Here is a 41,872-nt window from a genome sequence, read left to right as displayed (position 1 = left end):
TATGGAATAGGGGTATATATAATATCATTACCTCTAATATTAAATAGCCAAGCAATATCATTGAGAGAGCTGATTAAATATATTTCTGAATCTTTCTTTTTCATTTCATTTCGTATTGTATCAATTTTCTCGGCAGCTGTTGAACCTGTATATTTTATATCATGATAAAAAACTTTATCAGTAGGTAGAGATGGTCTGTTCTTCCATATATTTGATATAAGGTCTATACTGCCTACAAGTTCTATTTTATCATTATTTATTACATTTTTGAGCATTTTCATGTCATTCACTGAGAATAAACGTTGGTCGAATCCTATTTTTTTACCAGCTTCAATGTTATTTTTCAACCATTCCTGATATGTAGGTACACCTGGTTCAAGCATTTTATATAGAACAACTTCACTATCACTGAGTTGTTTCTCAGCCTGAATAAAATATCTGCCATCAGTCCATAGACAACTTTCTGACATAGTAATAATAACTGTACCTACTGAACCGGTAAATCCAGATATGTAAGCTCTGCTCTTGTAATATTCAGCTACGTATTCGCTTTGATGGGGGTCAGCACTGGGGATAATATAGGCAGACAAGCCTTCTTTCTTCATCTCTTGACGTAATAATTCTATACGCTCATTTACTGTAATTTCAGCCATTTTCATACATCCTTTCATAACTTTTTCTAACGTAGAGATAATCGTTACTGGTATTGTATCAAATTATGCTTTTTAATAAAAGTCTATAACATAAATAATATTATTAAATTAAAATAAAAAACAAAGAACTTATTTAACAATAGTTCTCAGAATCTTTTAGTATATATGTTAGGCTCTTTCACTTTAGCAATGACAAATGCATATAATAGTAAAAAAAGCAGAAGGATAGTATATGTTTAACGAAGAAATTGAAGCTACCAGATTCGGCAGAGGCAGACGTCCTTACCGATACAGATACCCTTACTATTATCCATATTCATATTACAGGAGATATCCCTACTATTATAGAAGAAACCCTTATTATGTAAGATATCCATATTATAGAAGACCTTATTACTATGGAAGACCTTACTATTATGGAAGACCTTATTACAGACCATATAGAGGAAGAGGAAGAGGCAGGCTATATGGCATGGAAGAAGATAATTATTCAGATATAATATATGTATAGAAGGATAATAAAATATAAAAGCGCAGAAAAATCTGTGCTTTTATATTTGTATTAATATAAACTTGTCTTACCTTTTGGGGATTAGTTAATGGTGATTATATTATAATAATTAAAAATGATTAACCTAGAATGGTCTGTAAATCATGGTCTGGTGTTGAAATCGACTGTAGATTAAATTTATCAACCAATACTTGAAGAATATTTGGAGTTATGAAAGCAGGTAATGAAGGTCCCAAATAAATATCTTTCAAACCAAGGTATAGCATTGTAAGTAATACCGCAACTGCTTTTTGTTCATACCATGTGATAATATAGGACAATGGAAGATCGTTCACATCACATTCAAATGCTTCTGATAAAGCTAAAGCAATCTTAATGGCTGAATAGGCATCATTACATTGACCTACATCCAGTATTCTTGGGAAAGGACCTATAGAACCAAGGTCTAATTTATTGAATCTATATTTACCACACGCAAGAGTTAATATAATAGTATCTTTTGGTGTTTTTTCAGCAAATTCTGTATAATAATTTCTTCCAGGTCTGGCTCCATCACAGCCACCAATTAAGAAGAAATGTCTTATTTTACCTTCTTTGACAGCATTAACAATTGCATCTGCATTACTTAGGACAGCGTTTCTGGCAAATCCCATAGGTATTCTTTTTTCTGGTTCATCGGCAGTGAAGCCTTCTAATTCTAAAGCTTTTTCAATAACAGGTGTAAAATCCTTATGACTACCGACAGTAGGGATGTGGGTTACATCAGGCCAGCCAACAATACTTGAGGTGAATAACCTGTCTTTATAACTTTCTCTTGGTTTCATTAAGCAATTACTGGTCATTAATATAGCTCCAGGCAAGTTATCAAACTCTTTTTGTTGATCCTGCCAAGCACCACCAAAATTTCCTATTAAATGCTTGTATTTCTTTAATCCAGGATAAGCATTGCAAGGAAGCATTTCTCCATGGGTATATATATTGATACCTTTTCCTTCAGTTTGCTCAAGTAAATCTCCTAAGTCATTGAGGTCATGACCTGATACAACAATAAAAGGTCCTTTTTTCTTGGTTATCAGCATTTCTGTGGGTTCTGGATCACCAAAACCACCAGTATTTGCTGCATCAAGTAGCTCCATACATTTAAAATTGGTTTTACCAAGTTCCATGTTCAGGTTGAAATAATCTTGAACAGTTAAATCTCTATCAAGAGTAGAACCAAGAGCTTTAAACAAGAAATTAGCTATTTCAGCATCATATTTTCCAAGGACATATGCATGATGAAAATAAGCTCCCATACCTTTTATGCCATATATTAAGAGTTCTCTTAAAGAACGAATATCCATATCTAACTCTTCATCATCCATAACACCTAAGTTCTTCATATTGGGAATGCTTAGAATCTCTTCTTTTGTTTCGGGAGCAATATAATCTGCTCCTTCAGGTGCATTAGAAGTTGAGGCTCTATTCATTAAGTCTTTTTTATAGTAATTGGTTTTTTTGATATATTCCACGAATCTTTCAGGTGCAAAGTTAACATTAGTAAGTGTTGCGAATACACACTCTGTACAAAACTCTCCTAATTCTCTAGGTATATCTTGTCCATCTTCAATTAATTTTGTAGCGTAGTATCCTAATCCTTTTAATAGAAATATGAGAACGTCCTGCATTTTAGCTACATCTGGGTCTTTAGTGCAAATTCCCATTTTAGTACATCCTTTACCGCCGGCTGTTTGTTCACATTGATAACAAAACATAGCGTTGTCCATATATACATCCTCCTTAATACTGTTTTTATGGTTTATTCATGTTTATTTTGGGCTAATAATAAGAAGAATATTCTACAATTGGAAGATTATTAAATTAAATTATGGATTAAACAATAATTAATAGATTTCTAATTAAATATATAATTGTAATAATTACATTTGACGGATATTAAATATAATATAATTATGCTATTATGTAGAAGGGTGTAAGGGGATGATGACTCTATTCATAACATAGAACCGCAAGACGACTCATTGCAGGGAAACGAATAGAGGTGTGAAATACTTTCTTCTTAAATCCCTAAAAATTTTACTATAGATTTCAAGTTGTGACATAATGGTGTCACAATAATATGATAAAATAATTATTTAAGTAATAGCTATATGGAAGAAGAATACTGTTGCAGAATCCTTGTATGTAGAGGAAATTGATGCCCATTTTAATAAGCAGTTTCTGAAATAAGAAGATTGCTAAATGTAAGCTATGATGGGGTTCGGTGTTGATTTCGAAAGATTAAAGAGAAAAATGGGGAGGTGATATTAGTGGAAACAGGGAATTACAAGTTGAAAAATAATATAATATATTTACTTTTTGCCTTATTGATGAGCGGTATGACTTTATTTGCTTCCATACATTCTTTAACCAGTACTTCTGAAAATTCATTTCGATTTGAATTACAAATTACCTTATTAATTTTGATGCATGTTGTTTTTTTTCTAATCTCTATTGTGCTAGATGGTATCATTATGCAAATAGATATGAAATATACTTTTTTTTCGTTGAGTTTTTCTCTTGTATATGTTATTTTGCTATACTTACCTTTTTTAAGTACATGGGGAAAAATATTTCAATATCATGATTATGGTATCATTACAATATTGTTAATTAAAATACTTATTCCATTAACAATTATTCAATTAATCTGGGTGATTCTATATACAGTTAAAATTCTTATAACGAAGAGTGTTGATGGTTGAATGAAAAAGAGAAATGCAATTTGTATGAGGCTTCTTTAATGGAATAGCTCTATTGATTCAATTTAAGAAAGGACTACTATATGATGAAGAAAGTTGAGATTGATGAACTTGAGTATATTGGGTACTACACCTACGAAGACGAGCCATTTACTGGCATTGCTTATGAGTTACATTATAATGGACAAGTGATGAGTGAAGTAGCAATGGTAGGTGGCGTAGAAGATGGACTTCAAACAGAGTATTATGATACTGGTCAAATAAAATCTAAATTAATGATGCATAATAATTGGATTCATGGTTACTGCGTAGAATGGTACGAAAAGGGTCAAATTAAAATGAAGTCGTTAATTGAGTATGGAATTATTGTTTGGCAAAAACAGTATGGTGAAAATGGCAATCTAGAATATCATTTTTTAATAGAATCTACTAGTGATGACTATAAGAGATTACAAGATTTTAGAGAAAAGAAAGGTTGGTCTATTGCTGCTGATGAATAATAGTCATTATGAATTTGAAAAACTTGAGAAAATGATAGAAGCTAATAAAATGTAGGAGATAGATAATCTATTATGTGAGGAAGAGATAGTAGATGGAAAATAAAGAATTTGGATATTATTGATGATGAAGATAATGCTCTTAAGACAACATACTGTATTGAGCCAATAAGCAAGTGTTAAGGGCATTCTTAAATAATTTTAAAACACTATATTAAATAAAAAATAGGAGGATTCAAAAATGAAAATATTTATAATTATAACAGTAGTAGTTGTTGTGGTAGGGATTATTTTTATGCCCAAAAAGAAAAATGTGACAAAAAAGTTGGATAAAGCAAAGAAACTTTTTGGAGATGGTGAAATTGTAAAAGTAAATCAGATGCTAGATGAGATCATTATATTTCCAATCAGTGAAAAATACAGTGCAGAATACGCAAACCAACTAATAGAATCACTGAATTTCTTAAAACAAGTGTGTAAAGCTCAAAATATTACAAAAGATAACTTAATTGATCCAGTGCTTCAAAAGTTAAAAGGCATACAGGTAGAAGGTGGAAAAATTGATTCTGAAGAGATTGAACCATTAGAACAATGGGTTGAAAAAATGAGTAAAGATGCATACTCACAAGCAAAACAATTACTAAAAGATGCAGCACAAGAGGATATCGAAGTTGTTGAAAGTGGAAGAGAAGACGATTTCACATCAGAAGTTACTGAGCAATCAGAAATTAATATTTTAAATCAAATAGGGACTTTTATGTTAAAACGTAAGTTGAATGAAGGAATTCAATACATAGATGAACATATGTCAAAAGAGATGACACCATTTAAAGCATCTTTATTAGATTCAAAAGCAGGTATGTATTTTATGGATGGTAAAGTCCATAAAGCAGTGGAATGTTACAAAGAAATATTGATACATTATCCAGAAAGTTACCGTATTAAAACATCATTAGCAGAAGGATATGTGGAATTAAAAGAGTATGAAAAAGCCCTTAGTCAAGCAAAAGAAGTACTAAATTCTAGTCAAGATAAAGATAATGTTAAGACTTGCAAAAAAATAGTGAATAAGTATGGAAATTAACTAATGGTTGTTAGGTAGAATTTCTATATCAGGAAGATAAAAGCATAAGGAATCTTGTCAAATGGTTAGACTTTAAAAAAATTCAAATTGATAGTGATTGAAAGGACAAAGAATATGAGAAAAAATCTAACTTTACTAACATTAACAATGATGATAGGTGTATTAATGGGTCGTTCATCTGCTATCACAATAGAGGGAGTTAATGTAGAATCCTTAAAACTTGATACAAAGTGGATGGGTACTTATGAAGAAGTCGATGCCTTTCCGTATACAACACTTGAAGTTATTCGATATGAAGATGGAACAGGAAAATACATACGTACGATTTATCAAAATGGGTTCAATGAAGTTTTGGAAGGTCAATTTATTAAAGTGGAAGACACCAAAGTTCAGGATGAAGTAAATAATGTTGGGATTGAGTTTTCGGATTATTCGTTAACATTTAAGATGGAAGACAAGAACCTTGCTTATAAAAAAATTAGCCCAATAGTCCAAGAAGATTTCAAACTTTCAAATGGTTTAAGAAAAGACATGTCATATGTGGAACTAAAAAAAGTGTTTGAGCTGACTGAAACACCTGAAGGGCCAGATGGTCCAATGAATGCAACTTCTATTGAAGTGGAAGGTATTTTTGTCAGTTTACATTCAAACACAGAGTCTGTAGAAGACGCCGATGTTTTTGGTTACCGAGTAAAAAACGGTGATACTAAAACTTTTCGAGGCATTGGTATAGGCAGTTCTGTAGATGATATATTTACCCTTTATGGACCAAGAGAGCTTTATGACTACACCACTTCTATCGAATATACAGTGGGACAATATAGTTTGATTTTTATTATTGCAGACAAAAAAGTGTGTGAAATTCATTGTATGAATACGATATAGATAAAGGTAAGGATGAAAATTATGAAACATAGATTATCAAAAACTTTTAATGAAATTTTTTATACAGATTTGGAAAGACCATTCCATAAAGCAAGAAATACATTTGATAAAATAATGCAACTAAACGATGAGTTGCTACGTGGAGAGAAAAATCAGAACTTACATAAATGTATAAGGGAAATAAATGATTTAATCGAAAGGTGTAATTTTTATCCTTCAAAAAAAAGTGATGATTTAATTAATGAATTATATGGTATCGTAACAAGTGCTTCTTTTTATGAAGATTATGTGGTTGATACTAAAATTGTCAGAAAAGCGCATTATTTAACACTTATTTATTTTAAAAGGGTAAAGGAACTAATAATAGGGCATAAAAATCTGTCCAATAAAATTGATTTGTTTATGAAAACCCTTATCGTTTACGTTAAGTTAAACATCATCCTGCAAATGTCCAGAATATCCAAGTCATCTCATATAAAATACTATGATTTTGTTTTTGAACATAAACCATTTGAGTTATCAGTAGGTATTATTGAACAGATACATATCATGTATGTTTACTATGAATATCTTACAAAGATGAATGTATACGTAACTCATTCCTTTGAAAATGAAATAAATAAGTGTTTTGAAGATATAAAAGCTATTGTTGTAAAAAACAATGTACCAATTGATTTTGAAAAATACAAGATAATAAAAAATAGATATGAATATGTTTTTGATGAAGGGAATCCATCTAATGGTATTATAGATGACTATATCAATGTTTTATTATACGACGAAAGAGCAAGAAAACGTTATATAATTAATCAAAATTTTAATTTTGATGGTACATCAGAGGAACGAAAAACCCATTTTAGACAAATATTTAAAAAAGCAGAAAAAATGTGCCTTGACTTTACACCAGGCAAATCAGATGGCTTGTTTGGACCAGTGTTAGATGCCAATATAAGTTATGATAAAGATAAGAGTGAGTTTCATTTTGTGTTTAGAATAAATATAAATTCAAATGCATTCGGCCAAATGTATTATATCAATAATTTAAGCAGCATTACAATTCATTATAAATATACTAAAGTTAATAAGGAAACAGCTAATAAACTACTTAAAAAATTAAAGTCTGATTCTGAACATTTAGTAGAAAAAGGTCAAAAGAAATGGGAGTTATTTTGGTTCTATACTTGGTTTCCCTTTTATACGATGAACACTATTTCGAAAGATATTGATCATTCTATTGGATACGAAGATAGGGAAATCAGCGACTATTATTATGTGGATGATTATTATGTTGAAAAGGTATGTCATGTTTTTGATATGTGTGAAGATGTGCTTTATTATAAAAAATCATTTTGTTACAATATTTTATTAGAAGTAAACAATACAGTAATAAAACCACAAGAAAAAGGAAGCTATTATGATGAAGATTATGACGGCATTTGGGGAGAGAACCACTGTAATTGGCTAGAAGTTGTTGATACCAATTATATATGGAACTATAATGAGTAAACCATATAAGCTTATGTTGAATTCCTATAGATATTCTTAAATAAATTTACGTATTGATTTTGAGATGAGCACCAGTAAACAGTGAGGAAAGGAGAAGGCATTATGGAGTATCAAAAAAAGCTTCTTGATATACTAGACGGGAGTACTAGATATGACATATGGCAAAAATGGAGAGACCTGTGCAAAGTGATTAACGAAATCAGTGAAAAAGCAAATAGCACATTCATTGAGGAGATCATTGATTTTCTTATCCCTGTACTGGATGAGAAGCTGTCTATGGATTGCAGGATGTTGCCCTGGAAATGGGTAGGTACACCCATGGAAGTCCTAGGAAGGGTGCGTAGCCTTATATCATTCAACGATTACATTAATGGGAACAAAAATCCCTTTATAGATCCTGCCTTTGAGAATCTATCAGAGGATGATCAGACAGTACACATTGAAGCCTATTATGGTAAGGACTACCAAGTCGGTATCATCACTGCCTTTGACATCACCTACAGCGGCAATGCCTGTGCCCTTGTTGTGGAACTTGAGTCTGGTACAAATCTAGTGCTCAAGCATGACTTCGCCAGTGATTTCACAACGACAATTCTTGAGAAGGATAGCTCATTTAATCGTATTGAAATCAGCCATGGAGGAAGGTATGTTGCTGTTATTTCAGAATCAGAAGTTCTACTCTTTGACGAGGACTGTAATATTTTTACCCATAATTTTGAAGAACGGATTGAGCATGATATCTTTACTCAATATGAACCAGAATATATTTTTGGCTTTTGTTCCCATGAAGCATTTTTTATCTTCTTTCATCAGAAAGAAGGCATACTTACTGTGGTTGACCTCCCTGGTGGTGAAGTACATCTAAGGGAATACGATTCAATTATATGGTCAATGGACATAATGTCAATCAGTCTGTTAGATGAAGAGATAACAAAGGATGAGAAGGATAGATCGGTGATTGTCATAGCTGATACTGGAGGTCTGCTGAACCCTGAAACCCTTGAACACTTGACAGAATTCAGTGAAAAATGCCGTCAGAAGGGGCTCTGGTTTGGAGGACCTGGCAGTTACAATGTAGTCATGACACGCTGTCATCCAGATTTACCCCTTATTGGTTTCTTTGAACCCTTTGAACAGTATCTTTACGACAACAATAACCAGACCGCCTTGTACGGAGGAATCACCTTTTACCAGAAAGTGAATGGCCAGTGGCAGCCATGGGACCACCTGTTTTATGAAGAAATCCTAGATTCAAAAAACAATGCCCTTGTTGTTCGAAAAGGAGGGATTACAGCAAGTTATTCTCTCAAGTCTGGCGAAATGGTTATAGTTGAATTTCCAGAAAAACGTGTCACCACTTTGAAGACCAAGATAGACAGTGTCGTGTGGAAGTTTGGCTCCGAAGCAGGAACTATCATATTTCCTGATTGTGACGGACTAAAGACACTCAATTACCACACACCGGGAGAATCTCTTACCGAGAATCGTCATGGAGAAGTTCTTAACGAGGCACGGAGAATTATTAATGATGGGCTTAGGGGTGTGGCCTTTGACTATCTTTCAGCCCATCTTGACAGCATCACTGTTCTGCAAATTCTCGCAGAAGTGATTGAAGCAATTGGTCCTGCAGTAGAAAAGGCTGCTGCCGATGACAGATTGCCCCGGTCCCACTGGGAGAATGATAATCCACGTATGAAGCTCTGCACCTTCAGGTGGGTCGACCATTTCACACGAAGCTTTCCCTGGCAGTACAGCGAGCCTTACATCATTGAGCTGGAAAACAGATGGATTATCATTCATGGGCTAAACCAAATGGTCATTACCTCTGTTAACAGGACAAATTATGAAGAAAAGGAATTATACCGCTGTGATGAGGATATAAAGGCTTTCAGCCACGCAGTATCTTCAGATCATTTGAGCATAGCCATCTTCTGTAGGGAGAAATATCACCATGAACAAGCGGAACGATTCCTCCTTTTTCATAATGAAAAACTCATTTATATTGATGATGATATAAACTGTGACAAGGATTATCTGTACCCCAATGGGCTTACAACCATTACCAATAATCACAGCTACTACTGGCTTGCCAACAAAGGTATCTTGAGGAAAGTCAATTGTATCACTGGAGAGATTGAAGAACAGCGCGAACATAACAATATTTTTTCAATGGCATTACAGCCAGACACCAATAATCTGCTGCTTCATGATTCAGGAGGATACCATCTCTATGATAACGGGCTGAAAAAAAGTATAGAGCTGGTCTTACCTTGTGACGCCGGGAAAGTTGTTGCTTCAACCATCTGCTTTACGGGCAACGGCACCAGTCTGGTCACTGCTCTTCTGGTGGACTGTGATGATGATGAGACAGTAGAAAAACCGAAAAATATACATAATGAACCGATCACTCACCGCTATATAATAAACCACTGGAAGGTCCCGAAGGCTTTTGATTTTGCATCATCAGGAGTCGTTCTTGAGTCTCAGGACTACCTCGTAAGCAATCTTATGGAGAACACCAAATACAAGCAGGTGCAGCATATCATGAGACAGGGTGACAACTATGTGGACATGTTTTTCCGAGATACTACAGCCCTAACCTTTAATGTGCTGCGTTTTCCTGGAAAACAGAGCTGGTCTTTCTGGGCTTTTCATGTGGAATACCTGAACTTTGCCCATAATACAGAAACCTTAATACTAAGGTCCAGCAATAGAATTTTTTACTGGAATTATTGTAAGAATCAACAAAACGAATAGATATTAAAAGGCTAATTCTAAACATTTAAGATTATTAATTATTGTTTGGGGTTACGGAAAAACTTAAATATAAGAGTTGGAGGGAAGAAACTATGGGCGATACTAATAGTGGCTTAGGTGGTGTTATTTTAACATCTGACTACAATGAATTAATAAGATGGGTACAAAACTCTGTTAAGTCTTATCCACCAGACAGTCATGGAGAAGGTTATAAGCAAAGCTTTTTTTGTAGAAAAATCAGTAATCAATTAAGTGTATGTTTTTATGTTATAGAAGGTTATTCTACTCCTTCGGAAAATAGGGCATTTGAACATCAGTTTTTTGTAATGGATGGTTTTTTAAATATACTTGAGTCAAGAAGGCCTAAGGAGAGTAAACCACCTAAGAATTATCTAGCTTTTGCAGACGTTGGATCTGATATAGAGGATGATGAGTTTATAGGATTTAAGGCATTAGAAGAGGGGTTATCATTTTATAATACGAGTTTAGATAAGCTACTTGAATATAGAAATTCAATTGCTGAGCATGATACTTTGATTTGGAGCTCATATCCCTAATATTAATAGGCTTGGAAGGACGGCTATGTGCTGAACTGAAATAACACAAATGATTAAATAAATTTAGTAGGCAGGTGAGAAAAATGGGGAAAGAAGTATATTTATGGTTGTATTTAGAAAAAGAATTAGTAGAAATAACAGAAGAAATTAAAACGGTTCTAAACTTAAAACCTTTCTATAGTGACTATGAAAATGTATGGGAATGGTGTGAAGCAGAAGAAAGAGACGGTTTATACTATAATTTTTCCAGAACGTATAATTGGGAAACCGAAACTGGAAATTATGATTATCCAGTTACAATGAGATTTGAAAGAGAAAATGGAATTTTTCATCAGCATGAAATTGATGAAATGGCATCTACTATTTCAAAATTTTTTAACATTAAGGTACATTATGGTGATGTAATATATGTTAAAGGAGATGAGTTCGAGTTTATCGTAAAAAAGACATATGAGAATTTTTGATGTTAAATACTATGCTTGAAAAAGGAACTCCCTTTTGAGAAAGTAACCTTTTCAAGAGTGGAAAGTTGAACTAGTGTAATAAAGACATATGTTACAACAAAAAGGAGGACAAAGGTCTTTTTATAGAAGTTATATCATAGAAAAGAAGGGGGAGACCAGAAAAATCCCCTGTATTAATTGTTGCTTCATATGAAGATTGTCATATGTATTTTTGCAGATATTATCATAAAAAATATGGAGTGATCACACATGAATAAGTGTAAAATTGCGTGCTTTGATGTCTATTAATATGAAGAATATGCTAAGGCATGTTGTATAGTCTTTGAGAATGAACCTTTACAAAAAATTATTAATGAGTATTATGAAGTTATAAAACAGGTCAATCAATATGTACCCGGAGAATTTTATAGAAGAGAATTATTATCCTGTTTACTAAAAGTGTATGAAACAGTTACATCTACAAATAAAGGAGGATATTATGAGCATTTTATATCATTTTTCTGTTTTAGATGCAGAAAAAAACAACATTTTAGCAGAAGATATTATACATTATTGTTTTGATTCAAGAGAAGATAATTTTCGCAGTGACTTAAGAATGTTTGGTGAAAATTTAGAAAAAGAACCATCTAAAATAAAAGGACAACGATTTGTTAAATTAATGAAAGAATATGTTAAAAACAATAACGTTACAACTTATGAGCAACTTTATGAAAAAACAAGTAAGTACATAGTAGAAGACATTAGAGAGATTAGAGAAGCTTATAAACCTGAAGCTGATATCAGCGTATGTATATATCGTGGTTTAATGTGGAATAATCTGTTTGCAGAAATACTGAATAAAAATGAAGACATACTAGAGGTAATGAAACTAAGAATAGAAATTGCTTCAATACATCCTGATGCGGGTTTTCCAAAGTATAGAATGAATGCTACATGTACGAAAAATGACGAGAGAAGATTTTTGACCAGAGTTTTGTCAGATGTTTATAATAATTTAGAGAAAAATCCAATAGTAAACTGGTTTGAAAAAAGAGGAGGCAGTGTTAATGAATTTAAAATAGAGGAGGGAAAAGTTGACGAGCAACGTTTGATATGGGGATTTGAACGTCATAAGGGAATAAAGATAAAAACGAGCAAGAGCTTTTGGAATAAAACTAAAGACTGTTGGTGGTCCTATTTAGAAAATCAAATAACCGAATTGAGTGATAATAAACCTTATGAAATTGTTACTTATGATGTTATTCTTCATCCAAAGTGGTTTGAAGAAACGAATACAGTACTTGAAGGCGTATATGAAAGTACAGCCCATTGGATGTAAAAATTAAATTATAAGAGAAGAAATAAAAAATGGAAGAATTATTTGATTTTATAAACAACCGATGCTGCAAGTGATTATCAAATCTTGACATAAAAAGAATCCCTCATGGCATCTATGCGAGGAGATTGATATAGAGAAACTGAAGAAAGAATACAGCGATTGTCGGATAGATTTTTCATATAATGATCATGGAGGAAAATGATGAGTATTCGAGTATTATCAACGCCCACAAAAGAAGAAGTTATGCAATATTATAGCCTTACTATTGAAGAAAAAGGTGTTCGGATTTTTTCTGGTGGGAAAGAAATATTAATACGTGATTCAGAAGAAATAGTAAAAAATAAATATCGAAAGATATGGAATAAATTAGAGATTGGCACAAAACCAGCCATATATAATGGAAAAGATATTTCTTTTTCATTGGCAAATTTATTAGAATTGAAACAACGATTTGTCATAAGAAGCTTTATATATGGAATGACAATAGAAAATGATCCTTTAAACATTGAAATGGTTTATAATTTTGCTCAAGATTGTTATGAGACAGAGGAAGAGTGGGAAATTGTTTCAGCAGCGGTATTGGACATAACACCAAAACAAGTAAGGGAGTGGAAATGTAATAGAGACGAATTTAATCGACGGTGGTAAAGATTAAAAGTATTCCTGATCCTAAACTTAAAGAATTGCCCGCAAACATACTGAAATTAGAGGCGTTACAAGAATTAGTATTAGCTGATAATCAGCTGAGTTTACTGCCAGAAGAAATATCAGAATGTATAAACTTACATATTTAAATTTTAGATACAACGAGTTTACTGAAATTCCAAATGTGATTTATAAGATTTTAAGCCTTATAGGACTAAATTTGAGTGGCAATCGAAAAGTTGAATCTGTGAGTGAGACAATTGCACAACTAAAAAATTTAAGGGAACTTGATATCTCCAATTGTGCAATCAAAAAATTACCAGATTCATTTTGGGAAATAAAGAGCTTAATGTATCTTAATTTTGCCAATTCCAGTATTGAAGAGATTCCAGATGCGATATTTTACCTACCAAAATTAAAAAGTCTTGATCTTACTGGTACTACATTATCAGACGAAAGAAAATATGACCTTGCTGTCAAGAATTATTAAACCTCACAAATATAGAAGAAATCAATATTGGTGGTAACAAAAAAATGACGAGTTTTCCAGCGGTTATATTGGAAATGAAACAATTAAAAAAAGTAGAGCTAGCCTTTAATGAAGAAATAAAAGCATTGCCAAAGGCGATAAATAAGCTTGAAAATTTAGAGTATCTTTCTTGTTACATGAGCGGTGTAACTGATATTCCAGATGAGCTTTGGGAACTAAAGCGCCTTCGATATGTAGACTTAGGAGAATCAGAAGTTGAATATTTATCGGATGAAGTAAAAAAAAGTACAAGTTTAGAACGACTTGTACTAAGTATGACGCCAATACCAGAAGCAAGAAAAAAAGAACTAGAAGACCTGTTAAACTGTAAAGTCTATTATTAGGGATAATTATTAATCTACGAAGAAAAGAATACATACGGACTTAGGTTGTGTCTTGTTTTTTCACTTTTGGAGAGATGTATAAGGAGGAATAATTATGGAGTTAAAAGGGATTAATCAACTTGATGAAGATGACCGTTCACCTGTTAGGCATTATGCATTTCTAATTGCTAATGGAACATTAATTCTTCGTTATAGTGATATAGATTATAGAAAATACCTTATAAATAATCCTGAGTATTTAGTTAAGCTTTTTGCAATTTATTTCACACAAAATAATTGGGGTTATGAAGATAAACGTTTTTTCAAGTATTATGATGAACAATGGTTAGCAACTATATGCGATGAAGACTTTAAAACAGAACTAAGCTTTAATCAAGAGTATTTTTCATATAAAAATCATTTACCTTGGCAAAGGGCAGTGGTAGATTTTACTAACCAGCTTATAACATGCAGTGATGAAGCAATACCCTTAAAACCTCAAGAGATATTAAATACTATGCTTCAAACAGGAACTCCTTTTGAGCAAGTATATGCAGTATTAGTTAATACAATGGATATTAATCCTATAACTGGAGAGGTAGGAAATAAGGAGCATGCAACAAATCGTGCTTTTGATATGTTGAAAAGATACATTATATCAGATTATAAACCTATAGAACCCTTTAAAGAATGGGAAATTGAATTAGTGTGGGGAGGACAAGTTATGTAGTTTGATAAAACAGTACTAGATAAGTATTATTACCATAATATTATAAATGAAAGTTAGAAATATATGCAGTAAAAGGAGGCGAAAAAAGTGATACATTTGATTGACAATATTAAGATACCAGATACAATGGGAAAAATCTTACAGTATATAGATACAAATACAGAGAGTTTCTTAGATAGCTATGAAAGAGCGTATGAAGTGGCATATATGCTATATAATCTGTCACCAGCTGTTTTACATGCATATTTTGGAGATGATGGCTATGAGGTAGACTATACACCAGAACTTTTCTATGATGATATACCATTTGAATTAATCCCTTTTTCCTATAACGGTTATGATGGTTTGAATTACTCATGGGTGAATTTGGCTCCAGAGCTTAATAATGATGATTATATGTGTGTTTCATTTGCACCTGGAGAAAATGGTGCACAATGGTTAGGCAATAATACAGCTCAGGCACTAACTAATATATTGAAAGCACAATTAAAAGATAGGAAAATCACGAATCCTAATAGGCTTTCTAAAAAAGAAAAAAAGCAGTGGGACAACTTAGTAGAAGTAATTGGTATAGATGTGGATAATAATTTAAAAATAGAATCTGGAGGAAGGATAAACTCAACTATAAAACCCATTATACCTGAAAACTATAAATATGTTCAGACTATGGATGGCATTGGAGTGCTTGCACAAAAACGTTTTTTTAAAAATGAAGATTTAAGTTTAGCAGAGTTATTGGTGTCAGAAAGCTACTTAGATATCGCTAAGAAGTATTTGCTTTCAAATCACGCGGCTTCAGCATTAATTGTATTAAAAAATGCAAGACAAAAAAATGGTAATTCTATTGAATTAATGCAACTATATAAAACAGCATATGAACAATTAGGACGTGAAAACCATGCTAAAAGGCTAGAAATTTGGCTTAACAAAACAGTCAGGATATAAAAAGATGTACATTGTAGCTATGGTTGAACTAAGGGGATTATAAGAAAAATAAGTGCTACATTAGACAGTACTGTTTGTTGTTTTTTGTATACAGATAAGATAATTTGTGATGAATTGAGGTATTGACTTCAAAGGAGAAAAAAATGAGTGATTTAATAAACCTATACAATATAGAACTAGCAAAATATAATAATGAGAGTAAAAAGCAGATTACAAAATTTATCAAAAAACTAGAAACATTCGTCCATGCACCGACTAATACAAAAGAAATAGAGAGGATGCGTCCATTTTCAGTTGATAAAAACCTAGTAAAGTTTGTTTTGGGAGTTCTTGAAAAGTATTATATACAAAAAAACAAGCTATATTTCAATAGACTTTCTGGGGAATTCTCTAATTATGATGTGAGAGAATTTTGGTACAGCTTCTGTATTTTGTTATTATCAAGTGAAAAGGAAGGAAGTAATTTTGTTGAAACGGTAGTTAATGACTTTATTAACATGAATCATCCTGATTTTCATATAGTAAGACGATTATTTCTATACATAGATGATAATACATTAAATGATTTAGAGAAAGTTGTTTTTAATCATTATAATAATATTCAAATGAATAGTCACGTTAACAAATGGGCTGAAAATGTAGGATTAGTTCTTCCTTCAGATATTCTTTGGCAGTTTTATTTTTATATTACTACAGAAAATGATGATTTTTCATTATTGTTTGATGCAGGAAATCCCGATGGAGTAGGTCTTGGATGGAGGATACAGCTATACAATAAAAAAGACAGGGAAGATGTATTTAGTGTTAGAAGATCAGAAATAATTGATATATCAATAAATAATGAGTTGGAAAGCTAGAAACAAAGGTATGTCCAATGAATTTAAAACAATTACTGCTTGAACTACAATCATTGCTTAATGTTAAGTTTGAGTGGAAAATGGATAGGGCATATTTCTCTCGTGGAATAAAGAACAAAAATAAAATTGATAAATGGCTTAGTGATGCCAATGTGTAGATTGAAAGAGGGATTGTAATGAATAAAAACTTAGGTCAAGTATATAATTAGGCAATGATGTACTATCATCAAGGAAATAGAGAAGATCGATTCGGAAACTATGAAGCATCAATTGAAAAATATACAAAAGCAATAGAGTTAGTACCTGATTATGAAAATGCCTATTTTAACAGAGGACATTCTTATAATCAACTAGGAAATTATGAAAAATCAATAGAGGACTTTTCAAAAGTTATAGAGCTAAATTCCAATACTGTAGATGCTTATGTTGGACGAGGGCTTGTATATTACAATCTAGAAAACTATGAAGCAGCCATAAAGGATTATACAAGAGCAATAGAGATAGAACCTGATTATGAATTTGTTTATAATAATCGAGGGCTTATATGTCACGAATTAAAAAATTATGAAGCCGCTATAAAAGATTATACAAAAGCAATAGAACTTGTTCCTAGTAATGAAAATGCTTATTATAATAGAGCCTTTACATACCTTGAATTAGAAAATTATAAAGAATCAATAAATGATTTTACAAAAGTTATAGAGTTAAATCCTAATTGCAATGAGGCCTATAATAATCGGGACTTAATTATGCTATATTGAATGATTACGATAAGGCAATAGCTGACATTAATAAAGCATTGGAAATAAATGACGAGTACTACATATATTCTTCAGGTTTAGAAATCTATAATCAATTTGGCAAAGAAGAAGAGCTTTTTCATTTGCTAAAGTTAGCAGTAACAAAAGTGGAGGATTTAAAACATAGCATTAAGGAAGCCCCAATTTTATGAAAAATACAAGGAAAACTCTAGATTTATTCAGATAGTAAATAAAATTCAATGATGTTATTTTAATAATTTCTGTAACTTGACAAATACATAAAATGAAGGGAGAAGATTTAAGCATGATGAATAATATTAAATTTAAGAAAACTGAAGTGTATGATGGAAAGACGTATATTGGAAACCCACTGTACAAAGAAAGCATAACAAAACCATGGATAACATTTAGTGCATTTACATCAGAACCAAGACCTCATATAATAGGACCTGAACCAAAGGATATATTTGATATTATAAAAGGAGACGGAGGCTGTGCATATAAAGGATGACTAAAATATACTATAAAATAACATCTCAAAATCATGACCAATGTATATTAACTAATTCACAAGAAGTAGTTTTATACTCTAAGATAGATGAAGATTACAATTGTATTGGAAGCTTTTGGCTTCTTTCTAAAACCTGTTTCTCTTTTTTAGGTAATATAAGTGATACAGATGATTTAGAGGAGAAAAAGTGGAGGGAAAAGGTAAATGAATTTTTAAAAAGTAATAAAATATTGTATCACTATTACTATAGTTCAAAGGGTGATTTCGATTTTTGGGAAGTACCTTTTGAGGCAGAAAGAAATAAGTACGGAGTTAAACCAAGCAGTATTGAAATATGGTATCCAAGCAAATACATTGATCAAATGGTAATTAAAAATACAATTTATGTATTTAGCAAGAAGTTTTTAGAGCTTGAAGAAGTTGAAATAATTAATTTTTTAGGTGTTGCAATCATGGATTAGCAGGTGTAGATTTTTTCTATTATGAAATTAATTAATAAAAGAAATCTGATAAGTAGGTAAGGAGTGGTTTTACTTTTGGATAATAAAATTAAAATACCAGATGATTTAAAAACTTTTCTTGTTTCCAAAGAAAAACTCGTTTATGATGCTAATAATTGTGAAGCTGGTAAAATAATACTTAATACTTTTGATGAATTAGAGGTATGTCTTGTTCCTACAGATATAGATAATGCTGAATTTATGTTAAATGACGAAATAGTTTATGGTAATATAGATGACCCACACTATCAAGAGATGGGATGCTATTTAATTCCAGCAATAAATCTAATTAATTCCTGTGAACATTATGAACCTTTTGGATTATTGTTATGGTTACCTAAGTATAATAGCTATAGTATATGGGATAATTCTCATATTCTTCTAAAGAAGTTTTCTGAAAATATAACTTGGACAGATATTAAGAAAGATTTTTCATTGTATATCAATGCAGGTTGGGGACAAACTGATAAGAAACTTGAGACAATACTTCCTTGGCCTGATAATCAGTATTCATCCGAACAAATTTATGAGCCTATTAGTATTAAGAAATAATAGAAAGAGTTAAATCATACAAACAAATAAAGGAGGGCAAAAATATTAGTGAATCATAAAAAAATAGAATCTCTAAAAAAAGAATTTAAAAAAGAAGCTGTAGCAGATATTGATGAAAGTGATATAAAAAAAGTGTATGAATACATTGAGTCAGGTAATGAGCAGAAGATAAAAAAAGCTATTGAGGTTGCTATGAGCAACAGCGAATTACAGAGCAGTATAGAAAAGCGATATTTGATTCTTGTACGTGCAAGACTTAATAATCCTGATGCTACTATAGAAGATTTGTCAAAAGATATACTAAAAAAACAAGAGCGTAGAACCTTTCAAAGTAAATACATTAGCAAAACATTTATTTCATATTCCTATATGTCAGATGAACAAACAAAACTGATTGTTGATTTTATTGGAGCAATGGTAAAAAACCACCTAGACATTGAAGAGTTTATATCAAAAGCTAAAGAGACTTCAAATGAGGATGAATTAAAGACCTTGTTTGACAAGTATGGTAGTAAGCTAAAAGAAGATATACAGAATGAAGTTGAGAAATATAAAGAAGGTTGGTATGGCGAAATATGTTGTAAACTTCTTGATATGGAACTAGAAAAGGTAATGTTTGAAAAAACAAGTTTCTATGAAGCTAATAAATCCTTGGTATTAAGAGAGTATATGTTCTTTTTAGGGATGATAGCAGAAGATAGGTTATACATGGATATTTACCAATCAGATATACCAGAGTTTACAGAAGTATTTTGGATGCTAAAAGAAATCCCTAAAACAAATTGGGGGGATACTGAACCTAATTTTCCAGAACTCTCTCTTTCATATAAACGTGATGGTATTATGCGAATTGGTGATGATGGGTTATGGGTATATATTTTAGATAGATATCCTACATTTGAATACCATAGTGAAGAAATACTTTTATGTGATGATGGGGACCATGAAAGAGCAATTGAATCATATACTAAGGCATTAGAAAAAAAGGAAGATGGAAGAGGGTACTACGGAAGAGGTCTTACTTATTTAGGTTGGAATTATGAGAAATATAAACTGGCATCTATGGATTTTGAGAAAGCTGCAATGCTAGGCGTAGATGTATCCGATGGATATTATAGCATTGGAACTTATTTATTTAATAGTGATTGTTATAAAGAAGGAGCACGATATTTAACAAAGTCTATTGAGAGTAGAAAGAATAATGAGAGCTATTATTATAGATGTCTTTGTAATCGTAATTTAGGGATGAATAGAGAAGCTCTTAATGATATTGATAGTGCAATTGAAATTGGGGGAGAGAAGTTAAAGTATCTATCTGTAAAAGCGTTACTTTTAAATGTATTAAATGAATGTGAAGGGGCAATATCTTTATTTAATCGTGTAATAAAAATGGAACCTTCAGTTGATTGTTATTGGAGTAGAGGGAGAGCATATAGAAAACTTGGTAAATATCAAAAGACTATAGAAGATTTCACAGCGGCTATAGAGCTGGCAAGGAATAAAAGAACAATAAGCACACTTCTGGTTTTAAGAGCTGATGCATATAAATCATTGAATGATATGGATAACGTATGGAAAGATCTTCATTGTGCTGTTGAAAAAGATCCTGATAATGCGGCAGTATATTTGGATACTATTGAACTCTACATAACAACCTGTGAGTATGCTAAAGGTTTAGAATATATTAAAGAACATGAGAAAGAAATACTAGAAAATTGTGCCGAACACCAGAAGTTAATTTTTCTTTATTTAAAAGCAACTATCTTAATAACGCTAAATATGAGTATTGAGAGTTTTAAAAAAGATATTAATACATTATCAAATAAAGGAATGGACTTAGAATGGAATTTTTCTCATACAAACAAGTGGCTTGTAGAATCATACCTTTCACAGGGTAAAAAAGATGAAATAGCTCATCTTACAGAGGTTTTAGCGGGTAAAAAGAAAGGGAAATAAATATGAATATAGTCCTTAAGAAAAGAATGGAATATATATTATATGAAGATAAAGGAAGATATCTATTATCAGTAATATGCGGAACCGTGGGGATGTTTGAAATAAATATTTACCTAAACCAAGAAGAATTGGAACAATTAAAAAAAGATGGGGAGCCTTTTATAAAGGCACTTGCAGAAAGAATAAGGTATTCTCCTAAAAATTATGTAAACCGTTGTTTGTAGATGTGAAATTAAATCATGTTACTATACTATTTATGACAATTTGGAGGTAATAGCTTATGAATATTAAAATATTGAACAAAAGACTGGCGTTGATTGTCTTTATTATACTATCAATCTTCATAATAAGTGGATGTGATGATAAACTCCCTGTTCAAGAAACAGTCACCCCTCCTAAACAACTAGAAGAAAATAGAGAAAGCAAAATAATTGACAAAAAAGCTTCTCCAGATAATGTGGAGCAAGTAGATATTGGATTAGAAGAAGAGAAAATGAAAAAAGAAGGGGATTTAAACGAAGAAGAGAATTTACAAGAAGATTTAACAGAAGGAGACGGCAAGACAGTGGAAGGACCTTATAGAAATGGCTTAGAGATATCTCGGACCTATGGTAATGGGGAGTATATTTTTCGATTACCTAATGACGATAATAACTTTGAAATCTTTTACAAAACAAAGAATTCAGAGGAAGAAGTCTATGACACTGTATATGATGAACGTCACGATGCTATTGTTGAGAACCGCTTTTTAAGCCAATTCTATGTTAAGGATAATGACGATGATGGAATAGAAGAACTCTATTTATTCTTCGAAGATTTTTTTGAGCTCCAAATGATATTAGTACTTAGACCAATCAATGATAGCCATCAGCTGCATAGTACTTTTTTTGGACACGGTCAATCAATGTTTGAGTATGAAGATATAAATGAAGATGGGGTACCAGACCTTATAAGTCCACACCCTGGTGGTGGCGGTACGACGACTACTTGGAAAGGATTGGATCTAGTTAATGTGTATAACCCTGAAAACTTAAACTATGAATTTTCATACAAGATGACACGAAAAAAATATGAAGATAGACATGAAAAACTTACGCTGGAGTTGACAAATTATGCATCTCCTGAAAATTGGGAGGCTCTATTAGAAAGCTCAGCTGATCTAGGCTTAGTTAAAGAATGTGAAGAGCAAATAGAAAAAAGCAAATCCTTAGAAGAGCTTAATGTTCATCCTGATTGGCAAGGACCTTATGATACCTATTTTGAGTACGTTATTGCAAGGGCAAAAGAGTATAAAAATGTCTGGGAGGATCTAAAAGAAAGCGATGCAACAGAAAAAAGATAAGAAATTACTCAACATTAACAGGTCCTTTGACGCCTAACAAAAATATAAATTAAGGAGTCGTATATATGATAAATAGTGTCAAAGATAACCCCATTAATCTTATTTCAAGGAGATAGTGTTACTGATTGTGGAAGAACAAGTAATGAATATTTAGAACTTGGTTTTGGTTATGCTAATATAGTTGCATCATGTTAAAAATTCATTAAGTTAAGTTTGACAAAATAATGGAGTATTGATTTTTTGAATTGATACTAATATGAAGGGAATAGATATTCGTGTTTATGAAAAAACAGATTTCGGTAGTAGTCTTGGACCCATTGGCTGGTGCGTCATATGCAGAAGAAGTAGAAAGTTTATTTGGTAAATATGCCGAAGTTGTTGTATATAGTGTGCGTGACGGATCTGCGATAGGAAAGTTACCAAGAGCTGATTTATTTGCCATTTCAACGGATGCTTATGGCTCTACAGAAGAAGTTGATCGCCATGTGCCGATAGATAGCGAAGTGATGTCCATTGAAGTTACTTTCCTATGGAAAACATTGGAACAATTATGGAAAATTCCAGAAGGAACATCTGTCTTGTTGGTAAATGTAACGGAAACTATGGCTCGTGAAGCAATCACTCAACTGAATTCGCTTGGAGTGAATCATTTACGGTTTATTCCATTTTATCCTGGAGCTATATTAGATGAGAAGGTTGATATCGCATTGACACCTGGAGAATCACGTTATGTGCCTGATGCCGTTAAAATGGTTATAGATTGCGATCACCGTCCATGTTCATATGGGATGATGATTGAGATGGCGCTTAGGCTTAATCTGGAGAATTTATTGGAAACAGAGCCATTTTTAAATTATGCTAAAATTGTTGCTTCAAATCATTATAGTTTCGATTTGATGTATGCGAAATCTCGAAGTAGAGAAAGCCAGTTTCATGTTCTTATGGAAATATTGAATGAGGGATTAATAGGAGTAAATGAAAAGGGGGAAATACTTGCTTGTAACAAAAAAGCATGTGAAATTGCCAAGGTGTCAGAGGAATTTGTGCTTTGGAAAAGAGGTGAAGATGTATTTCCCTATATTCCGTTTTACCAAGCATTAAAAAATAAGGAAGAAATTCCTGAATCTGTAACCAAGCTGTATGGTTCAAATGTTTCTATCGCAGTTATCCCGGTTATGCGAAAAAATGAATGTATTGGCGCTTTTGCTACGCTTCAACGTTTCAATGAGCAGGAATCACGGCAAAATGAATTGAGAAAGCAGTTGCTGCAAAAAGGACATTACGCCAAATACACATTTGATGACGTAATTGGTGTGGCAGAGCCTATTAAGCGTGTAAAAGAAATACTAAGAAGAATGGCTATTACAGAGAGTCCAATTTTGATTGTGGGAGAAACAGGGACTGGTAAAGAATTATTGGCACATGCTGTTCATCAAGCGTCTAAGCGTTCAAATGGTCCGTTTATACCTATAAATGTTGCAGCGATGCCTGAAAATTTGTTGGAAAGTGAGTTGTTTGGTTATGAAGAAGGAGCGTTTACAGGAGCAAAAAAAGGAGGACGTCTTGGCTTATTTGAATTTGCTCATCAAGGAACTCTTTTTTTAGATGAAGTTGAGGGTATGAGCCTTGCAATGCAAGTTAAGTTGCTTAGAGTTTTACAAGAAGGAGAGGTTATGAGGGTTGGTGGTAGTCGGATTGTGAGAGTTGATGTACGTGTTGTAGCTGCGACTAATGAATTTTTGGAGGAAAACGTTAAAAATGGAAGTTTCAGAAAAGATTTGTATTACAGACTAAATGCGTTGACAGTTTTGGTGCCTCCACTTAGAGAACGTGGTACGGACATTTTGCTGCTTCTTGATAACTTTAAAACTATGTTTGATGCGACTTTTGAGTTGTCAGAAGAAGTCAAGAAATTTCTACTACAATATTCTTGGCCGGGTAATGTTAGGGAGCTTCAAAATGCAGTAGAGTATTTTAATTATCTGGGAAAACAGATGGTGGAGGTTGAAGATTTACCACCGACTATGTTTAAAATGAAAAATATGGTTTGTGAAAAAAAAGAAGAAATATTAACTAGAAATAGTGACCAATTAGAAAAGAAGATTCCTCTAAAAAAATCCACTTCCTTGTTTGATTTTGTGTTGGAGCAATTGTATGAAGCAAGTGAAAGGAATGAATATATCGGTCGTGAAAAAATTTTACAAATGGCAAAAAAACAACATTTGGTTATTTCTCAAAAACAGGTGAGAGAAATACTGATACAATTGGCGGATCTTGGTTTTGCAATTATTGGTCGAGGTAGAGGAGGAAGTCGGATTACGATTAAAGGTAGAGAGTATTGGCAAGAATTAAATAAAAAAGGGGTATAAGAAGAAAAGATGAGGGTGCGGAACTTGATGAGTAAGCATCCTTGTTTTTTTATATTTGGAGTATGTTTACTGATGGAAAATGGTTAAAATTCAATAAAGAATTTGACCTATTAAACATAATTGACCAATTTAACCAATTTCGCAACAACTAAAGAACAGAAAATCATACATTCTTACTTGCAAATAAAATAACAAAAGTCAACTTATTATATGATAAGGAAGAAATGGGTAAGATTGAATATATGTTGAGTTATCAAATCATTAGCAATTAATTCAAACAAAGGTTATACATATTAATTTAATAGTTAATCTGGAACAATATGGTACTCCTAAAAATTTGGCACGATATTTGCGTTATATATAAGTGTAAGAGATAAGAGGTAGAAAGAAAGGAGGATGTTTATTTATGAAGTACAATTTTGATGAAGTAATTGACCGTAGTAAAAACAGATCGTCTAAATATGATGAACGTGTCAAGAAATTTGGAACGTCGGATGTAATTCCTCTCTGGGTAGCAGATATGGATTTTCAAACAGCACAACCAATTATTAACGCTTGCATGAAGAAAGCAGAAGAAGGAATCTGGGGCTACACTTCACGGCCAGAAAGTTACTTTGAAGCGGTAAAAGAGTGGGAGATGAAGAAGTACAATTGGGCACCAGATACATCTCTAATGAGTTGGAGTTTAGGCGTTGTTCCAGCAATGTCAGCAATTATTAAGATTTTTACTAATGAGGGAGATAAGCTTATGATTCAGACTCCTGTATATTCCGAGTTTTATGACATTACAGAGGCATTGAATCGTATAGTTGTAGAAAATCAATTAGTAGAGAAAAATGGAACATGGGTTATTGATTTTGAGGATTTTGAAAAGAAGGTTAAGGATTGTAAAATTTTCATGCTTTGTAGCCCACATAATCCATTGGGGATTGTATGGAAACCAGAAGAACTTAAAAAAATGGCTGAAATCTGTATTGCTAATGATGTATTAATGATATCTGATGAAATTCATTCTGATTTAATTTTTCATGAAAAAAATCATACGCGTACTGCTACAATTTCTAAAGAGATAGCAGACAGCATTATTACATGTGTGTCTGTAACCAAGACGTTTAATCTAGCTGGATTACAGGCTTCTACCACCATTTTTCCGAATCTGGAAATGAAGAGAGCATTTGACAATTTCTGGGGAAATATGGATGTTCATAGGAACAATGCATTCAGTTCAGTTGCAATGGAAGCGGCGTATAGAGAGGGAGAAGAGTGGTTGGAACAAGTTTTGGAATATATTTCAGGGAATTTCGATTTTATTGTGGAATATTGTAATGCTTACATACCTAAGATTAAACCCAATTTACCAGATGCTACTTATCTGGTTTGGCTGGATTGCCGTGAACTTGGAATGAATAATGAGGAGCTTCGAGATTTCATGATTAACAAAGCAAAAATTGGTTTGAATGAAGGGTATACTTTTGGACGAAGTCTGTCAGGTTTCATGCGTCTAAATGCTGCTTGTCCACGAGAAACATTGAAAATAGCACTCAAACAGCTTAAAGATGCTGTTGACAACTTAGAAGATTAATAAATTGGAAATGTAAAGATGAGATGAATTTAGTGTAAAAAAACTTTGGGGTTAGAAGAAAATCAGCAATTACTTTAATGAAACGGAGGAAAAAGATATGAACAAGAAAGAAGTCTGGAAAAGCTATCGTTTTCCGCTGATTCTATTGGCGGGTATTGTTACAGGAGCTATTATTGGTGCGGTTATGGGGAAAAAAGCAACAGTTCTTGCACCACTTGGGGATATTTTTATTAACCTTATGTTTACAATCGTTGTCCCAATGGTATTTGTGTCCATCACAAGCGCAGTGGGTAGTATGTTGAATATGAAACGATTGGGCAAGATTCTTGGAAGTTTGGTGCTGATTTTTATCGCAACTGGATTAATTGCTTCAGTGTTGGTATTGGTAACGGTAAATATTTTTCCACCAGCAGCTAATACAACCATTTCAATGGGCAGTGCAGAGATGGAGGAAGCTACTAGTATCGGTTCCATGATTGTTAAAACAGTGACTGTTAATGATTTTGCGGGTCTTCTTAGTAGGAAGAATATGTTGCCGATTATTGTGTTTGCGATAATGACTGGTTTGGCAGTAGCAGCAACAGGTGGAGAAGAAAGCCCGGTAGGTAAACTTTTAAATAATCTTAATAAAGTTATTATGAAGATGGTTAGTATGATTATGAAATTAGCTCCAATAGGTCTTGGTGCATATTTTGCTAATCTGGTAGGTGAGTTTGGACCTCAACTTATTGGGGACTATGGACGTGTGGTATTAGTCTATTACCCGTTATGTCTTGTATATGCAGTAGTATTCTTTCCGATTTATGCATACCTTGCAGGAGGGAAACTTGGTGTAAAAAGGATGCTACAAAATATTTTAAATCCCGCTATAACAGCCTTTGGTACACAGAGTTCTGTGGCAACTCTTCCAGTAAATATGGAAGCCTGTAAAAAAATTGGAGTTTCGGAAGATATCAGTAATATTGTGCTTCCTATGGGAGCAACGATGCATATGGATGGATCTGTGCTTTCATCAATTACAAAGATAGCTTTTCTATTTGGAATATTCCAGATTCCATATGCAGGAGTAGGAACTTATGCAATGTCTATCGTTGTAGCAATTTTGAGTGCTTTTGTTCTCTCCGGGGCACCTGGAGGTGGTCTTGTAGGAGAGATGTTGATTGTAAGTTTGTTTGGATTTCCGGCAGAAGCATTTCCACTTATTGCTACCATTGGGTTTTTAGTTGATCCACCAGCCACCTGCCTTAATGCCTCAGGTGACACCATTGCATCAATGATGGTTACTCGTGTGGTCGAAGGGAAAAATTGGTTGACTAAAAAAGCTATTTAATTAGCACTAGTCTTAATTGATATTATTATGCAAATGAGGCGGGGAGTATTGTCAGAGAACTCGCCCGTTTCATAAAAAAGAACAATATTATTAATATTCAGAATTAAAGGAGGATTTTAATATGAAAGTAATAAATACAGAGAAGGCACCTGGTGCAATTGGTCCCTATTCTCAGGCATTTGAGGTGAATGGGATCATTTATACATCCGGTCAGATTCCAGTAAATCCAGATGATGGTACAGTTCCAGAAGGTATAACAGCCCAAGCAGAGCAAAGCTGTATAAATGTAAAAGCGATTTTAGAATCAGCTAAAAGTAAAATGGAAAAGGTATTCAAGACTACCTGTTTTCTATCAGATATGGCAGATTTTGCTGCCTTCAATGAGGTTTATGCCAATTATTTCATATCAAAACCAGCCCGTAGTTGTGTGGCAGTAAAGACGCTTCCAAAAGGAGTTTTGTGTGAAATTGAAGCTATTGCATTAAAATAACATGGTCAACATCAAAATTAGAGTTGGAGGGAATAATAATGAAAGCTAAAGTGATAGGAAGTCATTTGTGTCCAGATACTTTGTGGGCAATCAATCAACTTGCGGAAGCAAATATTGAGACAGATTTTAAGGACATCTTGTCTTGTCATGCAGATCTGAAGCAATATTTGAAATTGAGGGAAACTAGCGAAGCTTATGCAGAAATTCATGGTACAGATAGACTCGGGTTACCTTGTTTTATTTGTGAAGATGGAACGATAACTTTTGATATAAAGATAGTGTTAAATAAAAAATCCAATTAGTAAATTTTCCGAACGGGGGTTCCGGGTATTGATAGTTCTTTGCGATATTTAGTAATAGTTCGGCGTGAGATTTGGAATCCTTGTTCGGAAAGTAATTCGGCTAAGATTCGGTCACTATAAGGTTTTGATTTGTCTTCTTGTTCAATGAGTTTGCACAGAGCCTGTTTAACATCCAAGGTAGTTACAAGTGAAGTAGTTGAAGCAGATTTGGTAACAGAAGTTGCTCTTACAAAAAAATAATTCAATAGAAAAGTCCCCCAGGAACATCTTAAATACTTTTGGTTACATGCTCGACTTATAGTTGATACATGGACTCCAAGAATATCCGCGATATCTGATTGTTTTAAAGGCTTTAAATAACTAGGACCATTATGGAAAAATTCTTGCTGCATGTTTAATAACGTCTTGATAATGGAGGTAAGTGTAGAAAAACGTTGTTGGATACATTGCTCAAGAAGTTTGGCTTGTTGGATTTTCTTTTGAAGATACTCGTGAACTTCGCTGTTTTCATTTTCCTGATAGAGTTTGATATAGTAGTCGTTGAATATAATTTTAGGAATGATGGAATCATTTAACTGAATTTCAAATCCGTTTTCGGTGTTACTGATTGTAACATCAGGTGTAACGTATAATGTTTCTTCAAAAGAGGAAAAAAGAGCCCCTGGCCATGGATTTAAATTTTGAATTATGTTAAAGTAATTCTTAACAGTATCTAGTGGAAGTCCTGTATTTCGTGTGATGGCAGCAAGTTGGTTTTTTATTATCAAATTCAAGTTGGAATGAATAAAAGTTTGAAAATCAGAAGTTAGAATTCCTTGGCGTCTTAATTGCAGACATAAACACTCTTCAAGATCTCGTGCACCAATACCGGCAGGATCCAAGCTTTGAACCAAAGTCAGCATTTCTTCTGCTTGATCTATGGAAATGGAATATTGTTTAGTAAGTAATTCCAGTGAGTCTGTAAAGTAACCTTTTTCATCTAGGCTATCAAGAATATAACGAAGGGGAGTTTCCCAGTTATTTGGCCAGAAACGGGTGAGTAGTTGACTCCACAGATGATTTTGTAGAGTCTCTTTAATTTCTTGAGCTTCAACCCAATTTACAGTTCTATCATTGCTGGATTCAAAATTCTTTTTGTAATAACGGTCAGGTTCATCATGTGAACTAATCCATTGATTGATTTCCTGAATTGCGGGATCGGTGTTTTTTATATATGCAGGCATTATATCAAGTATGGGATTATCTAATGTTTGCTCGTATAGATATTGTTCTAAGTCCGTATAAGGCATTTGAAGAATCTCGGAAGACAAAATTGTTTTATATGAAGTTAGTTGTTTTTGCTCAATATTGAGTCCAAAATCCATCCTTTGTTCTGTCCTTTCAAATGAAATCATTATAACTTATTGTTTAGTATAACATAACAAATATGAATTTAAAAGATACAAAAAGTATCCATATAAGAAAAGTAAATAGTATGTAACATAATAATTAACATAGCTTTTTGCTATGATTATATATACTAGAGGAGGAAGAATATGCACATATTGTCCCAGTTAATTAAAGAAGATATGAGACCGGCACTGGGAGTGACAGAGCCTGGAGCAATTGCTCTAGCAGTGTCTACCGCAAGATGTCTGATAAAAGGTAATGTAGAGAAAGTTTTTTTAAGGATGAATAGCGGTATGTATAAAAATGCGTTTACTTGTGGTATTCCAGGTAGCGATGAGGTCGGTAATTATCATGCGGCAGCATTGGGAGCAGTAGCTGCTGATCCCAAAAAGGGTCTGGAATGTTTAGAAGGCATCTCTAAGGAGGAAGCGAAAAAAGCAAAGCAGCTTGTTGAACAAGGGAAAATTGTTGTAGATATGAGTGAGATATCCAGTCAAATTTTCATAGAAGCAAAAGTTATGGGTGAAGATTCCCAGGCAACAGTTACAATACGGGATACCCATACCAATATTGTTAAAATTACAGAGAATGGAAAGGTTATATATGTTAAAAAACAACCAGTGGGGAATCAAATGGAAAATGATCACCTGATTCATAAATATACATTAGAGCAATTTTACGACTATGCAAACACTGTATCTCTGGATGAAATTCAATTCATTAAAGAGGCTTATGATTTGAATTGGGAGCTATTATTGGAAGGTATTAATAGCAATAAAACTACATTTGCACGTTATCTGCTTGAAGCAAATGGGGGAGAAATTATTTCTAATGATGAACAAAAGACAGCTTCTCTCTTCTGTAACGCTGCTATTGAGGCTCGAGTGATTGGGCTTTCAAAACCAGCGATGAGCATTACTGGGTCAGGGGCACATGGAATAATTGCCACTATGCCATTGTTTGCCTCCTATAGAGTAAACAATTATTCAGAAGAATCTTTGTTAAGGGCAACGGCATTGAGTTATCTGATATGTATGTATATCAAAGAATATTCTGGAAAATTGTCAGCTTTTTGTGGCTGTGCTATTGCAGCAGGAACAGGTATGGCATGTGGTCTGGTCAATCTTCGAGGTGGTAACAAGGAGAATATGGTAATGACAATTAATAATATGGCAAGCAGTATAACCGGTATGATTTGTGACGGTGGAAATCAGGGTTGTACCATGAAAGGAGTAGTGGCAGTGGATGCCGCATATTCTTCAGTGAATATGGCGATGAATGGTGTATATATTTATAATGCACATGGAATTAACGGAGCCACGCCAGAAGAAACCATGAAAAATATGGGGATGATTGCATCACCAGGTATGGTAGCTACTGAGAAAACGATTGTAGAGATACTTGAAGATAAAAAATGAAATATGACTTGCCATTATTATTTTACTCTATAAGCCTGATATGTTTTGATAAAATTATAAAGAATTTTCATAATGACAGAAGTGGAGTGATAATATGAATAAAGATGATAGAAGATATGTAGCTTATGTACAGATTTTGATGGAAGAACTAGTTCCAGCTATGGGCTGTACAGAACCTATTGCAATTGCATATGCGGGCGCAAAAGCTAGAGAAGTTCTAGGTAATTTGCCAGATCGGGTAGATATTGGGGTCAGTGACAATATTGTAAAGAATGTCAAGAGTGTGGTTGTTCCAAATACAAACGGAATGAAGGGTATTGAAGCCTCTGTTGTGTCTGGTATTGTAGGAGGAAAGGCAGAAAAAATGCTTGAAGTTATTTCAGAAGTGTCTGAAAAGCAAAAAGAGGATATGCAGAAGTTTCAAAAGGATGTGCCAGTAAATGTAACAGTGCTTGATAACGGATTAGTATTTGATATAATTGTAACTCTTTTTTATAAAGCTGAATCAGTTAAGGTAAGAATCAGTAATTACCATACGAATATTGTGTATGTAGAAAAAAACGGAGAAGTTTTAGTAGATTTGGAGAATACGGATCAAGAGTCTTTTAACGATGAATTTCAGGAAAAGAATAGGCTTATGGATAAGAGACTTTTGAACATTAAGGACATAATTGACTTTGCTGATTCATGTGAAATAGATGATGTAAGGCAAGTATTGGATATGCAGATTTATTATAATACCCAGATTTCTGAAGAAGGGATACTTGGAGATTATGGTGCGAACATTGGATCTACTTATTTTAAATATTATGGTAACGATGTAAGAAATAGAGCAATTGCAAAGGCAGCAGCAGGTTCAGATGCACGTATGAGTGGTTGTGAGTTACCAGTTGTCATTAATTCCGGAAGTGGAAATCAGGGAATAACAGTTTCTATTCCAGTTATAGAGTATGCAAAGGAATTGTCGGTATCAAAGGAGACGCTATATCGAGCACTTGTGATTTCAAATCTAATTGCAGTACATCAAAAAACAGGTATTGGAAGACTGTCCGCTTATTGTGGGGCTGTTAGTGCAGGTTGTGCAGCAGGATGTGGTATTGCCTACCTGCAAGGAGGTGGCTATGATGAAATAGCACATACATTGGTTAATTCTCTTGCTATAGTATCCGGAATCATCTGTGATGGAGCAAAACCTTCTTGTGCTGCAAAAATTGCTTCCAGTGTTGAAGCTGGTATCGTAGGATATCATATGTATAAAAATGGCCAGGAATTTAAAAGTGGTGATGGTATTGTAACCAAAGGGGTTGAAGCTACCATTAAGAACGTTGGTCGTTTGGGCCGTGAAGGAATGCGTCAGACAGATAAAGAAATAGTAAAAATGATGTTGGAAGGAAAAGCTGAGTGCATATAAAAAAGAAAGGTTGTGCAGTATGATGGATATGATTAGGCAAGTCCGAAAAGAGGATTTATATGCCATAGTTGAAATTGAGGCAATTTGTTTTCAAGCGGCAGAGGCTGCAGATAAGGAGACTATTACCAGCAGAATAGATACATTTCCAGAAAGTTTTTTTGTGGCAGAGAAGGATGGTAGAATTGTAGGATTTATTAATGGAGCCGTCACAAACGAGAGAACAATTCGAGACGAAATGTTTGAAAATGCTGGATTGCATATTAGCGATGGAACGTATCAGAGCATATTTGGTCTTGATGTAATACCAGAATATCAGCATCAGGGAATTGCAGGAAGATTGATGAGACATTTGATAAATAATGCAATGATAAAAGGCCGTAAAGGATTGATATTGACATGTAAAGAACATTTAATTGGGTTTTACGAGCAATTTGGATTCTCCAGTTTAGGGTTGTCTGAGTCTGTACATGGAGGAGCAGTTTGGTATGATATGATAATGTATATTTAAAATTTGTCTATTTTGCTTGATTATCTATTAGATGTATCAAAAGGACTATTAAGTGGAAAACATAAAAGTATTAAAATCATATATAATGATAATCACTATGTTACATTTATTGCCTTTATCTTTTTAATCATTATATATGATTTTTTATGTATTTTGTGGATAAATGACTTGATAAAATAATAAAAAGATTATATAATAAAAGAAAACGATTACTATACATTGTGTAATTGATTTCTTTTATTTTTATATTAACTAGTGTATGACATATATTTAAGTGTCATATAATGAAACAAAGTATATATAAAAGATGTATATTCTTATATTTTTTGTATTCATAGTAAACGATTACTATAGTTGTTTCATATTAATTTCAATCTCGTACTACCCCTTTATTAAAGGGGTTAAGGTTAATAAATTTTAAGGAGGAATATTTTATGACAGGTACAAATAGGTTACAAGGCAGAATGCCAAAGATAGGAATTAGACCAACAATTGATGGTAGACGTAATGGGGTTAGAGAATCCCTTGAAGATCAAACAATGGATATGGCAAAAAGCGTCAAAGAGTTTTTAGAAATGAATCTTCGCCATCCTAACGGTTTACCAGTAGAGTGTGTTATAGCTGATACAACTATAGGTGGGGTAGCTGAGTCAGCAAAATGTGCTGATAAATTCGCAGCAGAAGGAGTTGGAGTATCTATCACTGTAACTCGTTGCTGGTGTTATGGAACTGAGACACTTGATATGGATCCATCAACACCAAAAGCTGTTTGGGGATTTAACGGAACTGAACGTCCAGGAGCAGTATATCTTGCAGCAGCATTAGCGGGTTATGACCAAATAGGTATTCCAGCATTCGGAATATATGGAAAAGACGTTCAAGATGCAGAAGATACAACAATACCAGAAGATGTAAAAGAAAAATTATTACAATTTACAAAAGCAGGATTAGCTGTTGCTAATATGAAAGGTAAATCATATTTATCTCTTGGAAGTGTTTCAATGGGAATTGCAGGTTCTGTAGTTAATCCAGCATTTTTCAAAGATTATCTTGGTATGAGAAATGAATATGTTGATATGTCTGAATTCATTAGACGTATAGATAATAAGATATATGATCCAGTTGAATACGAAAAAGCTATCAAATGGGTAAAAGAAAATTGTGTTGAAGGTGAAGACCGTAACGATAAGGAATTGATACATACTAGAGAGCAGAAAGACCAAGAATGGGAAACTGTTGTTAAGATGACTCTTATAGCAAAAGATTTAATGGTTGGTAACCCTCGTCTAGCAGAGTTAGGTTATATTGAAGAATCATGTGGACATAATGCAATAGCTGGTGGATTCCAAGGTCAAAGACAATGGACAGATTTCATGCCTAATGGTGACTTCATGGAAACAATCCTTAATTCATCCTTTGATTGGAATGGTATTAGAGAAGCATTTGTATTCGCTACAGAAAATGACTGCTTGAATGCAGTACCAATGTTATTTGGACATTTACTTACTGGAACAGCTCAGATATTCTCAGATGTAAGAACTTATTGGAGTCCTGATTCAGTAAAACGTGTTACTGGAAAAGAATTATCAGGCAAAGGTGCTAACGGAATTATCCACTTAATCAATTCAGGTTCTACTACTCTTGATGCAACAGGACAACAATCAAGAGATGGAAAACCAGCAATGAAACCATTCTGGGAAATTACTGAAGATGAAACTAAAAAATGTTTAGATGTCACTACTTGGGGACCAGCAAGCTTAGGATACTTTAGAGGCGGCGGATATTCTTCAACATTTAAAACAGATGGTGAAATGCCTGTAACAATGGCAAGAGTTAATATGATAAAAGGTCTTGGACCTGTTCTACAAATAGCAGAAGGTTATACTATTGACCTTGATAAAGACATTCATGATGTACTTAACATGAGAACTGACCCAACTTGGCCAACAACTTGGTTTGCACCAAACTTAACAGGCAAAGGTGCTTTCAAAGATGTATATTCTGTAATGAACAACTGGGGAGCTAATCACGGTGCCATAAGTTACGGACATATTGGTGGTGACCTGATCACACTAGCATCTATGTTAAGAATACCTGTAGCTATGCACAATGTACCAGAAGAAAGAATCTTCAGACCTAAAACTTGGGGTGCATTCGGACTTGACGATTTACAAGGTGCAGACTACAGAGCATGTAATAATTTTGGACCAGTTTACGGTAAATAATCAAGACCATATTTGTCTATATTTCAGAGGGGTTATCCCCTCTATTTTTTTGAAATACTTTATAAAATGGCTGACACTCTCAAAGCCTACTGATAAACTTATCTCGTGAATTCTCTTATCTGAATGAATCAATAAAACTTTTGCTTCAGATAATTTCTGAAGTAATATATATTCGTAAGGACTATAGCCTGTCACATTCTTGAATTTTCTTATCAAATAAGATTTACTTACTCCAACAAACCTACATAAATCCTCTAACTGAATATTCTTACTAAGGTTCATCTTAATATAAGATATCACTTCATCAATAATATCCTCTTTGACAGTATCATATCCTTCTCGTATACCTGTCATTATAATACTACTCATTATATTAACTATATGCTTAGAAAACAGCATATCCATATTTCTATCTTGACTCTCAAGGAGACTAAGTACAGCAAAAATCATATTCCTTATACTATGATCTCTATCTTCAAAAACAGGTCCCATCCTATGCAATATTTCTTGTACATAAGCTTTACTTTGACACCCATTAAAATGAATCCAAACCATATTCCAGAGATCATGTTTATCCGAATAATATATCTGATGTTCTGAACAATCTATTATAAATCCTGTATTCTCAGTCAACTTATAATGCTTGTTCCTATAATCCAGATATCCAACCCCTTTTATTGTTAACAATAATAACATTGTATTATGATTATTACGGTCTGTTCTATAATCAGGAGAACAATTGAACTTTCCACCAGATTGTAGTTCATAAAATATAGAAGAAGCTCTCCGACTAATATAATGATGCTTTGACCAAGAATTATTTTTTAGACCATACAAACTTTCCATTTTTATGATTCACCTTCTAACTAATTCAATATCTTATCAACATATCATTATTAATTAATATTCATTACAGGTTCAATATTATTATATTTTTATATCATTTAATATCATGAAATCCCACCTAATATATATTATAATGCATATTATAGATGATTGTAAACTAGTTATTGTAGGAGGGAATATTATGCAATTAAAACCTATAAAGGATAAATGGAAAGGAACAATGACTGATAGGGAAAGATTCAATAATCAAATGCACTACAAACCTGTGGACAGATGTTTCAATATGGAATTCGGTTATTGGGATGAAAACTTTGAACAATGGAAATTATTCAAAGACAATAATATCACCAGTAACGAACAAGCAGATATCTTTTTCAATTTCGACAAATTTGCTTGTATCAATGGAAACACGTGGATGAGTCCTGCCTTTGAACGTAAAATTATTGAACAAAGAGAAGCAACCAATATCTTAATTAATGAAGATGGATTACTGGCAGAAATACCAAAAGATGCTCACGATACTATACCTCATTTCATAAAAGCTACTATTGTCACACCCGAAGACTGGAAAAAATGTAAAGAAGAAAGATTTCGAAGGGATGACCCCAAAAGAATCATTGATATAGAATCATTAAAAAAACAACACCCCATTGATAGAGATTATCCACTAGGAGTCGGTTGCGGCTCCATGATTGGGAAAATTCGAGATATGCTAACTTTTGAAGGATTAGCTTACGCTTGCTACGATTATCCAGACATGGTTGAAGATATGGTAGAGACATGTTGCCTATTAGTAGAAGATTTCCTAGACCAAGTTTTACCACACTTTGATTTTGACTTCGCATCTGGCTGGGAAGACATATGCTTCAAAAACGGACCAATAGTATCAGTACCATTCTTCCGAGATATAGTAATGCCAAGATACAAAAGAATAAAGAAGAAATTAATGAAATATGGAATAGACCTCTGGTACACTGACTGTGACGGAGACGTTAGACCTATCCTCCCATATTTATTAGAAGGAGGAATTAATTGTTTATTCCCCTTTGAAGTCAACGGCTGTTCACACCCTGGAGAATTACTAGACCAATACGAAGGACAACTACGAATAATGGGCGGATTCGATAAAATGCAATTAGGTGCAGGAAAAGAAGCGATCAAAGCATATATGGAAACTCTAGTCCCATATGTTGAAAAAGGTGGTTACATACCATTTTGCGACCACAGATGTCCACCCAACGTTAAAGAAGAAGATTACTTATACTATCTAGAACTAAAAGAAAAAATGTTCGGTTTATAAAATTATAGTAATAAACCCTAATTCACTTTCCAAATAGCAGTAGATAGATGAATAATATTGGCTTGTGCAAATATATAGGATAGGAAACTGGAATATCATTTATTGACGGAATAATAATTACCATATACAATAATAATATCTATAAATGTAAATTTAAGTTGATTATAAAACTCAATCATTTTGATAATAACTTGAACATTATATTTTATTGTTAAGAAAGGAAATTATTATGAATACAATTGTATTTGCAGGAGGTTGTTTTTGGGGAATTGAAGCCTATTTTAATCTATTGGATGGTGTAACATTTACAAAAGTAGGTTATGCTAACGGTAATGTAGTAAGTCCCACTTATGAACAAGTATGTACCTCTACAACAGGACATTATGAAGCTGTATATGTTGAATATGATGATATGATAATAGGTCTTGATAAGTTGTTGGAAGCTTATTGGGAAATTGTAGAACCAACTGTTAAAGATAGGCAAGGACCAGATATAGGTTCACAATATGGTACTGGAATTTTTTATACCAATGAAGATGATAAAAAGATAATAGAAGATTCCAGAAACAGAGAACAGGAAAAATATGATTCACCTATAGTGACCGTAATAGAACCATTAAAAAACTTCTTCAATGCAGAAGAATATCATCAAAAATACCTTGATAAAAATCCTAATGGATATTGTCATATTCCACTTAATAAATATAAGGATTAATCCAGAATAGCAAAAGTGTGTTACTCTTAATTCATCAATGTCTATTGTAACATAAAGAATAAAATTAAAATAAATAGGATAATATTTTTTAAGTTTATAATGAACCCTAAATGTCAATTATTTAGGGTTTTATTTTGTTTACCCTGATTCTATAATTTAGTTAACTTAGTAAATATTAAAATAATCTAATAGATTATCAACTAATCAGAGGTGAATGAGATGGTAGAAAATATTAAAATAAATGCAGGTTCACTGGGTAATTGGATAAAATCTTGGGTACAAGATAATGGAGCCATATACGGTTTTCATAATCATTCTGTATGGGGAAGCAATCCATACAGATTACAAGATTTTACTTGTGGGCATAGTACTTTTGCAGCCCCATTTTTAGCAGGAGTAGCTTGTGCACTATCAAAAAAAATGAACAATGAAGCAAAAGAACTGTTGGATGTTCTTATCGAATTTCAAGCTACTTCTTTTCAGGAAAACAGTCAATACAAGCACGTGGGATTTCAAGTAGGAGAAACATTACAAAGTGGTCTGATACATAATGCAGTTGCAAATATATCATTAGGACTAACAGCATATTATGGTAAAGAATATTTAAGCAGTGATAAACTGGAATTAATCAAAAAAGCTATTTTAAAGAATTTAATAGGTACATATGGATGGGGAAAAGGAAGACCATCAAATGATAGCTGTTGCAATCAGGATTATGCAAGAATATGGAGTAAATTAATTTTCCAGAAGGCATTTGATGATTACCGTTTCAAAGATGAATTACCAGAAGATATAGATTTCATGATAAAAAATTTCCATAGAACAGGTTTCCCAGATGAGGAAAGCGTGGCTACATACAGAAATATATGTTTTGAGCAAAATGATGTTGTTGAGCCAACAGAATATTATGGATTAATGATATGTCCACTTATTGAAGCTTATGAACAATATAATGAAAAAAGATTTTTGGACCAAGCTGTTGCGATATGTAAGCAGATAGTTAGATCTTCTTGGGTAGATGAAAATGGGAAAAGAAGATTACATAAAATGTACTACAAAGTTAATGGTAAATGGGAAAGACTAGATGAGCCAATGTTAATCGCTGGAATGGGTATGACCATATTGGGTATGTCAAAATGTTTACAATATCATGAAAGCCAAGAAATAAGAAAATTTGTTGAAGAAAGTAACGAAACATATGCATTCTATCAAACAAAACGAGGATACTTTGTATCCGCAACAGGTTGGAAAGCAGAGCAGGATGTGGCTCCTTGTACAGCTTGGCATGCTCATGATTTCTTGTATCTAATAGAAAGTGCAGATTTAATTAATGAGGAATTCTGGAATGAATTCAACAAGGAATATGATAAAACAGCAGTATTATTAGGAGATAATTGTATTTGGGTTGAAGACAATACTCATTGGGCTATCAAGGATTATTATTCTAACGAAATATATAAGATTTATGGAAGAAAAGATAATAATAAATTTGGAGTCGATATGGGTTGGATTCCTGGAAATAGAAGTATTGATGAAAAATACAAATTCCAAGGAGCACCTGTTTTTGTAAGAACTAGTAACGATATATTAGTAATAAATAAAGAAGAGAGACAATTAGATATAGATTCTATTATAAAAAAACCGATAAAAGAGTAAAAAGGAAGGGGTAATATTGCAATGACAAAAGATAGATTGGAACAACTGAAAAAGCTTTGTAACAATAAGACGTTGAATAACATGAATATAATAAAAGATAACCTGAGAGAATATTCAGCTTGCGAAGACGGTAATTATTTCAAGATTTCCGCAAAAAATGTACATAATGAATTTTTAGATTTATCACATATATTTGTGTGGACACCTTCATTTTATACTGGTATGGCTTGTTTAGCCTATATGGATACAAAAGATACAGAATACCTTAAATGGTTAAATGGTTTCTATGATGAATACTATCATAAAATATTTGACACACCTATGAATACTATGCATGACCTTGGTTTTTTATATTCACCATATTCTGTAGCATTATACAAAATGACAGGGGACGTTAACCAAAAAAGAGTAGGGATAAAAGCAGCTGAAGAACTAGCTAAGAGATTCATGGTAAAAGGTAATTATATTAGGGCATGGGGAAGACTTGATGATAAGATACCTGAATATGTATCAGAAGAACTTTCAAAAAACCATTTCTTCACAGAAAGTAAAGGGTTAGCTATAATCGACAGTATGATGAACATACCATTATTATATTGGGCAACAGAGGTTACAGGTAATATGTATTTCGCTAATATTGCTAATGCTCATGCTGATATGACACTAAAATATTTTATTAGGGATGACTATTCAGTTTATCATGCCTATAGATTCGATGAGAAAACAGGAGAACCTATTGGCGGAACTAATTATTGCGGTTATTCTGATGAATCCTATTGGGCAAGAGGTGCAACATGGGCAATATATGGTTTTGCCATAGCTTATGGTTATACACATAATGAGAAATATCTTGAGGCTTCCAAAAAGCTTGCAGAGAAATATATAGAGAATATAAAAGAAACTATTGTACCTGTTTGGGATTTCAGATTACCAGAGGGCCAAGTAGAGGCAAAGGATACTTCAGCAGCAGCAGTTGCAGCATGTGCTTTTATTGAAATAGCAAAGTATGACGATGACAAAGAGTTATTAGATTGGGCAGATAAGATAATCGAAAAGCTGGCCACAGAAGAGTATATCAATGAAGATATAAATTGTAGCGGTATATTGAAACAATCCAATGGTAGAGAATTATACTGGATCTGCGGAGACTACTATTTCATGGAAGCAATAAATAAAAGACTAAATGATATAGAGTCATTCTGGTAAACAAGACAAAGCGTAGAGTATGATTATATAAGGACTGTCTGACAAAATATATTTATGGTTATCTTTATAGGATATTGACCTAAAATATACTGAGACAGTCCTAATTTAATTGTTAAGTAAAATAAGGAGTCGGGGGGATAATAATGGTTACAAATATTGCACTGGCAAGAGAAATTCTATCCAAGTTGATTGTTGAAGTAATACATGCAGAATATTATCATTGCACAAGTGATTGGAGGTTAATTAATGAAATTGATAATTTTAATAAAATATATTTTATCATTGAAGGGGAAGGATACGGAAAGGTCGATAATGTAGAATTTCAAGTACATCCGGGACAGTTCATACTAATACCTTCCAATAGTATTCATTCATTTCACAGTTCTGAAAATAAGGATATAGTAAAATACTTCTGTCACTTCAAATCTAAAACAGGTGATTTAGAGCTATTCGATTTTTTAGAAGTACCATATCTAGTAGATGTACCTAATACAAATAGTT

General features: G+C 33.0%; 44 protein-coding genes. 40 read left to right on the top strand and 4 right to left on the bottom strand.

The features are described 5' to 3' along the window. Positions 1-653: aminopeptidase P family N-terminal domain-containing protein (locus AACQ14_RS15560; RefSeq protein ID WP_339364511.1), on the bottom strand; the 653-nt coding region annotated here is incomplete at its 3' end. 232 nt (positions 654-885) lie between these two features. Between AACQ14_RS15560 and AACQ14_RS15555 the strand changes: the two genes are divergently transcribed. Next, positions 886-1,164: a hypothetical protein gene (locus AACQ14_RS15555; RefSeq protein ID WP_339364510.1), complete on the top strand. Its 279-nt coding sequence runs from the start codon at positions 886-888 to the stop codon at positions 1,162-1,164. A gap of 119 nt (positions 1,165-1,283) precedes the next feature. On the opposite strand, the gene hcp is transcribed toward AACQ14_RS15555, so the two are convergent. After that, positions 1,284-2,930, bottom strand: coding sequence for a hydroxylamine reductase (gene hcp, locus AACQ14_RS15550; protein ID WP_339364509.1), 1,647 nt, complete (start codon positions 2,928-2,930; stop codon positions 1,284-1,286). 543 nt (positions 2,931-3,473) lie between these two features. Between hcp and AACQ14_RS15545 the strand changes: the two genes are divergently transcribed. The 30 genes from AACQ14_RS15545 to AACQ14_RS15400 all read left to right on the top strand — a co-directional run bounded on the left by AACQ14_RS15545 (position 3,474) and on the right by AACQ14_RS15400 (position 28,697). Next, positions 3,474-3,908: a hypothetical protein gene (locus tag AACQ14_RS15545; protein ID WP_339364508.1), complete on the top strand. Its 435-nt coding sequence runs from the start codon at positions 3,474-3,476 to the stop codon at positions 3,906-3,908. Between the two features lie 80 nt (positions 3,909-3,988). After that, positions 3,989-4,405 (top strand): toxin-antitoxin system YwqK family antitoxin, encoded by a 417-nt coding sequence (locus tag AACQ14_RS15540; protein ID WP_339364507.1) that lies wholly within the window; start codon positions 3,989-3,991, stop codon positions 4,403-4,405. Between the two features lie 238 nt (positions 4,406-4,643). Continuing rightward, on the top strand, positions 4,644-5,486 hold the full coding sequence (locus AACQ14_RS15535; RefSeq protein WP_339364506.1) for a tetratricopeptide repeat protein: 843 nt from the start codon (positions 4,644-4,646) through the stop codon (positions 5,484-5,486). Between the two features lie 114 nt (positions 5,487-5,600). Beyond that, a complete protein-coding gene (locus tag AACQ14_RS15530; protein ID WP_339364505.1) occupies positions 5,601-6,371 on the top strand; it encodes a hypothetical protein in 771 nt (256 codons plus the stop codon). 21 nt (positions 6,372-6,392) lie between these two features. Next, positions 6,393-7,877: a hypothetical protein gene (locus AACQ14_RS15525; RefSeq protein WP_339364504.1), complete on the top strand. Its 1,485-nt coding sequence runs from the start codon at positions 6,393-6,395 to the stop codon at positions 7,875-7,877. 102 nt (positions 7,878-7,979) lie between these two features. Beyond that, positions 7,980-10,634: a hypothetical protein gene (locus AACQ14_RS15520; RefSeq protein ID WP_339364503.1), complete on the top strand. Its 2,655-nt coding sequence runs from the start codon at positions 7,980-7,982 to the stop codon at positions 10,632-10,634. 92 nt (positions 10,635-10,726) lie between these two features. Continuing rightward, the gene (locus AACQ14_RS15515) at positions 10,727-11,191 is read left to right on the top strand and encodes a hypothetical protein (protein ID WP_339364502.1); all 465 of its coding nucleotides are present in this window, start codon (positions 10,727-10,729) and stop codon (positions 11,189-11,191) included. Positions 11,192-11,274: 83 nt separating this feature from the next. After that, complete coding sequence (locus AACQ14_RS15510; RefSeq protein WP_339364501.1) at positions 11,275-11,655, top strand: hypothetical protein; 381 nt, start codon at positions 11,275-11,277, stop codon at positions 11,653-11,655. 478 nt (positions 11,656-12,133) lie between these two features. After that, entirely contained in the window at positions 12,134-12,973 is an 840-nt protein-coding gene (locus AACQ14_RS15505) for a hypothetical protein (protein ID WP_339364500.1), read from the top strand. A 201-nt stretch (positions 12,974-13,174) separates the two neighbouring features. Continuing rightward, positions 13,175-13,621, top strand: a complete 447-nt coding sequence (locus AACQ14_RS15500) for a hypothetical protein (RefSeq protein WP_339364499.1) — start codon at positions 13,175-13,177, stop codon at positions 13,619-13,621. Continuing rightward, positions 13,615-13,767, top strand: a complete 153-nt coding sequence (locus tag AACQ14_RS15495) for a hypothetical protein (RefSeq protein WP_339364498.1) — start codon at positions 13,615-13,617, stop codon at positions 13,765-13,767. Before AACQ14_RS15500 ends, AACQ14_RS15495 begins: the two co-directional genes overlap by 7 nt. Further along, positions 13,746-14,108, top strand: coding sequence for a leucine-rich repeat domain-containing protein (locus tag AACQ14_RS15490; RefSeq protein ID WP_459112801.1), 363 nt, complete (start codon positions 13,746-13,748; stop codon positions 14,106-14,108). Before AACQ14_RS15495 ends, AACQ14_RS15490 begins: the two co-directional genes overlap by 22 nt. Positions 14,109-14,152: 44 nt before the next feature. Then, positions 14,153-14,491, top strand: coding sequence for a leucine-rich repeat domain-containing protein (locus AACQ14_RS15485; protein ID WP_339364496.1), 339 nt, complete (start codon positions 14,153-14,155; stop codon positions 14,489-14,491). A gap of 94 nt (positions 14,492-14,585) precedes the next feature. After that, positions 14,586-15,200, top strand: coding sequence for a DUF7677 family protein (locus AACQ14_RS15480; protein WP_339364495.1), 615 nt, complete (start codon positions 14,586-14,588; stop codon positions 15,198-15,200). An 87-nt stretch (positions 15,201-15,287) separates the two neighbouring features. After that, positions 15,288-16,145 (top strand): hypothetical protein, encoded by an 858-nt coding sequence (locus AACQ14_RS15475; RefSeq protein WP_339364494.1) that lies wholly within the window; start codon positions 15,288-15,290, stop codon positions 16,143-16,145. A gap of 143 nt (positions 16,146-16,288) precedes the next feature. Continuing rightward, the gene (locus AACQ14_RS15470) at positions 16,289-17,002 is read left to right on the top strand and encodes a hypothetical protein (protein ID WP_339364493.1); all 714 of its coding nucleotides are present in this window, start codon (positions 16,289-16,291) and stop codon (positions 17,000-17,002) included. Between the two features lie 17 nt (positions 17,003-17,019). Continuing rightward, positions 17,020-17,160, top strand: coding sequence for a hypothetical protein (locus tag AACQ14_RS15465; protein ID WP_339364492.1), 141 nt, complete (start codon positions 17,020-17,022; stop codon positions 17,158-17,160). 54 nt (positions 17,161-17,214) lie between these two features. After that, positions 17,215-17,763 carry a tetratricopeptide repeat protein gene (locus tag AACQ14_RS15460; RefSeq protein ID WP_339364491.1) on the top strand — a complete coding sequence of 183 codons (549 nt, stop codon included), beginning with the start codon at positions 17,215-17,217 and terminating at the stop codon, positions 17,761-17,763. Next, positions 17,760-17,954, top strand: a complete 195-nt coding sequence (locus tag AACQ14_RS15455; protein WP_339364490.1) for a hypothetical protein — start codon at positions 17,760-17,762, stop codon at positions 17,952-17,954. Before AACQ14_RS15460 ends, AACQ14_RS15455 begins: the two co-directional genes overlap by 4 nt. Before the next feature lie 116 nt (positions 17,955-18,070). Then, positions 18,071-18,274: a hypothetical protein gene (locus AACQ14_RS15450; RefSeq protein ID WP_339364489.1), complete on the top strand. Its 204-nt coding sequence runs from the start codon at positions 18,071-18,073 to the stop codon at positions 18,272-18,274. Further along, entirely contained in the window at positions 18,271-18,735 is a 465-nt protein-coding gene (locus AACQ14_RS15445; RefSeq protein ID WP_339364488.1) for a hypothetical protein, read from the top strand. Before AACQ14_RS15450 ends, AACQ14_RS15445 begins: the two co-directional genes overlap by 4 nt. 75 nt (positions 18,736-18,810) lie before the next feature. After that, the gene (locus AACQ14_RS15440; RefSeq protein ID WP_339364487.1) at positions 18,811-19,326 is read left to right on the top strand and encodes a hypothetical protein; all 516 of its coding nucleotides are present in this window, start codon (positions 18,811-18,813) and stop codon (positions 19,324-19,326) included. 48 nt (positions 19,327-19,374) lie between these two features. Continuing rightward, positions 19,375-21,282 carry a tetratricopeptide repeat protein gene (locus AACQ14_RS15435; protein ID WP_339364486.1) on the top strand — a complete coding sequence of 636 codons (1,908 nt, stop codon included), beginning with the start codon at positions 19,375-19,377 and terminating at the stop codon, positions 21,280-21,282. A 2-nt stretch (positions 21,283-21,284) separates the two neighbouring features. Next, positions 21,285-21,506, top strand: a complete 222-nt coding sequence (locus AACQ14_RS15430) for a hypothetical protein (protein WP_339364485.1) — start codon at positions 21,285-21,287, stop codon at positions 21,504-21,506. A 56-nt stretch (positions 21,507-21,562) separates the two neighbouring features. Beyond that, a complete protein-coding gene (locus AACQ14_RS15425) occupies positions 21,563-22,624 on the top strand; it encodes a hypothetical protein (protein WP_339364484.1) in 1,062 nt (353 codons plus the stop codon). A 281-nt stretch (positions 22,625-22,905) separates the two neighbouring features. Further along, the gene (locus AACQ14_RS15420; protein WP_339364483.1) at positions 22,906-24,993 is read left to right on the top strand and encodes a sigma-54 interaction domain-containing protein; all 2,088 of its coding nucleotides are present in this window, start codon (positions 22,906-22,908) and stop codon (positions 24,991-24,993) included. 406 nt (positions 24,994-25,399) lie between these two features. After that, positions 25,400-26,575 (top strand): MalY/PatB family protein, encoded by a 1,176-nt coding sequence (locus AACQ14_RS15415; RefSeq protein WP_339364482.1) that lies wholly within the window; start codon positions 25,400-25,402, stop codon positions 26,573-26,575. A gap of 97 nt (positions 26,576-26,672) precedes the next feature. Continuing rightward, positions 26,673-27,905: a dicarboxylate/amino acid:cation symporter gene (locus AACQ14_RS15410; RefSeq protein WP_339364481.1), complete on the top strand. Its 1,233-nt coding sequence runs from the start codon at positions 26,673-26,675 to the stop codon at positions 27,903-27,905. Positions 27,906-28,026: 121 nt separating this feature from the next. Further along, complete coding sequence (locus AACQ14_RS15405; protein ID WP_339364480.1) at positions 28,027-28,395, top strand: RidA family protein; 369 nt, start codon at positions 28,027-28,029, stop codon at positions 28,393-28,395. 38 nt (positions 28,396-28,433) lie between these two features. Further along, positions 28,434-28,697, top strand: coding sequence for a glutaredoxin (locus AACQ14_RS15400; protein ID WP_339364478.1), 264 nt, complete (start codon positions 28,434-28,436; stop codon positions 28,695-28,697). Here the strand turns inward: AACQ14_RS15400 and rpoN are convergent. Beyond that, positions 28,694-30,091 carry an RNA polymerase factor sigma-54 gene (rpoN, locus tag AACQ14_RS15395; RefSeq protein ID WP_339364477.1) on the bottom strand — a complete coding sequence of 466 codons (1,398 nt, stop codon included), beginning with the start codon at positions 30,089-30,091 and terminating at the stop codon, positions 28,694-28,696. The genes AACQ14_RS15400 and rpoN overlap by 4 nt on opposite strands. Positions 30,092-30,232: 141 nt before the next feature. Between rpoN and AACQ14_RS15390 the strand changes: the two genes are divergently transcribed. The 4 genes from AACQ14_RS15390 to AACQ14_RS15375 all read left to right on the top strand — a co-directional run bounded on the left by AACQ14_RS15390 (position 30,233) and on the right by AACQ14_RS15375 (position 35,648). Next, positions 30,233-31,504: an L-cysteine desulfidase family protein gene (locus AACQ14_RS15390; RefSeq protein ID WP_339364476.1), complete on the top strand. Its 1,272-nt coding sequence runs from the start codon at positions 30,233-30,235 to the stop codon at positions 31,502-31,504. A gap of 94 nt (positions 31,505-31,598) precedes the next feature. After that, positions 31,599-32,915: an L-cysteine desulfidase family protein gene (locus tag AACQ14_RS15385; RefSeq protein ID WP_339364475.1), complete on the top strand. Its 1,317-nt coding sequence runs from the start codon at positions 31,599-31,601 to the stop codon at positions 32,913-32,915. A gap of 19 nt (positions 32,916-32,934) precedes the next feature. Further along, on the top strand, positions 32,935-33,423 hold the full coding sequence (locus AACQ14_RS15380; protein WP_339364474.1) for a GNAT family N-acetyltransferase: 489 nt from the start codon (positions 32,935-32,937) through the stop codon (positions 33,421-33,423). A 434-nt stretch (positions 33,424-33,857) separates the two neighbouring features. Beyond that, positions 33,858-35,648 carry an L-fucose isomerase gene (locus tag AACQ14_RS15375; protein ID WP_339364473.1) on the top strand — a complete coding sequence of 597 codons (1,791 nt, stop codon included), beginning with the start codon at positions 33,858-33,860 and terminating at the stop codon, positions 35,646-35,648. On the opposite strand, the gene AACQ14_RS15370 is transcribed toward AACQ14_RS15375, so the two are convergent. Beyond that, positions 35,649-36,494, bottom strand: a complete 846-nt coding sequence (locus tag AACQ14_RS15370; protein ID WP_339364472.1) for a helix-turn-helix transcriptional regulator — start codon at positions 36,492-36,494, stop codon at positions 35,649-35,651. A 181-nt stretch (positions 36,495-36,675) separates the two neighbouring features. Between AACQ14_RS15370 and AACQ14_RS15365 the strand changes: the two genes are divergently transcribed. The 5 genes from AACQ14_RS15365 to AACQ14_RS15345 all read left to right on the top strand — a co-directional run. Then, entirely contained in the window at positions 36,676-37,794 is a 1,119-nt protein-coding gene (locus tag AACQ14_RS15365; RefSeq protein WP_339364471.1) for a hypothetical protein, read from the top strand. Positions 37,795-38,023: 229 nt separating this feature from the next. Beyond that, complete coding sequence (msrA, locus tag AACQ14_RS15360) at positions 38,024-38,509, top strand: peptide-methionine (S)-S-oxide reductase MsrA (RefSeq protein WP_339364470.1); 486 nt, start codon at positions 38,024-38,026, stop codon at positions 38,507-38,509. A 219-nt stretch (positions 38,510-38,728) separates the two neighbouring features. Beyond that, on the top strand, positions 38,729-40,165 hold the full coding sequence (locus tag AACQ14_RS15355) for a hypothetical protein (protein WP_339364468.1): 1,437 nt from the start codon (positions 38,729-38,731) through the stop codon (positions 40,163-40,165). Positions 40,166-40,186: 21 nt separating this feature from the next. Beyond that, on the top strand, positions 40,187-41,371 hold the full coding sequence (locus AACQ14_RS15350; protein ID WP_339364467.1) for a glycoside hydrolase family 88 protein: 1,185 nt from the start codon (positions 40,187-40,189) through the stop codon (positions 41,369-41,371). 143 nt (positions 41,372-41,514) lie between these two features. Continuing rightward, a partial coding sequence (locus AACQ14_RS15345) for a cupin domain-containing protein (protein ID WP_339364465.1) occupies positions 41,515-41,872 on the top strand: 358 nt, incomplete at its 3' end.

Origin of the sequence: Vallitalea maricola, from assembly GCF_036985595.1 — a bacterium.
Lineage (GTDB): Bacteria > Bacillota > Clostridia > Lachnospirales > Vallitaleaceae > Vallitalea > Vallitalea maricola.
This window is presented reverse-complemented; position numbering and strand designations above follow the sequence as displayed.

Excerpts from the sequence above, each read along its gene's own strand:
- AACQ14_RS15375 (WP_339364473.1), top strand. The coding sequence starts at position 33,858 with ATGACAGGTACAAATAGGTTACAAGGCAGAATGCCAAAGATAGGAATT.
- AACQ14_RS15450 (WP_339364489.1), top strand. The coding sequence starts at position 18,071 with ATGAATAATATTAAATTTAAGAAAACTGAAGTGTATGATGGAAAGACG.
- AACQ14_RS15365 (WP_339364471.1), top strand. The coding sequence starts at position 36,676 with ATGCAATTAAAACCTATAAAGGATAAATGGAAAGGAACAATGACTGAT.
- AACQ14_RS15510 (WP_339364501.1), top strand. The coding sequence starts at position 11,275 with ATGGGGAAAGAAGTATATTTATGGTTGTATTTAGAAAAAGAATTAGTA.
- AACQ14_RS15485 (WP_339364496.1), top strand. The coding sequence starts at position 14,153 with ATGACGAGTTTTCCAGCGGTTATATTGGAAATGAAACAATTAAAAAAA.
- AACQ14_RS15490 (WP_459112801.1), top strand. The coding sequence starts at position 13,746 with ATGTATAAACTTACATATTTAAATTTTAGATACAACGAGTTTACTGAA.
- AACQ14_RS15460 (WP_339364491.1), top strand. The coding sequence starts at position 17,215 with ATGATGTACTATCATCAAGGAAATAGAGAAGATCGATTCGGAAACTAT.
- AACQ14_RS15520 (WP_339364503.1), top strand. The coding sequence starts at position 7,980 with ATGGAGTATCAAAAAAAGCTTCTTGATATACTAGACGGGAGTACTAGA.
- AACQ14_RS15420 (WP_339364483.1), top strand. The coding sequence starts at position 22,906 with ATGAAAAAACAGATTTCGGTAGTAGTCTTGGACCCATTGGCTGGTGCG.
- AACQ14_RS15410 (WP_339364481.1), top strand. The coding sequence starts at position 26,673 with ATGAACAAGAAAGAAGTCTGGAAAAGCTATCGTTTTCCGCTGATTCTA.
- AACQ14_RS15555 (WP_339364510.1), top strand. The coding sequence starts at position 886 with ATGTTTAACGAAGAAATTGAAGCTACCAGATTCGGCAGAGGCAGACGT.
- AACQ14_RS15400 (WP_339364478.1), top strand. The coding sequence starts at position 28,434 with ATGAAAGCTAAAGTGATAGGAAGTCATTTGTGTCCAGATACTTTGTGG.
- AACQ14_RS15390 (WP_339364476.1), top strand. The coding sequence starts at position 30,233 with ATGCACATATTGTCCCAGTTAATTAAAGAAGATATGAGACCGGCACTG.
- AACQ14_RS15480 (WP_339364495.1), top strand. The coding sequence starts at position 14,586 with ATGGAGTTAAAAGGGATTAATCAACTTGATGAAGATGACCGTTCACCT.
- AACQ14_RS15500 (WP_339364499.1), top strand. The coding sequence starts at position 13,175 with ATGAGTATTCGAGTATTATCAACGCCCACAAAAGAAGAAGTTATGCAA.
- AACQ14_RS15355 (WP_339364468.1), top strand. The coding sequence starts at position 38,729 with ATGGTAGAAAATATTAAAATAAATGCAGGTTCACTGGGTAATTGGATA.
- AACQ14_RS15505 (WP_339364500.1), top strand. The coding sequence starts at position 12,134 with ATGAGCATTTTATATCATTTTTCTGTTTTAGATGCAGAAAAAAACAAC.
- AACQ14_RS15515 (WP_339364502.1), top strand. The coding sequence starts at position 10,727 with ATGGGCGATACTAATAGTGGCTTAGGTGGTGTTATTTTAACATCTGAC.
- AACQ14_RS15350 (WP_339364467.1), top strand. The coding sequence starts at position 40,187 with ATGACAAAAGATAGATTGGAACAACTGAAAAAGCTTTGTAACAATAAG.
- AACQ14_RS15385 (WP_339364475.1), top strand. The coding sequence starts at position 31,599 with ATGAATAAAGATGATAGAAGATATGTAGCTTATGTACAGATTTTGATG.
- AACQ14_RS15405 (WP_339364480.1), top strand. The coding sequence starts at position 28,027 with ATGAAAGTAATAAATACAGAGAAGGCACCTGGTGCAATTGGTCCCTAT.
- AACQ14_RS15530 (WP_339364505.1), top strand. The coding sequence starts at position 5,601 with ATGAGAAAAAATCTAACTTTACTAACATTAACAATGATGATAGGTGTA.
- AACQ14_RS15540 (WP_339364507.1), top strand. The coding sequence starts at position 3,989 with ATGATGAAGAAAGTTGAGATTGATGAACTTGAGTATATTGGGTACTAC.
- AACQ14_RS15465 (WP_339364492.1), top strand. The coding sequence starts at position 17,020 with ATGAATTTAAAACAATTACTGCTTGAACTACAATCATTGCTTAATGTT.
- hcp (WP_339364509.1), bottom strand. The coding sequence starts at position 2,930 with ATGGACAACGCTATGTTTTGTTATCAATGTGAACAAACAGCCGGCGGT.
- AACQ14_RS15430 (WP_339364485.1), top strand. The coding sequence starts at position 21,285 with ATGAATATAGTCCTTAAGAAAAGAATGGAATATATATTATATGAAGAT.
- AACQ14_RS15525 (WP_339364504.1), top strand. The coding sequence starts at position 6,393 with ATGAAACATAGATTATCAAAAACTTTTAATGAAATTTTTTATACAGAT.
- AACQ14_RS15370 (WP_339364472.1), bottom strand. The coding sequence starts at position 36,494 with ATGGAAAGTTTGTATGGTCTAAAAAATAATTCTTGGTCAAAGCATCAT.
- msrA (WP_339364470.1), top strand. The coding sequence starts at position 38,024 with ATGAATACAATTGTATTTGCAGGAGGTTGTTTTTGGGGAATTGAAGCC.
- AACQ14_RS15415 (WP_339364482.1), top strand. The coding sequence starts at position 25,400 with ATGAAGTACAATTTTGATGAAGTAATTGACCGTAGTAAAAACAGATCG.
- AACQ14_RS15470 (WP_339364493.1), top strand. The coding sequence starts at position 16,289 with ATGAGTGATTTAATAAACCTATACAATATAGAACTAGCAAAATATAAT.
- rpoN (WP_339364477.1), bottom strand. The coding sequence starts at position 30,091 with ATGATTTCATTTGAAAGGACAGAACAAAGGATGGATTTTGGACTCAAT.
- AACQ14_RS15445 (WP_339364488.1), top strand. The coding sequence starts at position 18,271 with ATGACTAAAATATACTATAAAATAACATCTCAAAATCATGACCAATGT.
- AACQ14_RS15380 (WP_339364474.1), top strand. The coding sequence starts at position 32,935 with ATGATGGATATGATTAGGCAAGTCCGAAAAGAGGATTTATATGCCATA.
- AACQ14_RS15535 (WP_339364506.1), top strand. The coding sequence starts at position 4,644 with ATGAAAATATTTATAATTATAACAGTAGTAGTTGTTGTGGTAGGGATT.
- AACQ14_RS15425 (WP_339364484.1), top strand. The coding sequence starts at position 21,563 with ATGAATATTAAAATATTGAACAAAAGACTGGCGTTGATTGTCTTTATT.